Origin of the sequence: Cryobacterium sp. TMB1-7 (genome assembly GCF_004402435.1) — a bacterium.
GTDB classification, from domain to species: Bacteria; Actinomycetota; Actinomycetes; order Actinomycetales; family Microbacteriaceae; genus Cryobacterium; species Cryobacterium zongtaii.
This window is the reverse complement of record NZ_SOFZ01000014.1, coordinates 1-57,671: the sequence shown is the minus strand read 5'-3', so window position 1 is coordinate 57,671 and position 57,671 is coordinate 1. Positions and strand designations below refer to the sequence as shown.

47 protein-coding genes and 1 pseudogene (1 of these 48 running past the window's edge) are annotated in these 57,671 nt (G+C 68.6%); 24 read left to right on the top strand and 24 right to left on the bottom strand.

Annotated elements, in window-relative coordinates; genetic code table 11:
* On the bottom strand, positions 1-171 hold the 5' portion of the coding sequence (locus E3O60_RS05135) for an endonuclease domain-containing protein (protein WP_134497322.1). It extends 744 nt beyond the left edge of the window; 171 of the gene's 915 nt are visible here — the first part of the coding sequence; it begins with the start codon at positions 169-171; its stop codon lies off the left edge, out of view.
* Between the two features lie 373 nt (positions 172-544).
* On the opposite strand from E3O60_RS05135, the gene lhgO reads away from it, so the two are divergent.
* Positions 545-1,753: an L-2-hydroxyglutarate oxidase gene (gene lhgO, locus E3O60_RS05130; protein ID WP_134497320.1), complete on the top strand. Its 1,209-nt coding sequence runs from the start codon at positions 545-547 to the stop codon at positions 1,751-1,753.
* Between the two features lie 82 nt (positions 1,754-1,835).
* Here the strand turns inward: lhgO and E3O60_RS05125 are convergent, their stop codons facing one another.
* The 6 genes from E3O60_RS05125 to E3O60_RS05100 are packed head-to-tail and all read right to left on the bottom strand — an operon-like array spanning position 1,836 to position 6,873.
* Positions 1,836-2,696: a MurR/RpiR family transcriptional regulator gene (locus tag E3O60_RS05125; RefSeq protein ID WP_134480225.1), complete on the bottom strand. Its 861-nt coding sequence runs from the start codon at positions 2,694-2,696 to the stop codon at positions 1,836-1,838.
* Positions 2,680-3,522 (bottom strand): phosphonate ABC transporter, permease protein PhnE, encoded by an 843-nt coding sequence (gene phnE, locus E3O60_RS05120; protein ID WP_134497318.1) that lies wholly within the window; start codon positions 3,520-3,522, stop codon positions 2,680-2,682. The genes E3O60_RS05125 and phnE (E3O60_RS05120) overlap by 17 nt, the downstream gene beginning before the upstream one ends.
* Positions 3,519-4,322, bottom strand: a complete 804-nt coding sequence (gene phnE / locus E3O60_RS05115) for a phosphonate ABC transporter, permease protein PhnE (protein ID WP_088457395.1) — start codon at positions 4,320-4,322, stop codon at positions 3,519-3,521. Before phnE (E3O60_RS05115) ends, phnE (E3O60_RS05120) begins: the two co-directional genes overlap by 4 nt.
* The gene (gene phnC / locus E3O60_RS05110) at positions 4,322-5,143 is read right to left on the bottom strand and encodes a phosphonate ABC transporter ATP-binding protein (protein WP_088457394.1); all 822 of its coding nucleotides are present in this window, start codon (positions 5,141-5,143) and stop codon (positions 4,322-4,324) included. The genes phnE (E3O60_RS05115) and phnC overlap by 1 nt, the downstream gene beginning before the upstream one ends.
* A gap of 3 nt (positions 5,144-5,146) precedes the next feature.
* Positions 5,147-6,121, bottom strand: coding sequence for a phosphate/phosphite/phosphonate ABC transporter substrate-binding protein (phnD, locus tag E3O60_RS05105; RefSeq protein WP_103459405.1), 975 nt, complete (start codon positions 6,119-6,121; stop codon positions 5,147-5,149).
* Positions 6,121-6,873 (bottom strand): HAD family hydrolase, encoded by a 753-nt coding sequence (locus E3O60_RS05100; protein WP_174776725.1) that lies wholly within the window; start codon positions 6,871-6,873, stop codon positions 6,121-6,123. Before E3O60_RS05100 ends, phnD begins: the two co-directional genes overlap by 1 nt.
* A 142-nt stretch (positions 6,874-7,015) precedes the next feature.
* Here E3O60_RS05100 and E3O60_RS05095 point away from each other — a divergent pair, with 142 nt between their 5' ends.
* Positions 7,016-7,660, top strand: a complete 645-nt coding sequence (locus E3O60_RS05095; protein WP_134497316.1) for an amino acid deaminase — start codon at positions 7,016-7,018, stop codon at positions 7,658-7,660.
* A 198-nt stretch (positions 7,661-7,858) separates the two neighbouring features.
* Here the strand turns inward: E3O60_RS05095 and purL are convergent, their stop codons facing one another.
* Positions 7,859-10,165 carry a phosphoribosylformylglycinamidine synthase subunit PurL gene (gene purL, locus E3O60_RS05090; protein WP_088457391.1) on the bottom strand — a complete coding sequence of 769 codons (2,307 nt, stop codon included), beginning with the start codon at positions 10,163-10,165 and terminating at the stop codon, positions 7,859-7,861.
* Between the two features lie 167 nt (positions 10,166-10,332).
* On the opposite strand from purL, the gene E3O60_RS05085 reads away from it, so the two are divergent.
* On the top strand, positions 10,333-10,635 hold the full coding sequence (locus tag E3O60_RS05085) for a putative quinol monooxygenase (protein ID WP_088457390.1): 303 nt from the start codon (positions 10,333-10,335) through the stop codon (positions 10,633-10,635).
* A 31-nt stretch (positions 10,636-10,666) separates the two neighbouring features.
* Here the strand turns inward: E3O60_RS05085 and E3O60_RS05080 are convergent, their stop codons facing one another.
* Positions 10,667-11,137, bottom strand: a complete 471-nt coding sequence (locus E3O60_RS05080; protein ID WP_088457389.1) for a DUF3817 domain-containing protein — start codon at positions 11,135-11,137, stop codon at positions 10,667-10,669.
* A gap of 119 nt (positions 11,138-11,256) precedes the next feature.
* On the opposite strand from E3O60_RS05080, the gene mgrA reads away from it, so the two are divergent.
* Positions 11,257-12,282 (top strand): L-glyceraldehyde 3-phosphate reductase, encoded by a 1,026-nt coding sequence (mgrA, locus tag E3O60_RS05075; RefSeq protein WP_088457388.1) that lies wholly within the window; start codon positions 11,257-11,259, stop codon positions 12,280-12,282.
* Positions 12,283-12,381: 99 nt separating this feature from the next.
* On the opposite strand, the gene purQ is transcribed toward mgrA, so the two are convergent.
* From purQ to E3O60_RS05060, 3 genes are read right to left on the bottom strand one after another with little or no spacing between them, the layout of a single operon-like run.
* Positions 12,382-13,080 (bottom strand): phosphoribosylformylglycinamidine synthase subunit PurQ, encoded by a 699-nt coding sequence (purQ, locus tag E3O60_RS05070; protein ID WP_134497314.1) that lies wholly within the window; start codon positions 13,078-13,080, stop codon positions 12,382-12,384.
* The gene (gene purS / locus E3O60_RS05065) at positions 13,080-13,349 is read right to left on the bottom strand and encodes a phosphoribosylformylglycinamidine synthase subunit PurS (protein ID WP_088457385.1); all 270 of its coding nucleotides are present in this window, start codon (positions 13,347-13,349) and stop codon (positions 13,080-13,082) included. The genes purQ and purS overlap by 1 nt, the downstream gene beginning before the upstream one ends.
* A gap of 39 nt (positions 13,350-13,388) precedes the next feature.
* Positions 13,389-14,705 (bottom strand): kynureninase, encoded by a 1,317-nt coding sequence (locus tag E3O60_RS05060; RefSeq protein WP_134497312.1) that lies wholly within the window; start codon positions 14,703-14,705, stop codon positions 13,389-13,391.
* A 525-nt stretch (positions 14,706-15,230) separates the two neighbouring features.
* On the opposite strand from E3O60_RS05060, the gene E3O60_RS05050 reads away from it, so the two are divergent.
* On the top strand, positions 15,231-15,932 hold the full coding sequence (locus tag E3O60_RS05050; protein ID WP_088457383.1) for a TetR/AcrR family transcriptional regulator: 702 nt from the start codon (positions 15,231-15,233) through the stop codon (positions 15,930-15,932).
* A 144-nt stretch (positions 15,933-16,076) separates the two neighbouring features.
* Here the strand turns inward: E3O60_RS05050 and E3O60_RS05045 are convergent, their stop codons facing one another.
* On the bottom strand, positions 16,077-16,976 hold the full coding sequence (locus E3O60_RS05045) for a phosphoribosylaminoimidazolesuccinocarboxamide synthase (RefSeq protein WP_088457382.1): 900 nt from the start codon (positions 16,974-16,976) through the stop codon (positions 16,077-16,079).
* Positions 16,976-18,244, bottom strand: a complete 1,269-nt coding sequence (gene purD / locus E3O60_RS05040) for a phosphoribosylamine--glycine ligase (protein ID WP_134497310.1) — start codon at positions 18,242-18,244, stop codon at positions 16,976-16,978. Before purD ends, E3O60_RS05045 begins: the two co-directional genes overlap by 1 nt.
* Positions 18,245-18,332: 88 nt before the next feature.
* On the opposite strand from purD, the gene E3O60_RS05035 reads away from it, so the two are divergent.
* A complete protein-coding gene (locus E3O60_RS05035) occupies positions 18,333-18,695 on the top strand; it encodes a sterol carrier family protein (RefSeq protein ID WP_103459378.1) in 363 nt (120 codons plus the stop codon).
* A gap of 96 nt (positions 18,696-18,791) precedes the next feature.
* Here E3O60_RS05035 and E3O60_RS05030 read toward each other — a convergent pair whose 3' ends face one another.
* Positions 18,792-19,739, bottom strand: a complete 948-nt coding sequence (locus E3O60_RS05030; protein ID WP_240632276.1) for a ribokinase — start codon at positions 19,737-19,739, stop codon at positions 18,792-18,794.
* A 39-nt stretch (positions 19,740-19,778) separates the two neighbouring features.
* Here E3O60_RS05030 and E3O60_RS05025 point away from each other — a divergent pair, with 39 nt between their 5' ends.
* From E3O60_RS05025 to purM, 3 genes are read left to right on the top strand one after another with little or no spacing between them, the layout of a single operon-like run.
* Positions 19,779-20,240, top strand: coding sequence for a hypothetical protein (locus E3O60_RS05025; RefSeq protein WP_088457379.1), 462 nt, complete (start codon positions 19,779-19,781; stop codon positions 20,238-20,240).
* 15 nt (positions 20,241-20,255) lie between these two features.
* Complete coding sequence (gene purF, locus E3O60_RS05020) at positions 20,256-21,848, top strand: amidophosphoribosyltransferase (protein ID WP_088457378.1); 1,593 nt, start codon at positions 20,256-20,258, stop codon at positions 21,846-21,848.
* A complete protein-coding gene (gene purM, locus E3O60_RS05015) occupies positions 21,845-22,948 on the top strand; it encodes a phosphoribosylformylglycinamidine cyclo-ligase (RefSeq protein ID WP_088457377.1) in 1,104 nt (367 codons plus the stop codon). Before purF ends, purM begins: the two co-directional genes overlap by 4 nt.
* A gap of 155 nt (positions 22,949-23,103) precedes the next feature.
* On the opposite strand, the gene E3O60_RS05010 is transcribed toward purM, so the two are convergent.
* Positions 23,104-23,343 carry a DUF3073 domain-containing protein gene (locus E3O60_RS05010; RefSeq protein WP_088457376.1) on the bottom strand — a complete coding sequence of 80 codons (240 nt, stop codon included), beginning with the start codon at positions 23,341-23,343 and terminating at the stop codon, positions 23,104-23,106.
* 151 nt (positions 23,344-23,494) lie between these two features.
* Between E3O60_RS05010 and E3O60_RS05005 the strand changes: the two genes are divergently transcribed.
* Entirely contained in the window at positions 23,495-24,580 is a 1,086-nt protein-coding gene (locus E3O60_RS05005; RefSeq protein WP_103478555.1) for an NAD(P)-binding domain-containing protein, read from the top strand.
* A gap of 7 nt (positions 24,581-24,587) precedes the next feature.
* On the opposite strand, the gene E3O60_RS05000 is transcribed toward E3O60_RS05005, so the two are convergent.
* From E3O60_RS05000 to E3O60_RS04985, 4 genes are all read right to left on the bottom strand, one after another.
* A complete protein-coding gene (locus E3O60_RS05000) occupies positions 24,588-26,741 on the bottom strand; it encodes an APC family permease (protein ID WP_174776242.1) in 2,154 nt (717 codons plus the stop codon).
* A 194-nt stretch (positions 26,742-26,935) separates the two neighbouring features.
* Positions 26,936-27,541: a PadR family transcriptional regulator gene (locus tag E3O60_RS04995; RefSeq protein WP_088457374.1), complete on the bottom strand. Its 606-nt coding sequence runs from the start codon at positions 27,539-27,541 to the stop codon at positions 26,936-26,938.
* Positions 27,538-28,410: a DUF4097 family beta strand repeat-containing protein gene (locus E3O60_RS04990; protein WP_103478554.1), complete on the bottom strand. Its 873-nt coding sequence runs from the start codon at positions 28,408-28,410 to the stop codon at positions 27,538-27,540. Before E3O60_RS04990 ends, E3O60_RS04995 begins: the two co-directional genes overlap by 4 nt.
* 117 nt (positions 28,411-28,527) lie before the next feature.
* Positions 28,528-29,370, bottom strand: coding sequence for a CPBP family intramembrane glutamic endopeptidase (locus tag E3O60_RS04985; RefSeq protein WP_370028185.1), 843 nt, complete (start codon positions 29,368-29,370; stop codon positions 28,528-28,530).
* A gap of 100 nt (positions 29,371-29,470) precedes the next feature.
* Between E3O60_RS04985 and E3O60_RS04980 the strand changes: the two genes are divergently transcribed.
* Positions 29,471-30,685 (top strand): M20/M25/M40 family metallo-hydrolase, encoded by a 1,215-nt coding sequence (locus E3O60_RS04980; protein ID WP_134497308.1) that lies wholly within the window; start codon positions 29,471-29,473, stop codon positions 30,683-30,685.
* Between the two features lie 80 nt (positions 30,686-30,765).
* Positions 30,766-31,521: a MerR family transcriptional regulator gene (locus tag E3O60_RS04975; protein ID WP_134497306.1), complete on the top strand. Its 756-nt coding sequence runs from the start codon at positions 30,766-30,768 to the stop codon at positions 31,519-31,521.
* Between the two features lie 79 nt (positions 31,522-31,600).
* Here the strand turns inward: E3O60_RS04975 and E3O60_RS04970 are convergent, their stop codons facing one another.
* Positions 31,601-32,215 carry a YitT family protein gene (locus E3O60_RS04970; protein WP_088457370.1) on the bottom strand — a complete coding sequence of 205 codons (615 nt, stop codon included), beginning with the start codon at positions 32,213-32,215 and terminating at the stop codon, positions 31,601-31,603.
* 63 nt (positions 32,216-32,278) lie between these two features.
* Between E3O60_RS04970 and E3O60_RS04965 the strand changes: the two genes are divergently transcribed.
* Positions 32,279-33,730 (top strand): PLP-dependent aminotransferase family protein, encoded by a 1,452-nt coding sequence (locus tag E3O60_RS04965; RefSeq protein ID WP_134497304.1) that lies wholly within the window; start codon positions 32,279-32,281, stop codon positions 33,728-33,730.
* Between the two features lie 72 nt (positions 33,731-33,802).
* Entirely contained in the window at positions 33,803-37,093 is a 3,291-nt protein-coding gene (locus tag E3O60_RS04960) for an efflux RND transporter permease subunit (RefSeq protein ID WP_134497302.1), read from the top strand.
* 1 nt (position 37,094) lies between these two features.
* Here the strand turns inward: E3O60_RS04960 and E3O60_RS04955 are convergent, their stop codons facing one another.
* Positions 37,095-38,144 (bottom strand): M23 family metallopeptidase, encoded by a 1,050-nt coding sequence (locus E3O60_RS04955; RefSeq protein WP_134480212.1) that lies wholly within the window; start codon positions 38,142-38,144, stop codon positions 37,095-37,097.
* Positions 38,145-39,330: 1,186 nt separating this feature from the next.
* Between E3O60_RS04955 and E3O60_RS04945 the strand changes: the two genes are divergently transcribed.
* The 8 genes from E3O60_RS04945 to E3O60_RS04910 all read left to right on the top strand — a co-directional run bounded on the left by E3O60_RS04945 (position 39,331) and on the right by E3O60_RS04910 (position 53,382).
* Complete coding sequence (locus E3O60_RS04945; RefSeq protein WP_088458133.1) at positions 39,331-40,413, top strand: LacI family DNA-binding transcriptional regulator; 1,083 nt, start codon at positions 39,331-39,333, stop codon at positions 40,411-40,413.
* A gap of 167 nt (positions 40,414-40,580) precedes the next feature.
* Positions 40,581-42,242 carry an ABC transporter substrate-binding protein gene (locus E3O60_RS04940; RefSeq protein ID WP_088457366.1) on the top strand — a complete coding sequence of 554 codons (1,662 nt, stop codon included), beginning with the start codon at positions 40,581-40,583 and terminating at the stop codon, positions 42,240-42,242.
* Between the two features lie 108 nt (positions 42,243-42,350).
* Positions 42,351-43,331, top strand: a complete 981-nt coding sequence (locus tag E3O60_RS04935; RefSeq protein WP_088457365.1) for an ABC transporter permease — start codon at positions 42,351-42,353, stop codon at positions 43,329-43,331.
* Positions 43,328-44,293, top strand: coding sequence for an ABC transporter permease (locus E3O60_RS04930; protein WP_134409373.1), 966 nt, complete (start codon positions 43,328-43,330; stop codon positions 44,291-44,293). Before E3O60_RS04935 ends, E3O60_RS04930 begins: the two co-directional genes overlap by 4 nt.
* A complete protein-coding gene (locus E3O60_RS04925) occupies positions 44,290-46,023 on the top strand; it encodes an ABC transporter ATP-binding protein (protein WP_134480210.1) in 1,734 nt (577 codons plus the stop codon). Before E3O60_RS04930 ends, E3O60_RS04925 begins: the two co-directional genes overlap by 4 nt.
* A 70-nt stretch (positions 46,024-46,093) precedes the next feature.
* The gene (locus tag E3O60_RS04920) at positions 46,094-47,263 is read left to right on the top strand and encodes a glycoside hydrolase family 1 protein (protein WP_134497300.1); all 1,170 of its coding nucleotides are present in this window, start codon (positions 46,094-46,096) and stop codon (positions 47,261-47,263) included.
* A gap of 75 nt (positions 47,264-47,338) precedes the next feature.
* The gene (locus E3O60_RS04915; protein ID WP_134497298.1) at positions 47,339-50,878 is read left to right on the top strand and encodes a hypothetical protein; all 3,540 of its coding nucleotides are present in this window, start codon (positions 47,339-47,341) and stop codon (positions 50,876-50,878) included.
* A gap of 17 nt (positions 50,879-50,895) precedes the next feature.
* Positions 50,896-53,382: a glycoside hydrolase family 3 C-terminal domain-containing protein gene (locus E3O60_RS04910; RefSeq protein ID WP_134497296.1), complete on the top strand. Its 2,487-nt coding sequence runs from the start codon at positions 50,896-50,898 to the stop codon at positions 53,380-53,382.
* A gap of 156 nt (positions 53,383-53,538) precedes the next feature.
* On the opposite strand, the gene E3O60_RS04905 is transcribed toward E3O60_RS04910, so the two are convergent.
* Complete coding sequence (locus E3O60_RS04905; RefSeq protein WP_134480205.1) at positions 53,539-54,720, bottom strand: alpha/beta hydrolase; 1,182 nt, start codon at positions 54,718-54,720, stop codon at positions 53,539-53,541.
* 133 nt (positions 54,721-54,853) lie between these two features.
* Complete coding sequence (locus E3O60_RS04900; protein ID WP_088457360.1) at positions 54,854-55,960, bottom strand: aromatic acid exporter family protein; 1,107 nt, start codon at positions 55,958-55,960, stop codon at positions 54,854-54,856.
* 138 nt (positions 55,961-56,098) lie between these two features.
* Between E3O60_RS04900 and E3O60_RS04895 the strand changes: the two genes are divergently transcribed.
* Both E3O60_RS04895 and E3O60_RS04890 read left to right on the top strand, forming a co-directional pair.
* On the top strand, positions 56,099-56,860 hold the full coding sequence (locus tag E3O60_RS04895) for an SDR family oxidoreductase (RefSeq protein ID WP_088457359.1): 762 nt from the start codon (positions 56,099-56,101) through the stop codon (positions 56,858-56,860).
* A 236-nt stretch (positions 56,861-57,096) separates the two neighbouring features.
* Positions 57,097-57,671: pseudogene (locus tag E3O60_RS04890) on the top strand (ATP-dependent helicase); the annotation flags it as partial.

Genomic DNA, 57,671 nt, shown 5'->3' with positions numbered 1-57,671 from the left:
GACATGGGCGAGCGGGTCAGTCGGGTCCAGGGGCGGGGAGCGGATCCCGTAGTACGGCGTGGCCAGGTCGTCGCCACGCATCCGCGCCCGCGTGACGCCTTCGGCCAACCCTTCTTGATGGCTGAATGCACGACCTCGTAGAGCCGTAGGTATCTCGGTGCGCCGCTTCATCCCCAGAGGATGCACCTAGGCTCCCTCGCCGCGCCGAACTTATCCCCAGCCCGCGCCCGGCATCCCGCGAGAGCGGTCGTGTGGCTGCTTCATCCCTGTGAGGCAGCCCTTTCGCCGCTCTCGCGGGAGGTGGGGGTAGGGGTGCTTTCGCGAGAGCGGTCGTGTGGCTGCTTCATCGCTGTGAGGCAGCCGTTTCACCGCTTTCGCGGGATGCCGGACGCGGGCCGCCGCGTGCTCGGGGCATGCGGGCCTGGAATGCTGCGTTCTGCCGGGCGGGGCATTGCCCAGGCACCGCTCCGGGGGCAGGATGCCACCGTGCGGGGGTTCGTCGAACCGGTGGTCCGCCACGGGCGGTGCAACGGGACGGACGGGCATGGGCGATCGGATTGCGATCATCGGCGGCGGAATCGTAGGGGTCGCTATCGCGCGGGCACTCGTATTACGCGGCTTCGGCGACGTCACCGTGTTCGAGAAGGAAGACCGGCTTGCCGCGCACCAGACCGGGCGCAACTCGGGGGTGGTGCACGCCGGTCTCTACTATCAGCCGGGCACGCTCAAGGCGCGGTTGTGCGCCGCGGGCCGGATCAGCATCCGCGACTACTGTGCCGAGAAGAACCTGCCCTACCGGGAGGTGGGCAAGCTCGTCGTCGCGGTCGACGAGTCCGAGCTGGCCGCCCTGGCCGACATCGAGCGCCGGTCACTGGCCAACGGGGTGCCCGACCTGGCCCGCCTCGACGGGCTCGACCGCCTCCGTGAGATCGAACCATCCGTCGCGGGCATCGCCGCGGTGCACTCGCCGCACACCGCGGCCGTGGACTACGGCGCGATCACCGAGGCGATGGCCGAGGATGTCCGCAGCCACGGCGGCACCATCCTGACCGGCCACGAGGTCGTGGCGTTGCACATCGAAGGCCAGACCGTGCGGGTGCGCACGCGCGACTCCGAGTATCTCGTTGACCGAGTGATCGCCTGCGCCGGGCTGCAGTCCGACGTGGTGGCGCACCTGGTCGGCGCGGACCCGTCGCCGAAGATCCTGCCGTTCCGCGGTGAGTACTGCGCGCTGGCTGCCGCCCGCACCGACCTGGTGCGCGGCATGATCTACCCGGTGCCCGACCCTCGATTCCCGTTCCTCGGCGTGCACTTCACTCGCGGTGTCTACGATGACGTGCACGTGGGGCCCAACGCGGTGCCGGCGCTCGCCCGTGAGGGCTACACCTGGCTGACCATCTCACCGAAAGACACCTGGGACTCGCTGCGCTGGCCGGGGGCCGGCACTCTCGCGAAACAGCACTGGCGGATGGGACTGGACGAGATCAGCGGCTCCCTGCTGAAACCGTTGTATTACCGCAAGGCCCGCCGGTTCATCCCCGAACTCAGGATGAACGACCTCACGAGCAAGACCGCCGCCGGGGTGCGCGCCCAGGCCTGGGGCCGGGACGGCGCCCTTCTGGACGATTTCGCGGTCGACCAGGTCGGCCCGGTCACCCTGCTGCGGAACGCCCCGTCACCGGCCGCGACGTCGTCGATGGCGATCGCCGATCACCTGATCGAACACTACGTTTTCGCCCGCACGACCGACTAACCGACGGGGCGGGGCACCCTCGCCGGCGCTCGCTGCCCCTCTGCTGGCGCTACCCGCCACGGACGGGGCGGCAATGACCTGCCTACTCGCTGAGGTTGTCGCTGAGGATCTCGAGCACGGCCGAGCGAGTCACCCGGGCGCGGTCGCCCAGGCGGGCCGCCACCACCTCCACCAGCGCTTCGATCAGGATCGCGTGCGGCACCCGCGACGTGTGCTCGAGTTCGTGCCGGAAGGTACCCCGGGCCGGCGCCACAACCAGGGCGACGTCGGCCAGGCTGACCAGCGGCGAGGTGGCGAACGATGTGATGATCAGCACCGTCGCTCCGGTCTGCCGGGCCGCACGCGCGGCCTTGAGGCTCGCCTCGCTCGCACCGCTGCCGCTGATGATCAGCACCGCATCGGCCCCGGTCAACTGCCGGGCCGCGATCTGCTGCCCGATCGGGTCGGCCACGAACTCGGTGGGCCGGCCGATCGCGGTGAGCCGCATGCCCACGTCCAGCGCCAGCGGTGAGGACAGCCCGCTGGCCAGCGCCAGCAACCGTCCCGCCCCCACGATGGTGCTCACGGCCCGCTCCACAGCATCCTCACCGAGCACACTCGCGATGCGCGGCAGCGTCGCGGCCAGCGCGTCGATATCCGCGCGGATGGCGCCCAGCGCGGATTCGCCGTAGTCCCGCTCGCTCACCAGCGTCTGCGCGAGCTCCCGGGTGAGGGCCACCCGCAGCTGGGCGAAACCGCGGTAGCCCAGCTTCTGGCAGGTGCGGATGACGCTCGACCGAGCCACCCCGGCCCGGTCGGAGAGGTCCTGCGCGGTCATCTCCACCACGCCCTCGGCGTCGGAGAGGATCAACCCGACCACGCTGAGCTCGCTGGGCTGCAGGGAATTTTGCACGGTGGCGATGCGGGTCGTCACAGTGGCGTCGTCGTTACCGGTCCAGCTCACGAACGGATGCTCCTTCGGTTATGCGCCGGCGCAGGGCGCCGGACACGGCATCGATGCTCATCGTCACGACAACCACCACGAGGAGCAGCATCCCCACCGTCGACCACTCGCGATACTGAGTGTACGAGGTGAGCATGTCGCCGATGCCGCCGACACCGATCAGGCCGAGTATTGCGGATGCGCGCACGTTGATCTCGAATCGGTACAACCAGAACGAGATGAAGTCGGGCATCGCCTGGGGCCAGACGCCCCAACGGATCACCTCCGGGGTCGACCCGCCCGCCGCGCGCACGGCCTCGAGGGGCCCGGGGTCGACACTCTCGATGGCCTCGTACCCCCACTTGCCCAGCGTGCCGACGCTGTTCACGGCCAGCGCGAGCGCCCCGGTAAGCGGTGTCAGGCCGGTCACCGACAGGATGGCGATGGCGATGATGATCTCCGGCACCGCCCGAATGACCGAGAACAAGAGGCGCAACGCGCCACGGGCCGGTGCGGGGGCGAAACCGCGCGCGGCGAGAAAGCTCAGCGGCAGCGAAATCACCAGGCCGATGACCGTGCCCACCCAGGCCATCTGCACGGAGCGCCAGGTCTGCAGCAGCGCCTCGCCGATTTTGTCCCAGTTCGGATTGGCGAACATCAGCCAGAGATAGCGCACGATCTCGCCGGGCAGGCTGCCCAGCCTGGCCCAGTTGATGTCGACCGACCAGAACGCGACGATCACGATGACCGTCACCACGACGGCGGCGGTCAGCCGGCCCCGCGAGCTGGGCTTGGCCGGCAACACGAGGGCGCGGGTGGCGGGCGGGGAGGAGATGAGAGCGGTCATACCAGCCTCCGTCGGATAGCGGCGCTGACCGAGTCGATGACGACGACCACCACGAGGATCTCGAGGATGATCAGCGACAGTTGGTCATAGCGGTAGAAGGTGCGCACGGCATCGATGAGCAGGCCGAGCCCGCCCGCGCCCACGAGGCCGAGCACTGTCGAGGCGCGCACGTTGAGTTCGAGCACATACAGGGTTTGGTTCACGAACGCGGGCCAGGCATCCGTCAGCGCGATGGCGCGGTTGATCTGCAGCTGGCTGCCGCCGGCGGCGCGGCCGGCTTCGAGCGGTCCGGCGTCGTTCACCTCGATCGACTCCGACACCATTTTCACGATGATGCCCACGTTGAACAGCACCAGCGCGATAATGCCGGGCAGCGCGCCCACTCCCACCATCGCCACCAGCACGGATGCGTAGAGCAGGTCAGGAATCGACCGCACCGCGTTGAGCACGGTCTTGACCACACCGCGGGTGTACCGGTTCGGATTAGTCAGCCGCGCCGCCCAGAGGCTGAGCGGCAGCGAGACGACGGCCCCCACGAAGGTGGCGATCACGGCCATCTGCAGGGTCTCCACCAGGGGTGGAATGGTGCGCGGGAAGAACGTCCAGTCCGGTCGCAGCAGGGCGAGCACCTTGTCGGCGCCGTTCTGCCAGTTGCGCACTATCGCGTCGAAGCTGAACGCGATGCCCCACTGCGGACTCAGCGTGACTGCCGTGATGAGCAGTACCACGGCCAGGCCCAGCCAGGGTTTCCACCGTCCGCGCGGCTTCGGCGGTAGAACCAACGGTGCCAGGGCGCTCATCAGCCGAGCACATCCTCGTGTTGGATGGACCGGCCGTAGATGGTCTCGAACACGGCGTCGGAGGCGGTGGCGGCCGGGCCGTCGTAGACGACCTCGCCCGCGCGCAGCCCGATCAGCCGGGTGCCGTAGGTGCGGGCCAGGTCCAGCAGGTGCAGGTTGGTGAGCACCGTGATGCCCAGGTCCTGGTTGATCCGGCGCAGGTCCCGCATCACGCCGTGCGCGGTGGGCGGGTCCAGGCTGGCGACGGGTTCGTCGGCGAGCACCAGCTTGGGCTGTTGGGCCAGGGCGCGGGCGATGGCCACCCGCTGCTGCTGACCGCCCGAGAGCGTGGACGCGCGGTCATATGCCTTCGCGAGAATACCGACGCTGTTCAGCGCCTCGTAGGCGATCTGCTTGTCGTCTGCCCGGTAGAGGCCGAGCAGGGTGCGCCAGGTGGGTGTGTGGGCGAGCCGGCCCACGAGCACGTTGTTCAGCACGCTCGCGCGCCGGGCCAGGTTGAAGCCCTGGAAAATCATGCCTATCTCGCCGCGCAGCTGCCGTAGTTCCCGGCCGCGGGCGGTCTCCAGGTGGCGTTCGCCTACCTCGAGGGTGCCGGAGCTGATCGGCACGAGCCCGTTGATGGTGCGGATCAGGCTGCTCTTACCGGAGCCTGACAGTCCCACCACGGAGACCATCTCGCCGGCTTCGATGTTGAGGGACACGTCCTTCAGCGCGACGACCCCGTTGGGGTAGCGCACGTTGACGTCCCGCATCCGGATCGACCACGGCGCGGCGGCCGGGGTGTGCACCCCGGCCGCCGCGCTTTCGTGAAGGTCAGTCATCGGCTACTGCAGTCCCAGCTTCGTGGCCGCGTCGGCGACGACGGTGAGCGTCGACGGGTCGGCGGGCGCGAGCTTGGTGATGGAGTAGATCGAGGTGAGAACGGCGGAACCCTCTTCGGTGCTGGAGTAGTCGGCCAGGGCGGTGGTGATCTTCTCCTGCAGCTCGGGGGAGAGGCTCTCGGTGAGGGCCACGCCGTCGTTGGGGATCTCGTCGGTCAGTGCGAACACGACGACCTTCTCGCCCACGTCGGGCTTGTCCTTGGCCACGATGGTGCGGGCATCCCAGAAGCTGAAGCCCACTTCGGCGTCACCGTTGTAGACGGCGAGCACGGATGCGTCGTTGGTGGTCACCGGGATCTGCTCGATGTCGGCGTCGGTGTCCAGGCCCGCGTTCTTCAGTGCGAGGACCGGGTAGATGTAGCCGGCGGGCGAGCCCGGGCCGAGCAGGGCCACCTTGGCGCCGGTGACCTTCTTGATGGAGTCCAGCCCGGCCGGGCCGGCGAGGGCGTCTGCGCCGTTGCAGAACAGCATGCCGTCGCGCTCCACCGGGGTGTCGTCGCAGTACTTGTCGGGGTTGTTGGTCATGAACTGCGCCGGGTAGGTGATGTTGCCGTTACGTTCGGTCTGCAACACCACGGATGCGCCGTACATGTCGCTGGCCTGCCAGAGCTGCAGGGACGGTAGGAAGCCGATCTGAGCCTGGTCGGCGCCCATCGCCTCGACGGCGGCCTGGTAGTCCTTGGAGACGACGCCGGTGACGGGGATGCCGAGGGCCTCGGTGAGCATGTCGGTGAGGGGCTTGGCGGTGTCGACGAGCCCGGCCTGGTCCTGCGAGGGCACCAGGGCCAGGGTGAGCGAGGCGGGGTCGGCGGCCGGGGCGGGCGTGCTGTCCGCGGCCGAGTCGCTGGTGGCGCAGCCGGTGAGGGCGACGGCGGCGAAGGATGCCGCGGCGATGAAGGAGAGTGCTTTCTTGGGGATCACTGGTCAGCCTTTTCTGTGGTGAGAACGGTGGAGGGAAGGGTGCTGGAAGTGGAGTCGAGCCAGCCGCGCAGAGCCGGGTAAAGCTCGTGCAGGTGTTCGGCCCGGTAGGTGGGGGTGGCGGGGGAGGGCCGGTGGGCGCCGACGAGGGCGGTGGTCGCTCCGCGACGATAGGCAGGCGCGAGGTCGTTCTCCCAGACGTCGCCGATGCTGGCGAGGTTGGTCGAGCTCGCTCCGACGGGCAGCCTGGTGAGCAGGCTGTCCAGCAGCGGGTCGAATCCGGCGGGCTTGCCCACGTCGGTGTGCACGACGTCGAACGCCCCGGTCAGACCGAGCGCGGCGAGGGCTTCGTCGATGCGGATGGCGGGGGCGTTGGTCGCGAGCACCAGGTAGGCAGCCGGGCGCGCCTCGGCGAGGAAATCCGCCAGGCCGGCCGGCGCGGTGACCGGAGCGGCGTTGGTGGCGAGCTGGTGCCTGCTGGCCAGGTACGCAGCGCTGCGGGCGCTCGCGCTAACGTCGTAATGCGCGGCCAGGAGGCGCACCAGGTCATACCCGTCGATCGGCTGCCCGTCCGGGCAGGTTGTCGCCGAGGGGGTGGCGGAGATGTTGTCTTCGAAGCGACCCAGGAAGTCGACGGCCTGTGCGGTGGGCAGCCCGCCGGCGATGAATCGTGCGTAGGAACGAATCGGTCCGTGCCCGAGGGAGACAGTCCCATCGAAGTCGAAGACCAACACCCGTTCGCGAAAAGCCACGTTTTACTCAATCCTGTTCCAGCGCCCCGGTGGACGCATGGTTCATGTTAGGAGTGTCGTATGGACCAAATGACCGCGCCAGGTGAACACCATGTAAACCTTCGGTCCCGGCCGGTTGGCGAGCTGTGCCTACGATGGGCAGATGATGTTCGAGCAGATCGCCCGCGATGCCGAGACCGGCCGTTTCGACGACTGGGCGCTGTCCACGGTGATCGACGAAAACGTCCAGTCCCCCGTGATCTCTAAGGCCGAGTTCCTCAGGCTGCATGCTGCGGCAGGGCTTGCAGCGACCTGGCCGATCGGCAACGCCGGCCTGTTACACGTCTACGGGTACCTCCTATCGACCGTGGTGACACCGTTCGGCCTCAAGGGCGACCGTTGGCGCAACGGAGAGCTGGCCGGCCATTTCAGTCTGGCGCCCACGGCATTCCTGCTCGACGCGGCGGATGCGGGAGGCCAGACGGTACTCGAGCGGGTGACGGATGCGGCGCTGCCGCACCTGGCGAACCCTGCGGGCTCCCGCGGCGACGTTCTGGTCATCGACGACGAGGTTCCCGGTGAGGCGACGTTCTTCCGCACGACCGTGGTGAGCGCACCCGGCCAGCCCGGCGCGGCCCTGATTTACGGCGTGAGTGAGGGCGACCGGATGCGCGTGGTCACGGCTTTCCCGCTGGCCCACCCGACCCCGGCGTCGCTGGACGCCCTCGCGGCGGAGCCGCCGCGGATGCGCTACAACGCCGCCCTGACCGCGCTTCCCCCGCTTCCCCCGCTGCGCCGCCGTCCCTGAGGCGCGCACGGCCTCGCGCTCGCGGTCGCGGCTGCGCGCGAGAGCGGCCGATCGGTCGCCTCAGCGGTGCCGAAGCAACCCTTACCCCGCTTTCGCGGATGTTGCTCCCCGCGAGAGCGGCCGATCGGTTGCTTCAACTCGCCGAGGCGACCACACGCCCGCTTTCGTGGAGCTTGCCGCTCGCGAGAGGCGCAGCGGTTACGCGAACGCGTTCGGCAGGGTGCTGCGGTGACGGGACTGCAGCTCGGTCAGCGGCACCGTGAAGTAGTCCTGAATCTCCAGGACCGGGGCGGTGGCATCCGTCACGCCGATGCGCAGCACCGGGTAGTCGCGGCCCTCGCAGAGACCCATGAACTTCACGTCGTCCTCACGCGGGACCGAGACCAGTACGCGGCCGGTCGACTCCGAGAACAGGGCCACGGATGCGTCGACGCCGTCGCGCTCGAGGATGTCGCCGAGCCAGACCCGCGCGCCGACACCGAAGCGGAGCACGGCCTCGGCGAGGGCCTGGGCGAGGCCACCCGTCGAAAGGTCGTGCGCGCTGTCGATGAGGGCCTCGATCGACGCGGCGTGCAGCAGGCCGGCGAGGTCGGCTTCACGGCCGAGGTCCACCACCGGCGGCCTGCCGCCGAGGTGGTCGTGCACCACTGCACTCCACGCGGAGCCGTCGAGCTCCTCGCGGGTGATGCCGAGCAGGTAGATGTTGTGTCCGTCGTCCTGCCAGCCGCTGGGCACCCGGCGGGCCACGTCGTCGATCACGCCGAGCACGGCCACGACCGGGGTCGGGTGGATCGGCTGGTCGCCGGTCTGGTTGTAGAACGAGACGTTGCCGCCGGTGACCGGGATCTCCAGCTCGAGGCAGCCATCCGCGAGGCCCTCAACGGCCTGGGAGAACTGCCACATGACCTCGGGGTTCTCCGGCGAGCCGAAGTTGAGGCAGTCGCTGATGCCCACCGGCACCGCGCCGGTGACGGCCACGTTGCGGTACGCCTCGGCCAGGGCCAGCTGCGCGCCGCGGTACGGGTCGAGCTGGCAGTAACGGCCGTTGGCGTCGGTGGAGATGACGAAGCCGAGGCCGGACTCTTCGTCGATGCGGATCATGCCGGCGTCGTCGGGGAAGGACAGGGCGGTGTTGCCCATCACGTACCGGTCGTACTGGTCGGTGATCCAGCTCGGGTCGGCCAGGTTGGGCGAGCCGAGCAGCGCGAGGAACTGCTCCTGCAGTGTCGCGGCATCCGTCGCCCGCGGCAGCGCAGAGGCGGAGTCGGCCTGCAGGGCGTCGATCCAGGTGGGGTAGGCCACCGGGCGGTCGTAGACCGGGCCGTCGACGGCGACGGTGCGCGGGTCGACGTTGACGATCTCTTCACCGTGGAAGTCGATGATCAGGCGGCCGGAGTCGGTGACCTCGCCGAGCACGCTGGTCTCCACGTCCCACTTCTCGACCACGGCGAGGAAGCCGGCGAGCTTCTCCGGCGTGACGACGGCCATCATGCGTTCCTGGCTCTCGCTCATCAGGATCTCTTCGGCCGTGAGCGAAGGGTCGCGCAGCAGCACCTTCTCCAGCTGGATGTACATGCCGCCGTCGCCGTTGGAGGCCAGCTCGCTGGTGGCGCAGGAGATTCCCGCGGCGCCCAGGTCCTGGATGCCCTCGACGAGCTTCTCGCGGTAGAGCTCGAGGCAGCACTCGATGAGCACCTTCTCGGCGAACGGGTCGCCCACCTGCACGGCGGGGCGCTTGGTCGGGCCGCCCTCGCTGAAGGTGTCCGAGGCCAGAATGGAGGCGCCGCCGATGCCATCGCCGCCGGTGCGGGCTCCGAAGAGCACCACCTTGTTGCCGGCGCCCGAGGCGTTGGCCAGGTGCAGGTCCTCGTGGCGCAGCACGCCAACGGAGAGCGCGTTGACCAGCGGGTTGCCCTGATAGACCTTGTCGAACCAGGTCTCGCCGCCGATGTTGGGCAGGCCCAGGCAGTTGCCGTAGAAGCTGATGCCGGAGACCACACCGTGCACGACACGGGCGGTGTCGGGGTCGTTGATGTCGCCGAAGCGGAGCGCGTCCATCACGGCGACCGGGCGGGCGCCCATCGAGATGATGTCGCGCACGATGCCGCCGACGCCGGTCGCGGCGCCCTGGAACGGCTCGATGTAGGACGGGTGGTTGTGTGACTCGATCTTGAAGGTGACCGCCCAGCCCTCGCCGACGTCGAGAACGCCGGCGTTCTCGCCCATGCCCACCATCAGGTTCTTCTTCATGGCGGGGGAGACCTTGTCGCCGAACTGGCGCAGGTACTTCTTCGAGCTCTTGTATGAACAGTGCTCGCTCCACATGACGGAGTACATGGCGAGCTCACCCGACGTCGGGCGGCGGCCCAGGATGGTACGGATCTCGGCGTATTCGCCGGGCGTCAGCCCGAGGGCAGCGTACGGCTGCTCCTTCTCCGGAGTGTTGATCGCGTTGGTCACGGTGTCAGCGACGCCGCGGGAGGATGTATTGGAAACAGCGGTCACGAGTGGCGTTCTCCCAGAGATAGCGGATGCTTGACCCGCTTAGTCTACCGGGCGGGGTGTGCTTCGATCCGGATCCGAGCCCGCTCGAGCCTGGCTGCCGGCCCCGCGCGATCCGGGCCCGGCAGCCCGCGCCCGCGGTTGCGGACAACGCGCGCTACCCTCGAGCCATGACATTCGCGAATGTAGGCACGCTTGAGACAGTTCCCGGCAAGCGCGACGAGCTCGTCGCGCATCTCGTGCGCCGAAACGACAGCCTGGCTGTGGCCGGGTGCCTCTCCTACGAGGTCGGCGTAAACGACGACGAACCGAACTCAGTGTTCGTCGTGGAGCTCTGGGAGAACGCGGCAGCACACCGGGCGTCACTGGCTCTGCCCGAGGTGCAAGCCTCGATCGGCGCAGCCCGCCCGCTGCTCACAGGCACGTTCGGCGGCTTCCGCTTCGACGTCGTCGGGTCGCCGCTGCGCGACTGACGTCAGCGCCGGCCGGCGAGGGGGAGCGCGGTTAGGCGCCGCCGCCGGGCGGGCCCATCACGAGCAGGGTGGTGAACACGGCCACCAGGCCCACCACGAGCACGGATGCGAGCAGCACCGGTCGCGCCAGCCCCAACCGCAGCAGTCGGCTCACCAGGGTGTGGTCGCGGGGGTCGTCCGTGGCCTCCCGGCGCCAGGTGCCGTCGAGCAGGTCGCGGCGCTCGAGCCAGCGGTCGAACGGGATCGTCGCATACGGCACCACGGCGGTGGCCACGGCGAGCAACATCAGCCGGGGCCGCCAGCGCTGGTTCACGCCCACGAGCACGGCCGTGATCCCGTAGGCCAGGAACACCAGTCCGTGCACGAAGCCGCCCACCCGCACGGCGCCGTCACCGAAGTCGCCGGGGGTGAAGACGTACTTGAGCAGCATCGCGGTGATCAGGATGGTCCAGGTGATCGCCTCGGCGATGGACAGGATGCGGTAGAGCAGGCGGGGTGACACGGGGTGGGACTCCGTAAGACAGAGGTGGACCGGTAGGGTCCCAGCCTGTCATCTTCGTCTGAGCGGAGCATCCGTCGAAGGTTTGACCCTTGGTCAGACCACTGTGTCAGCATGAGGAGATGACGTACCTTCCCGCAGACACCCGTTACGACTCCATGCCCTACCGCCGCACCGGGCAGAGCGGCCTCAAGCTGCCCGCAATCTCGCTGGGCCTGTGGCAGAACTTCGGCGATGGCGCCCCGGTTGAGACGCAACGCGCCATCCTGCGCCGCGCCTTCGACCTCGGCATCACCCACTTCGACCTGGCCAACAACTACGGCCCGCCCTACGGCAGCGCCGAGACGAACTTCGGTCGCATCTTCGCCGAGGACTTCTCCGCCCACCGCGACGAGACCGTCATCTCCACCAAGGCCGGCTACGACATGTGGCCCGGACCATACGGTGACTTCGGCTCGCGCAAGTACCTGCTGTCCAGCCTCGATGCGTCGCTGAACCGGATGGGCCTGGACTACGTCGACATCTTCTACTCCCACCGCGCCGACCCGGACACCCCGCTCGAGGAGACCATGGGCGCGCTGCACACGGCCGTCACGAGCGGCCGGGCGCTGTACGCCGGCATCTCCTCGTACTCGCCCGAGCGCACCCGGCAGGCCGCCGAGATCCTCGCCGACCTCGGCACGCCGCTGCTGATCCACCAGCCGTCCTACTCGATGTTCAACCGCTGGGTCGAAGACGGCCTGCTCGACACCCTCGACGACCTCGGCGTCGGCTGCATCGCCTTCTCCCCGCTGGCACAGGGGCTGCTCACCGACCGTTACCTGAACGGGGTGCCGGAGGGCTCCCGCGCGTCGCAGGCCGGTTCGATGAGCCGCGACATGGTGAACGATGCCACGGTGGGGCGTATCCGTGCCCTGACCGAGATCGCGGATGCGCGTGGCCAGTCGCTCGCGCAGCTCGCGCTGTCGTGGGTACTCAGGCGCCAGACCGTCACCTCGGCCCTCGTGGGGGCCTCCTCGGTCACGCAGCTGGAGACCAACGTCGCGGCGATCGACAACCTCGTCTTCACCGACGAGGAGATCGCCGCGATCGACGCACATGCCGTGGACCTGGGCATCAACCTCTGGGAGCCGTCCAGCGCCGTCTAGTCAGCGCCGTCTACTCCACCGAGTTGCCCCTTAACGGACGAATTGCCCCGGCGCACCGGGGCAACTCGTCCGAAACAGGGCAACTCGGCCCCGAGAAAACTACGCGTTGACCAGCGAACGCTCGATCACCGAGGTGAAGAACGCGAGCCCGTCCACGCCGCTGCGCATCGCGGCAGCGGTGTCGGGGCCGAAGCCGGGCTCCACGGCATGCTCGGGGTGCGGCATCAGGCCAACGACGTTGCCGCGGGCATTGCTGATGCCGGCGATCTCGTTGAGCGAGCCGTTCGGGTTCACGTCGAGGTAGCGGGCGATCACGCGGCCCTCGCCCTCGAGGCGGGCCAGGGTGTCGGCGGAGGCGATGAAGCCGCCCTCGCCGTTCTTCAGCGGGATGGTGATCTCCTGGTCGGCGGTGAAGCCGTTGGTCCAGGCGGTGTCGGTGTTCTCGATGCGCAGGCGCTGGTCGCGGCAGATGAACGCGCCGGCCTCATTGCGGATCAGCCCGCCCTCGAGCAGGTGCGCCTCGGTGAGCATCTGGAAGCCGTTGCAGATGCCGAGCACGGGCATCCCCTTGTTCGCGGCGTCGATGACCTCGGCCATGATCGGCGACAGGCTGGCGATCGCACCGCAGCGCAGGTAGTCGCCGTAGCTGAACCCACCGGGCAGCACGAGGGCGTCCACGCTGTGCAGGTCGTGCTCGCCGTGCCACAGGGCCACCGGCGTCGCGCCGGCCAGGCGGATGGCGCGCTGGGCGTCGCGGTCGTCGAGCGAGCCCGGGAAGGTGACGACGCCGATGCGCATCAGTGCGTTTCCCCGGCGGCGACCTCGAGCACGAAGATGCTGGTGACGTCCTCGATCACGGAGTTGGACAGCACGGTGTCGGCGAGTTCCTGCACCTCGGCGAGCAGCGCGGCGTCCGCGGGGCCCTCCACGGTGAGTTCGAACCGCTTGCCGACGCGCACGCCGGTGAACTCGGTCTTGCCGAGGCGGCGGAGGGCGCCGGCGACGGCCTTGCCCTGGGGATCGAGCAGTTCTGCCTTGGGCATAACTTCTACGACGATGGTTGGCATGGCTCACTCCGTAAAACGTCGGGGGCGGATGCGTCGATTCTACAGGCCCGAAGGGGAGCCGAGTCCGGCCTGGCCGAGCAGGATACCGCGCAGCACGTCACGCACGGCCGCGACGCCGTCATAGGTCTCCACGAAGCTGGTGCTCAGCGGCGACAGCCCGATCCGCAGGCCCTCCGGCGCGCGGAAGTCCGGGATCACGTCGTGCTCCCAAAGGATCCGAGTGACCTGGCGCATGGCGGGATGGTCCACGGTGATGTGGCCGCCGCGGTGGGTGTGCTCGCGTGGGGACGCCACGGTGACGCCCATCGGCACCAGCCAGGCATCCACCAGGTCCAGCGCGAACTCGGTCAGTGCCACCGACTTGGCGCGCACCTCGTCGATGCCCACCTCGTCGATCATGGCGATGGTGTCCTGCATGGCGAGCATGCCCACGATCGCGGGCGTGCCGCTCATGAAGCGGCGGATGCCTGCGGCCGGCACGTACTCCGGCCCCATCGCGAACACGTCGGCGGCGCCCATCCAGCCCTGGATCGGCTGGGTCAGGTCCGGTTGCAGCTCGGCACGCACATAGCCGAACGCGGGGGCGCCGGGTCCGCCGTTGAGGTACTTGTAGCTGCAGCCCACGGCCAGGTCGACGCCGTCGAGGTCGAGATTCACCGGCACGGAGCCGGCCGAGTGGCAGAGGTCCCAGAGCACCAGGGCGCCGGCCTCGTGCACGGCGGCGGTGATCGCGGGCACGTCGGCGAGGTAGCCGGAGCGGTAGGCCACGTGGCTGAGCACCACGAGCGCGGTCTGCGGGCCCACCACGGCGCGCACCTGGTCCACGGTGACCCCGCCGGTGCTGCTCGACTCGATCCAGCGCAGGGTGAGGCCGCGCTCCGCGGCGATGCCGGCGAGCACGTACCGGTCGGTGGGGAAGTTGTCGGTGTCGAGCACGATCTCGCTGCGCTGCGGCAGCGAGTCGACGGCGGCCCGGGCGAGCTTGTAGAGGGTCACGGTGGTGGAGTCGCCGATGTATACCTGGCCGGGGCCGGCGCCGAGGGCGGCCGTGCCGAGCGCGTCGCCGATGGTCAGCGGCAGTGCCATCCACTCGTCGTCCCAGCCGCGGATCAGCCGGGTTCCCCAGGCGGTGCCGAGGAACTCGGTGATGCGCGCCACGCTGGCGATGGTGGGGCGGCCCAGGGAATTGCCGTCGAGGTAGACGATCGACGGGGCGTCGGGGCCGGCCGCGGCGGTGTCGTCCAGGCCCACGAACCGGCGGCGGTAGTGGCCGAGCCCGTCGATGCGGTCCATCCGCCGGGCGAACGCGAGGTGGGCGTCGAGGCCCTCGGCGACGGTGCTGTCGTGCTGGGTCATGTTCTGAGGTCCTCGAGGTCGGGCCGGGGGAGCGCGCGGGCGGCGAAGCGGCGGGGTGACTTCGGCCGGTTCCCGCGACTAACGGTAACCCGCGAGGTCGGCATCGTGGGGGCGACCGGCGGTGTCATGCCGACCGGGGTGTTCAGCGGCCCACGATTCCGAGTCTGTAGGCGAGGATCACGGCCTCGACCCGATCGCGGAGGCCCTGCTTGAACAACACCCGCCCCACGTGCGCCTTGACCGTCGATTCGTCGATCCCATCGACGGTGGTTCGTTGGCCCTAGCGTTGCGTGAGCGTGCGTGCCTCAACCATGTGTGTTCTTTCGCATTCCAATCACGCTAGGAGCCCGGCGCGCGCACCACATCGGCCCACGGTCCACAGTTCGTGGCGGGCGCGCGGTACCCCAGTACTGGGTGCAGCCGGGCGGGCGGACCCGCCAGGCCGCTGGGCGCCGCCCCGCCGGCCCGGGTTGCGGGGAGGCTTCCCTCCGCGACCTCGCAGGAAGGGGATCTAGAATCGACCCCATGACTACCTCTGCCCGGCCCCCGCAGGACGCGTCCCAACCGCGGCGCCGCGACGCCCGGCAGAACCGGGAACGTCTCATCGACGAAGCCCGCAGCATGATCGCCGAGCACGGCGTCGACGCCTCGCTCGAAGAGATCGCCCGCCGCGCCGATGTGGGCGTTGCCACCCTCTACCGCAACTTTCCCACCCGCGACGACCTGGTCAGGGCCCTGTACGACATCGCCCTCGCCGAACTGTTCGCCGTGCGCGGTGAGATCGAGGCGGCACCGTCGGCCTGGGCGGGTGTGGTGCTCTACACCGAGCGCCTCGCCGAATGGCTGGTGGCCGACCCGTCGCTGCCGCCGATCCTCAAGCGGATGGCGACCATCGATCCCACGGCCCGGCCTTCTGTTGAGCTCGAGAGCTTCATCGCCGCCCTCGTGCTGCAGGCCAAGAAAGACGGCGAGTTGCGCCCGGATGTCGACTCGATGGACCTGGCCGTGCTCGTCACCATGATCGGGTCGCTGGGCACCCTCGGCGGCGGTTACACCGGCCAGTGGCGCCGGCAGCTCTCCCTCGTTCTCGACGGGCTGCGGATGCCGGAGAAGCCCCGACCCAAGCTGCCCGGGCGACCGCTGAGCGTCAAGGAGTTCCAGGCCACGGTGCACGGCCTCACCCGCCGCGCCAAACGCGCCGCCCGAGGCTCCCGCTCCGCTACCTGATCCACCCGCCCCGGTCGGGCCCATGCCCACTTGTGGCACGTGTTGGTGCCCGCGGCAGGTGTAGTGCCCCGCGGCCCGTGTCTCAACCCGTGCCGCCGCAGACAACCCGTGCCGCCGGATCGACGGAGTGCTGCGAGGTCCCCGCTACGCGGCGGTCAGCAGCCCGAGCAGCTCCCGGTACCGGGCCGCGGTCTGCGCCACGATCTCGGCGGGCAGCTCCGGCGGGGTGCCGGTCTGGTCCCAGTTCGCGGCCAACCAGTCGCGCACGATCTGCTTGTCGAAGCTGGCCATGCGCTCACTGGGGGTGGCACCGTCCAGCCATCGCGCCGCATCCCAGTACCGGCTGGAGTCGCTGGTGAGCACCTCGTCGCCGAGAGTCAGCAGACCGGTGGCGCGGTCGGCGCCGAACTCGAACTTGGTGTCGGCCAGGATCACGCCGGCGGTTTCCGCGATCACGGAGGCCCGGTTGAAGATCTCCAGCGATGCGTCCCGCAGCGCCGCGGCCACGTCGGCGCCCACGAGTTCCACGGTGCGCTCGAACGAGATGTTCTCGTCGTGCTCGCCCATCGGGGCCTTCCACGCCGGCGTATAGATCGGTTCGGGCAGCCTGTCGCCGTTCTGCAGGCCGTCGGGCAGCGGGATGCCGCAGACAGTCTGGCTGGCGACGTACTCGAGCCAGCCGGAGCCGGTGAGGTAGCCGCGCACGACGCACTCGATCGGGTACATGTCCAGGGTCTTGCAGAGCATCGCCCGGCCGGCGACGGCGGCGGGGATCAGGCTCGACGCATCAACCCGGTGGTCGGGTACGAGGTGGTTGGGCACACCGTCGAGCTGGTCGAACCACCACAGGCTCAGGGTGGTGAGCAGTTCGCCCTTGCCGGGGATGCCCGGTTCGAGGACGTGGTCGAACGCGCTCACCCGGTCGCTGGCCACGACGAGGACCCGGTCGGCGTCGGCCAGGCCGGTCGCACCGTCCGGCACGTACAGGTCGCGCACCTTGCCCGAGTAGACGTGCTGCCAGCCCGCCAGGGCCAGAGCGGCCATTAGTTCGCGACCTTGGCGGCGATGTCTCCACGGTGCTGAGAACCCTCGAGCCCGATCAACCCGACGGCCTCGTAGGCACGCGCGCGGGCCTCGGTGAAGTCGGCGCCAACGGCCACGACGCTGAGCACCCGGCCGCCGGTGGCGACCATCGCCGAACCGGCCAGGGCGGTCGCGGCGTGCGCGATGCTCACACCGGTCACGGTCGCGGCCTCGGCCAGCCCGGTGATCACGCGTCCGGTCACGGGGGTCTCCGGGTAGTTCTCGCTGGCGATCACCACGGTCACGGCGGCGTCGGTGGAGAACTCCGGGCGGGGCAGCCCGGCCAGTTCTCCGGTCGAGGCGGCCAGCAGCAGGCCGGACAGCGGCGTCACCAGGCGCGGCAGCACCACCTGGGTCTCCGGGTCGCCGAAGCGTGCGTTGAATTCGATTACCCGGATGCCGGCATCCGTGAGAATCAGCCCGCAGTAGAGCAGCCCGATGAACGGGGTGTCCTCGGCGGCGAGCCGGCGCACGGTGGGCAGCGCGATCGTCTTGATGACCTCGTCGACGAAAGCGGTCTCGCTGCCGAAGCCGGTATCGAGCCAGGGCAGAGGCGAGTAGGCGCCCATGCCGCCGGTGTTGGGGCCCTCGTCATTGTCGGCGAGGCGCTTGTAGTCCTGGGCGGGGGAGAGCGGCAGCACGGTGTGGCCGTCGCTGAGGAAGAAGAGGGACACCTCCTGGCCGGAGAGGAACTCTTCGACGAGCACGGCGCCGTGCTGCAACCAACGCACCGCGTGGGCGAGGGCGTCATCACGGTCGGTGGTGACGAGCACACCCTTGCCGGCGGCCAGGCCGTCGGCCTTCACCACGTAGGGAGCGCCGTACTCGTCGAGGGCGCCCTGCGCCTCGGCGAGGTTGCCCGCGCGCACGGCGCGGCCGGTGGGCACGCCGGCCTCGTCCATGATGCGCTTGGCGAAGGTCTTGCTGCCCTCGAGGGCGGCGGCGGCCTGGCCCGGGCCGAACACGGGGATACCGCGGGTGCGCAGGGCGTCGGCGACGCCGGCCACCAGCGGTGCCTCGGGCCCCACCACGACGAGGTCGATGTTGTGTTCCTGCGCGAAGTTCGTCACCACGTCTGAGTCGGTGGGATCAAGATCGACCACGGGTACGTCGGCGGCGATGCCGGCGTTGCCGGGGGCGGCGATCACGTGTGGTCGCGGCTCCTCACGCAGGAGGGCAGTGACGATGGCGTGCTCGCGGGCACCGGAACCGAGGACCAATATTCTCACCGGATCAGGCTACCCGGCGAACACGGTCGTGCGCACCCGAGCGCCTGCGGGGCGTCACAGAACCGTCAGGAGGCGGCAGACTGGGAGCATGGCACGCGCGAGGATCGATGACGGGTTGGGCAGAACCGCCGTGAAGGCGTACCTGGCCGACGAAGCGGGCGCGACCCGCGACACCCGAGCGCTCGCCGTGCGGTACACCCTGCAACTCCTCGCCGAGCAGGCCGAGGGCAACACCGTCGAGGTGCGGGTTCCCCCGTTCGGCGCCACCCAGTGCATCGCCGGCCCCCGGCACACCCGCGGCACCCCGCCCAACGTCGTCGAAACGGATGTCGCCACCTGGCTCGGCCTGGCCACCGGCACCCTGGCCTGGAGCGACGGTCTCGCCTCCGGCCGCATCCACGCCTCCGGGCAGCGCGCCGACCTCAGCGCGGAGCTGCCGCTGTACCCCTAGCCGCACCCTGTGCCCCGGTTCTGTTCCCCGTGCGGACACCTGCGTCCGGTGCACCGGGCGCAGAAGTCCGGATCGGCAACAGTTGCGGTGCGCGGCTCAGGCCAGGACGGCGCTGACCTCGGCCCGCGACGGCATCGAGCTGGTGGCGCCGTGCCTGGTCACCGAGATCGACGACGCCACGGTGGCCCAGCGCACGGCGTCGATCATCCGCTCCTCGGTGATGCCGGCGGCGGACACGGCGCCGGGCGACTGCACCGCAGCCAGTCGCGCCACCAGCGCGCCCACGAAGGTGTCGCCCGCGGCGGTCGTGTCCACGGCCGTGACCGGTCGGGCTGGTGCCAGCCCCAACACCGTGCCGTCGTAGGCGACGATGCATCCTTCGGCGCCGAGGGTCACGATCGCCCAGGTGCGGGCGTTACTGAGCACCTCGGCGGCGCGGGCCGGATCGCTCTCACCGGTGAGTTCGGCGGCCTCGATCTGGTTGGGCACGACCAGGTCCACCGACGCCAGGAAACCCGCCGGCAACTCAACGACGGGCGCAGGGGTGAGCACCGTGAAGACGCCGTTCGCCCGGGCGATCGTGATGGCCGCCGCCAGCGCCGCCACCGGAAGTTCGCACTGCATCACCAGGAACGAGGCCCGCTGAATCGTCGATTCCTGCTCCGCGGTCAGCGCGGTCACCGTGGCGTTGGCGCCGGAAACCACGACGATCGAGTTCTCGCCGGAGTCCACGACGGAGATGTGCGCGGTGCCCGTCGGCGCCGACACCTCGGCCAGGCCGACCGCACCGATGCCCTCGCCGGCCACGAGGTCCCGCAGCTCGCGGCCGTAGCCGTCCGCGCCGATGGCGCCGATGAAATCGATGTCGCCGCCCTGCCGGGCCGCGGCCACGGCCTGGTTCAGGCCCTTGCCGCCGGGCACGGTGCTGAAGCCGGTGCCGAACATCGTCTCGCCGGGCTTCGGTAGGCGGGGCTGGCGCACCACGAGGTCCATGTTGGCGCTGCCGAGCACGGCGATCCGGTTGGTCCTGCTGAAATCGTTCACCGGCCCAGTCTGACGGATGCCGCGTGCGACAATAGAAGCGTGAGCTCCGCAGATCAGCACGACGACGCCGAGACGCGACAGCCCGGCAGCGTTCAGCCAGCCGCGATCCGGCCCGGCCCTGCCGTCGTCGCCGGAACCCCGGCACCCGTCGAACCCACCGAGACCGTCGTGTCGGAGGACACTCTCGTTGTGCGTCGGTCGCCCAGGTACACCAGCTTCATGATCGTCGGCGCCGTCGTCGGCGCCCTCCTGGCCCTGCTGCTCACCGTGATCTATCCGCGGAACGCCGACTTCGATCCGGCCCAGGTCTTCGGATTCCTGCTGCTGGGCGGCGTCGCGATCGGTGTCGCGGTCAGCTGCCTCGTCGCCATGGTGCTCGATCGAATCGTCGGTCGCTCCTCAACCACGGTCGTCGTCGATAGACTTGACGCGAACTCAACACGCGCCTTCGAGAATGCGGATCCTGGATCCGACCCCCAACCTTCCAACGAGAATTCCTAGTAAAGGGGCTGCGGCTTGCCCGGTGGCGACGGACGACTGAATCATGATCTTCTTCCTGGCGAGAAGGGTCCGCAGGATGCCTGTGGAGTCTTCGGCGTCTGGGCTCCGGGCGAAGAGGTAGCCAAGCTCAGCTACTTCGGCCTGTACGCCCTGCAGCACCGCGGCCAGGAATCGGCGGGTATCGCGACCAGCGACGGCTCGAAGATCCTCATCTACAAGGACATGGGCCTGGTCTCCCAGGTCTTCAACGAGGCCTCGCTCAGCACCCTGCTCGGCCATCTCGCGGTGGGGCACACCCGCTACTCCACGACCGGGTCGTCGAGCTGGCAGAACGCCCAGCCCACCCTCGGCCGCACCGCAGCCGGCACCGTCGCGCTCGGCCACAACGGCAACCTCACCAACACCGCCGAGCTCCTCGAGCTGGTGCGCGAGCGCTACCCCAAGGTTGACGGCGAACTGGCCCGCGGCAACACCACCGACACGGCGGTGATCACCGCCCTGCTCACCGGCGACCTCGACCACACCCTCGAAACCACCGCCATGGAGGTGCTCCCGCGCCTGCGCGGCGCCTTCTGCCTGGTCTTCATGGACGAAACCACCCTCTACGCCGCCCGCGACCCGCAGGGCGTGCGCCCGCTGGTGCTCGGCCGGCTCGAGCGCGGCTGGGTCGTCGCCTCCGAAACCGCCGCCCTCGACATCGTCGGCGCCAGCTTCGTGCGGGAGGTCGAACCCGGAGAGCTGATCACCATCGACGAGGACGGCCTGCGCAGCCAGCGATTCGCCCAGGTCAAGCGCGCCGGATGCGTGTTCGAGTACGTCTACCTCGCCCGGCCCGACACCACCATCGCCGGCCGCGGCGTGCACGAAGCCCGCGTCGAGATGGGCCGCCAGCTCGCCGCCGAGTATCCCGTCGAAGCCGACCTCGTCATCCCCACCCCCGAGTCCGGCACCCCCGCGGCAATCGGCTACGCCCAGGCATCCGGCATACCGTTCGGCCAGGGCCTGGTCAAGAACACCTACGTGGGGCGCACCTTCATCCAGCCGTCGGAAACCATCCGCCAGCGCGGCATCAAGCTCAAGCTCAACCCGCTCAAGGCCGTGATCAAGGGCAAGCGGTTGATCGTCGTCGACGACTCCATCGTGCGCGGCAACACCCAGCGCGCCCTGGTCAGCATGCTCCGCGAGGCCGGCGCCGCCGAGGTGCACGTGCGCATCTCCAGCCCGCCGATCACCTGGCCGTGCTTCTACGGCATCGACTTCGCCTCCCGTGCGGAACTCATCGCCACCGGCCTCGGCGTCGATGAGGTGCGGCAGGCCATCGGCGCCGACTCGCTCGGCTACCTCTCGGAGGACGGCATGATCGCCGCCACCGAGCAGCCGCGAGAGAGCCTGTGCACAGCCTGCTTCACCGGCGTGTACCCGATCAAGCTGCCCGAGACCCAGCACCTGGGCAAGAACCTCCTCGAGCGCGACTTCTCCACCTCCGACGGATGCGATCCAGGTCCCGACGCCGAGTTCGAGAGCGTGCTCACCCCTGACCCGGAGCGAGCCACCGTGCTCATCGAACACGGTCAGGTCCCGTTCGGCGATCCCGGAAGACCAGAATGAGCAACGCAAGCTACGCCGCCGCCGGAGTCGACACCCATGCGGGTGACCTCGCGGTGTCCCTGATGAAAACCGCCGTCTCGGCCACCCACGGTCCAGAGGTGCTCGGCGGCTTCGGCGGTTTCGCCGGTCTCTACGACGTGTCGTTCCTCACCGGCTTCACGCGCCCGCTGCTGGCCACCTCGACGGATGGCGTCGGCACCAAGGTCGCCATCGCCCAGGCGCTCGACAAGCACGACACCATCGGCCAGGACCTGGTGGGCATGGTCGTCGACGACATCATCGTCGTCGGCGCACGCCCCCTGTTCATGACCGACTACATCGCCTGCGGCAAGGTCGTCCCCGAGCGCATCGCGTCCATCGTCGAGGGCATCGCCAGGGCCTGCGCCGCCACCGGCACCGCCCTCGTCGGCGGGGAGACCGCCGAACACCCGGGCCTGCTCGGACCCGACGACTACGACGTGGCGGGAGCCGCGACGGGTGTCGTCGAGGCCGACCAGGTTCTCGGCGCCGAGCGCGTGCAGTCGGGCGACGTCGTCATCGCGATGGCCTCCTCAGGTCTGCACTCCAACGGTTTCTCCCTGGTGCGGCACATCCTCGCCCAGCGCGGCATCGGCTACACCGACACCTCCGCCGAGCTCGGCGGGGTCGTCGGTGAGGCGCTGCTCGAGCCCACCCGGCTCTACACCGGCCCGCTGCTCAGCGTGCTTTCCGACCCCGAACTGGCCGGCGTTGTGCACTCGCTCAGCCACGTCACCGGTGGCGGCATCGCCGCCAACCTGGCCCGGGTGCTGCCCGTGGGCAGCTGGGTCGAGGTCGACAGGTCCACCTGGTCACCTCCTGCGGTCTTCAGGGTGCTCGGCGACATGGCCGGCTCCACGCTGGAGAGCGCAGAAGGCACCTGGAACCTCGGCGTGGGCATGTTCGCCGTCGTCGCGGCACACGCCGCGTCATCCGTGATCGCCCGCCTGCAAAACGAAGGCATCCCGTCCTGGGTCGCCGGCCGAGTCTCGATGGCGCCGCACGACCTCACCGGCTTCGAGCAGGGAGCCAAGGGCGTCAACGGCGGGGCCGTTCGCCTGGTCGGCGGCTACGCCGCCTGACCCCGTCTCACCCGGCCACCGGGCGCGACAACGGACCGCCCCGAGGCAACTGCCTGGGGGCGGAACCGACGCTGAGAGTTGCCCGGGAAGCGGTCGACGGGCGCGCCAACACGACAGCCGCGCACGAGAACGTGCGCGGCTGATCGAGAAACGGGCTAGGCGCGCTTCTTCTCGTCTTCGGTGTCGTAGTGGTCGACATAGTCGTCCGACTCGTCTGACGTCGTCTTGTTCGCTTCGTACTCCGGCCACTTGGCCAGGTCCTCGTCGAGCCGCGGGTCGGTCACCGGATGCCCGGTGAGCTCGCGTTCGAGCGCGTTGTAGTTGGTGTCCGGGCTGAAGTACTTCAGCTCGCGGGCAACCTTGGTGTGCTTTGCTTTTTGACGGCCGCGCCCCATGCGTGACCCCCTAACGATGCCAGGCCGGGTGAGTGATGAGTCACCCGGGAGTTGCCGAACGGAATAGTGAAATCTAGCCGCTAGTTTAGCATGGTGGGCCTCTCGCCCCGATGCCGCGGTTCCGCGGTCAGAACCCCAGGGAAGAGGACGCATGGTGAACGCCACGGCTGTGCCGGTGGTGATCATCGGTTCCGGCCAGGCCGGACTCTCCGTGGCGTACCACCTCAAGCGGTTCGGGCTCACGGCGGGGCGTGATTTCGTGATCTTCGACCGCGGTGCGGATGCCGGTGGCGCCTGGCAATACCGCTGGGAGTCCCTGCGCCTCGGCGCTGCACACAGGGTCAACGACCTCCCCGGCCTGAACGAGCTCGGCCTGAGCTTCGAGAACGCCGACCGTTCCCGGCCCGCGCGGGACGTGGTGAGCGAGTACTACCGACGCTTCGAGGAGCATTTTGAACTCAACGTCGTGCGCCCGGTCTCGGTTCAATCGGTGTTCAACCGACGAGCCGACCTCGTCGTGCGCACAACGTCCCCGGTCTACGGCGAGCGGGAGACCCTCGCCGGCTTGCTCGTCAATGCCACCGGCACCTGGGGCGCACCGTTTGTGCCGCACTACCCGGGCGCCGGGCGGTTCGCCGGCCGCCAGCTGCACACCGCGGGCTTCAGGGATGCCGCCGAATTCGCCGGTCAGCGGGTCGTTGTGGTCGGTGGCGGCACCTCCGCGATCGGCTTCATGCTCGAGTTGGAGGGTGTCGCGGCGAGCCTGACCTGGGCCTCGCGTCGCCCGATCGATTGGGTGCACACCGAGCATCTTGATCTCGAGGGGGCATCGGCCGCGGTGGCCATGCAGGACGACGCCGCCCGCAATGGCCGCGCGCTGCCGAGCATCGTCAGCGGCACCGGCGTACCGGTCAGCCGACGCATCCAGGGCGGTATCGACAGGGGCACCCTGGTGGCGCGGCCGATGTTCGTCGGCCTGGAGCCGACCGGGGTGCGGTGGGCCGACGGCTCCGTCACCGAAGCGGACGCGATCATCTGGGCCACCGGGTTCCGGCCGGAGCTGCGCCACCTGGCACCGCTCAAGCTGCGCGATCAGGCGGGCGGGCTCGTGGTCGGCGCCGGCTCCTCCTGGACGGACCCGCGGATCTTCCTGGCCGGCTACGGGCCACAGGCCAGCACCATCGGCGCCCGACGGGCCGGCCGGACCATCGCTCGGCAGGTCTTCGCCCTGCTCTGACGCGTGCTTACTTGCGCTTGCGCCGGTTCGGGTTGACCGGCCGGGGCCGCGGTTTCATGGGCGGGCTGGCCGGGCTCGACTTGGGGCCGATATCCTCTGTCTGCACTGCGACGCTCGTCGTGTCCATGCCCGCCGGAGCGAGGGGCTTACGGGGGATCGGGTGCGAGCGCACGGGCTCACCGCGACGCTCCTGGCCGGGGATCGGTCGGGACCTGCGCCCGTAGATGAGCTCAGAGGAGTCCAGCAGCCACGGCACCAGCGCTATGGTCACGCCGTGCACGAGCATCAGCTTCTGACGCAGTCGGCGGGCCTTGTGGTTGTGCAGCAGCGACTCCCACCAGTGCCCGACGATGTAGATCGGCGTGTACACGGTGACAACCTCGGAGCCGTACTCCTCGCGGCGGTCCTTGATGTAACAGATCAGCGGCCAGCTGATGTCGCGGTACGGCGACGCCACGATGTTCAGCGGCACCTGGATGTTCTGCTTGGCCCAGTCGATGATGAGGTCCTCGGTCTCCTCCTCGTCGATCGACACGTGCACGGCTTCCAGGCTCACGTGCCTGGCCGCGATGGCGTAGTCGAGGGCCTTGAGCACGGGCTTCTGCATCTTGCCCACGAGCACGATGGCGTGGTCGCCCTGCGAACCGAACGTTGTGATCGGGTCGACCTCGATCTCCTTGGCCACGTCGCGGTAGTACCGGTTCACGCCGATCATCAGCACGAACAGGATCGGCATCATCAGGAACACCAACCAGGCGCCATGGGTGAACTTGGTGATCGTGACGACGATCAGCACCACGCCGGTGAGCGCGGCCCCGAAACCGTTGATCGAGAGGCTCCGGATGATCGAACCCCGGTTGGGCGGATCCGTCTTCAACAGGGTCAGCCAGTGCTTCACCATGCCGGTCTGGCCGATGGTGAACGACACGAAAACGCCGATGATGTAGAGCTGGATCAGCACCGTGAGGTTGGCCTGGTAGATCACGATGATCACGATGGCGGCCAGAGCGAGCAGCACAACGCCGTTCGAGTAGATCAGTCGGTCGCCGCGGGTGCTCAGCGACTTGGGCGCGTAGGAGTCGCGGGCCAGCACGCTGCCGAGCAGCGGGAACCCGTTGAAGGCCGTGTTCGCGGCCAGCAGCAGGATCAGGGCCGTTGCACCCTGCAGGATGAAGAACATCAGCGAGTTGTTACCGAAGGTGGCCGCAGCGATCTGGGCGATCAGGCTGCGCTGGGGCTGGGTCTCGCACTCCGCCCAGCCGATCAGGTCGCAGGGGTTCTCCGCGTAGTGCACCTTGGAGAACAGCGCCAGCGCGGTGAGCCCCACGAACAGCACAATGGCGATGCCGCCCATCAGGGTCAGGGTGATCTGGGCGTTCTTGATCTTGGGGCGCTTGAAGGCCGGCACGCCGTTGGCGATGGCTTCTACGCCGGTCAGGGCGCTACATCCGCTGGCGAAGGAGCGCAGAAGTAGCAGGATGAACGCCGTCTGGGCGAGGTTGTGGGCCTCCACCTCGAATCCCGCCGACTCCGCGACCGGCGCGTCGCCCAGGGCCACACGGCCCAGGCCGACGACGATCATCAGCAGCACGCTGCCGATGAACAGGTAGGTGGGCAGAGCGAAGGCCTTGCTCGACTCGGCGACTCCCCGCAGGTTGACGGCGGCGAGCACGATGACAAAAAGCACGGCCAGTTCCACCCGTAGTGGTGCCAGCCCGGGCAGCGCCGAGATGATGTTGTCCACGCCGCTGGACACCGAGACCACGACGGTCATCACGTAGTCCACGAGCAGGGCGGATGCGACGACGAGGCCGGCTTTCTCGCCGAGGTTCTTGGAGGCGACTTCGTAGTCGCCACCACCGTTGGGATAGGCCTTGATGAGTTGCCGGTAGGAGGCCACCACCACCACCAGGAGCAGCACGACCACGGCCGCGACCCAGGGTGCGAAGCTCAGGAAGGCGAGCCCGCCGAGGGTCAGGATCATCAGCAGTTCCTGCGGAGCGTACGCGACGCTGGACAGCGGGTCGCTGGCGAAAATCGGCAGCGCCAGGTGCTTCGGAAGCAGCTGCCCGTCCAGGTGTTCGCTGGCGAGCGGTTCGCCGATTATCCACCGTTTCGGTGATCGGGCTTCGGGTGCTGGGGGGTTCCCCTCTGGTGTCACGAGGGACGACACTACTCCGATGCACCTCGCTGTCAAGTTGTCGGCACATTGACAGGATCAGCCGGGCGTTTTCGCAGCTGAAGTCCGGTCGTTCGTTCGCATCGTTCCGGCTGATGGGCCCGTAGTTCCGCACGCTGTGCCTGGAGAGTCCGGGCCTCCACCGTGCGTCCGGACTCTCCCAGCTGCCGCGCAGGTTACCGCGTGAGCGAGTCGCGGATGCTGGCGCGCACGGCGTCGAGCTGGCGCCGCAGTTCCGGCACGGTGTCGACCGGCATCGTCGAACGGTAGGCCTGGCGGCGCAGGTCGGCGCGCACCTGCTGCCGGAACTCGTTGAGCACCATGTCGGCCTCCCTCAGCGCCAGGTTCGCGTCGCCGGTGGGGCGGGCGTCCGCCGTGGACTTCGTCGGCTCTGGCGGCTTCTGGCGGGCGGCCGAGGCCAGGTCGGCGCGCAGGCTCTTCATGGCCTCGGTGACCCCCGTACGAACCTCGTCGGCGAGGCGACGCACCGAGTCGGTGACCTCGCTCTCGATATTGGCTAGGTCGTCGGCGCGGGCGGCGAGCTCGGCGCGGCCGGCGTCGGTGATCTCGTATACGGTCTTGCGGTCGCCGGCCGTCTTGGTGACCAGTCCCTCCTCCTCGAGCTTTGCCAGGCGCGGGTAGATGGTCCCGGCGCTCGGGCTGTAGGTGCCGCCGAAGCGGTCGCTCAGTGCCTGGATGAGCTCGTAACCGTGCCGAGGACGCTCGGCAAGCAGGCTCAGCAGGTAGAGGCGCAGGCTGCCGTGGGCGAAGATCGGGGTCATGATGACGCTCCGTCACCCGCGGTCTCGGTGCTGCCGGCCGTGCTGCCCGCGTCGTTGACGCCGGCGCCGTGGCGGCGGATGACCGAGATGTTTCCGGATACCGAGTTCGCGCGCAGGTCGAGCCAGGCACCGTCGAGGTTGCCGGTGCTGCCGTCGTACCCCTTGCCGAGGGTGCCGCGGATGGTCTGGTTGTCCAGCTGCAGGGTGCCGGAGACGGTGTTGATCTTGTAGCGGGTCGGCACGTCGGCGCCGATGCGCACGGTCAGGCTGCCGCTGACGAGGTTGGTGGAGACCTGGTCTGGTACGCCGTCGATATCGAGGAAGACAGCGCTCGTGACGCCGTCGACGGTGAACCGGCCGATGTCGCCGCTCGCGGTGACGTCGCCGGATACAGTGTGCGCCACGATGTTGCCGGTGTGATTGCGAACCGACATCTCCCCGTTCACGCCGTTGAGCTCGAGGTCGCCGATGATGTCGTCGACCACGAGGTCGCCGGAGACCGTGCTGAGCTTGGCGTCATTGCGCAGCCCCGTTACGAGGGCGTCAGCCGTGACGACGCCGAATTTCATGGCGACATCGCGGGGGACGGTGATGCTCACCTCGGCCTTGGCGCTGCCGCGGAAGGAGGCGAACACGTCGATGAAGTTGTCCCAGCGCAGCTGGGGGTGATCGATCTCGAGGGTGTCATCGACCACCGAGATCTTGAGGTCCTTGCCCGAGACGCTGTGCACCTCGATGCGCGCGCCCGGTTCGTCGCTGCCGATCACGTCCACTTTTCCACCGATCAGGCCCACTTTGAGCGAGCGAACCAGCTCAACATCGATGACCTTCGTCTGCCCGGGGGCGACGAGCCATTTTTCCTGCGTCATAGTCTTCTCCTTCGCGATATATCGCGTTCAATGCATCTCAAGATATATCGCGTCTTGACTCCCGGCAAGGCCCTCACGGCAAACCCGAAGGTAGTCCGGTCAGCCCGGTCAGCCCGGTCAGTAGGGGAAGATCGTCAGCCAGTCGCGGTTGTGGGCGTGCACCAGCACGAGGAACACCGCGAGGTCGAAGAGCAGGTGCACGCAGACCACGTAGGTCAGCGATTTCGTGATCGAGAAGGTGTAGCCCTGCAGCAGGGCGAAAGGGATCGTCAGCAGCGGCCCCCAGCTGCGGTAACCGAGTTCCCACAGGAACGAGACGAAGATCACCATCTGCAGGAGGTTCGCCGTCCAGAAGGAGAAGTGCCGCCTGAACAGGGCGAACACCGTGCAGATGAAGAACAGTTCGTCCCAGATGCCCACGAATCCCACGCCAACGAAGAGCCGGCCGAGCTCGTCGGGCGCGCTGATGCTCGGCCAATTCAAGTAGGCGCCGGAGCGGATGAAATAGCTCGGCAGAATGAGGTACCCCAGCAGCAGCACACCCACCAGGTACCAGCGTTCCAGAGTGGTCCAGCGCTGCCCGGTCTTGATCGGGAACCAGACCTGGCGGTCCCCGAAGGCGCGCCGTGAGATGAGGTAGGGCACGGCCACCGCGGCCGAGAGCACCACCCCCATCAGTGCCATGTTGGAATAACTGATGTCGGCCTCGACCGAGATGGTGCTGATGATCAGGAGCCCGACCGCTATGAGGAGCAGGTCGCGGAACAGCGCCCGGTCCACCAGCACGGCCACGAGCAGGGCCGCCGCGAGCGTGGCGTAGCCGGGCAGCGGCATCCGCAGTGCGAACAACAGCACCGCCGAGGTCGAAATCAGTGCCGCCGCCAGCAGGCGAAGCGGCGCGTTCGCGGATGCCCGCTCCGGCGTCGCCGGAGCATCCACGGCGGCTTCGTCTCCCATCATGCAATTCTGGCCGAAACCACGGCCAGGGTAAACAGTGCTCCGCCGGGCCGCCGGGGGAGGCCCCCTGCCGGACCGGGCCATCGGGCACTAGGTTCGGTGAATGGCGACGAACCCTTCTCACGAGCCGGGCCCGACCGGCGCCCTCGAACCCGGCTCACTCGAGCCTGGTGACAACGGTCACCTGGATCCCGTCGTGCTGGCCGCCCGCCTCATCGCAATCGATTCCACCAACCCCGACCTCTGCCCGGACGGCGCCGGCGAGGCCGAGATCGCCGACTGGTGCGCCCAGTGGCTGGCCGCGCGAGGTTTCGAGGTGCATCGGCTGGAGGAACGCTCCGGCCGGCCGTCCATCGTCGGCATCAAGCGCGGCACCGGCGAGGGTGCCTCCCTGATGCTCAACGCCCACCTCGACACTGTCGGGGTCGACGGCTACGAGGGCGACCCGTTCTCCGGCGCCCGGCACTCCGACCGGGTGCACGGTCGCGGTGCCTTCGATACCAAGGGAGGCCTGGCCGCCGTCCTGGTCGCCGCGCACCGGGCCACCCTCACGCCGCTGGCCGGCGATCTGCTGGTGACGCTGGTGGCCGACGAAGAATTCGGCAGCCTGGGCACCGAGGAGGTGCTGCGGCGGTTCACCGCCGACGCGGCCATCGTCGTGGAGCCGAGCGAGCTCAGCCTCACCGTCTGCCACCGTGGTTTCGCCTGGTTCGAGCTCACCCTGCACGGGCGGGCGGCCCACGGGTCGATGCCCGGCCAGGGCGTCGACGCCATCCGGCATGCCGGCCTGGTGCTTCAGGGCCTCGATGAGCTCCGGGCAGGCATTGAGCAGAAACCCGCGCACCCGCTGCTCGGCCACGGCAGCGTCCGGGTCGCCACGATCACCGGCGGTACGGATGCCGCGACCGTCGCCGCGAGTGCCACCCTCACCATCGAGCGGCGCACGCTGCCCGGCGAGACCCCGGAGCGGATCGAGGCCGAGCTGCGGCGCCTCCTCGATCGCCTGGCCCGTGACACCGCCGACTTCCGCTACGACCTCACCCGTCTCGTCGCCCGCGGCGCATTCGAGGCCGATCCAAACTGGCCCATCGTGCGCCTGCTCGACGAGCAGGCCGAACGGGTGCTCGGCCACGCTGTCGTGCAGAGGGGCGAGCCGTTCTGGACCGACGCCGGCCTGGTCCGGGAGGCCGGCATCCAGTGCCTGCTATTCGGGGTCGACGGCGCCGGAGCGCACGCCCGTGTCGAGTGGGCCACGGAGTCGTCGATCCATCAGGTCGCCGAGATCCTCGAAGACACCATCGTCGCATTCTGCGGTTGACATTGACGCAGCGTCAAGAATTATCCTGGACGTCGTCGGGCGGCCCGCCCGACGCCGCTACCGAAAGGAGCGCGACACAGGTGGACCACTCGATCCAGGACATCGCCCGGCTGGCCGGAACCACGAGCCGCACCCTGCGCCACTACGGCGCCGAGGGGCTGCTCCCACCGAGCCGGATCGCAGCCAACGGCTACCGCTACTACGACGACCGGGCGCTCGTGCGGCTGCAACGCATCCTGTTGCTGCGCGCGCTGGGCCTCGGGCTGCCGGCGATTCGTGGTGTGCTCGACCGCGAGACCGACGAAGCGGCGGCCCTGCGATCGCACCTCGGCTGGCTCGAGCAGGAACAACACAGGTTGCAGCGTCAGATCCGGTCGGTGCGAACCACCATCACAGCTTTGGAGAGAAAGGACCAGCTCATGGCAGAGGCGATGTTCGACGGCTTCGACCACACCACTCATAAGGAGGAGGTCGAACAGCGCTGGGGAGCCGACGCCTACGCCGGCGGCGACAGGTGGTGGCGGGGCATGAGCCCCGCGCAACGTGCCCAGTGGCAGGCGACGACCGCCGCGCTCCAGGCCGACTGGCAGGAGGCCGCCGCACGACAGGTCGCCCCCGCCGGTGCCGAGGCGCAGGAATTAGCCAGGCGGCATGTGGAGTGGCTCGATGGTGTGCCCGGCATACCGCGAGAGAACGGCCACCCGGCCGCCGCCTACGTGTGCGGGCTCGGCGAGATGTACGTCGCCGACGACAGATTCGCGGCCCACTACGGCGGCCAGGCCGGGGCCGGCTTCGTGCGTGACGCCCTCGCGGCCTACCTGGACCGCACCCTCTAACGAGGCGGCGTCCATCCCGCGAGAGCGGGAAAGTGGTCGCTTCCGCCGGCCGAGGTCGCCACAGGGCCGCTTTCGCGAGCTACGCGGGATCGAACGCGGGGGTCGGCGCCTCACGACGGCTGCGGTCCCTGGCGAACAGAGGCAGCGTCCACTGACAGAGCGGCCCCACCAGGAGGGCGAACAGCACGGTGCCCACCCCGACGTTGCCGCCGAGCACCCAGCCGGTCGCGAGAACCAGCCCCTCGATGCCGGTGCGCACCGTCCAGATCGGCCAGCCGGTGCGGGCGTGCAGCCCGGTCATCAGGCCGTCGCGCGGACCGGGGCCGAGTCCCGCACCGATGTAGATACCCGAGGCGATGGCCAGCAGCAGCAACCCGGCGGCGAACAGCAACACTCGCAGCCACAGGGCGAGGTCTGCCGGCACCAGCCACAGGCCCACATCCGCCGCCGGGCCCACAAGCACAGCGTTCAGGACGGTGCCGATGCCCAACCGCTGCTTGAGCGGGATCCACAGCAGCAACACGATGCCGCTGATGATCGTGGTGATGACTCCGAAACCGAGGTGCAGTTGCCCGTCGATGCCCTGGGTCAGTACGTCCCACGGGGCCACCCCGATCGCGCCGCGCACGATCAACGCGATACCGATCCCATAGAGGAAGAGGCCAATGATGAGCTGAATCACACGACGGGTCATAAGAGTCAATCCAATTGCATCAGCACCCTGTCCTCAAGTAGCCAATTTGCCTAGAGTGGCTTCATGTCGTCGAACCAGCTCACCGCCCGCGGCCTGGAGTCATTGCTGGGCGACTGGCGCACGGCGGGCAGCGCCTACCGGGCGTTGGCCGACCGCATCCGCCTGCTCACCCTCGACGGCCGCATCCCCACCGATAGCCGGCTGCCCGCGGAACGCGACCTCGGCATCAGGCTGGGGCTCAGCCGCACCACGGTCACGGCCGCGTACCGGCAGCTGCGCGAGGCCGGTTATCTGCACAGTGTGCAGGGCTCCGGCAGTGTCGCCCGTCTGCCCGGGGTGACCGTCGTGGCGGATGCCGCGGTGCCGGCCGGCGTGCTAGATCTCGGCCAGGCGGTGCTGCCCGCCTGGCCCGGCCTCGCCGAGGTGGCCGCGCTCGCCGCGGCGGACCTGCCGGCGCACCTGACCGGCTCTGGCTTCGACCCCGTCGGCCTGCCCGACCTGCGCCGGGCCATTGCCGACCGCTACCGGGCCAGGGGGCTGCCCACCGAGCCCGAACAGATCATGGTCACCGTCGGCGCCCAGCACGCCATCGCCCTGCTCGCGCGGGTGCTGATCAGCCGGGGCGACAGGGTCCTCGTCGAGACGCCGACCTACCCGCATGCCTACGAGGCGCTGCGGGCGGCCGGCGGTCGCCTGATGCCGGTGTCAGTCACCGCCGCGCTGCCCGGCGCGGACGCCGGCTGGGACGAGTCGGCGTTGTTGCAGACGATCCAGCGCAGCAATCCGGTGCTCGGCTACCTGATGCCCGACTTCCAGAATCCCACCGGGCAGACCATGCCCGTTGCCCAACGAGAACGGGTGCTGGCCGCGGCTGCCCGGCAGGGCACCGTGCTGATCAGCGACGAAACCATCGGCGAACTCGACATCGACCGGCCGGGGGAGTTCGGCCCGTTCGCCGCCTCGGCCGACCCCGGCCGGCCCGACCTCGCCGTCACCGTCGGGTCGGTGGGTAAAACGGTCTGGGGCGGTCTGCGGGTGGGCTGGATCCGGGCCGACCCCGGCCTGATCCGCAAGCTGGCCGCGGCCCGGCTCGCCAACGATCTCGGCACCCCGGTGCTGGAGCAGCTCATCGTCACGCGGCTGCTGCGGGAGCTGCCCGAGATTCTCGAGTCCCGCCGGACGCTGTTGCGGGCGGGGCGGGACCGTCTCGTGACGGGTCTGAGCACGCGGTTTCCCGACTGGCAGGTGCCCCACGTGGACGGCGGCGTCACCCTGTGGGTCAACCTCGGCCGGCCGGTCAGCTCCCAGCTCGCCCTCGCGGCGCGCACCCAGGGGCTGCTGCTGCCGGCCGGCCCGCGCTTCGGCATCGACGGAGCGTTCGAGAGGTTCCTGCGCATCCCGTTCTGCTCCGGTCCCGACGAGATGCCGCGTGCCCTCGACGCCCTCGGGCTGGCCTGGGAGTCGCTGCTGCGGCATCCAATGCCCGACACCGGGTACCTCGCCGATGTGGTCTGACCGTAACCAGACCGTCACATCTCACGGCTGCCGGCCCCGCTGGTGGCTACTGTGCAATGGGATACTGATCGGGTGTATTTTCTCTCGGTCTTGAGCATGAAGAACCGGGCGCTCATCGCGCTCATCACCATCGTCGCGGCCGTTTTCGGCTCCCTCGCGCTGACCAGCCTCAAGCAGGAGCTGATCCCCTCCCTGCAGCTGCCGACGCTGCTGATCTCGACGAGCTACCCGGGTGCCTCGCCCGAGGTGGTCAACGATGACGTGTCCACGCCGATCGAGACCGCCATCCAGGGCATCGAGGGCCTGGAATCCACCTCCACCACCAGCAGCACCAACTCGTCGCTGGTCAACGCCACGTTCACCTACGGCACCGACCTGGTCAAGGCCGAATCCAAGATCAGCCAGGCCGTCAACCGCATCAAGACCACCCTGCCCGCCGACCTCGACCCCCAGGTGATCAGTGGCAGCATCGACGACTTCCCGGTGCTGTCGCTCGCCGTGTCCGGCGGCGACGCCGACACCATCGCCGACCAGCTCACCCGCGGCGTCCTCGGCGACATCCGCGACATCGACGGGGTGCGCGATGCCGCCCTCGTCGGCGACATCGGCCGGCGCGTCACCATCACGCCGGATGCCGCGGCCCTGGCCGCGCGCGGCCTCAGCGCGAGCGCCATCCGGGACGCTCTGCAGCAGAACGGGTCGCTCATCCCGGCCGGTTCCCTCACCGAGAACGACACCACCCTGTCTGTGCAGGCCGGCACCAAGCTCGGCTCCGCCGAGGAGATCGCCGCGCTGCCTCTGATCGCCGGCGCCGCAGCCGGCCTGTCGCCCGCGGCGGCCGGACCGGTCTCGATCGGCGACGTCGCCGCTGTCGCGGTGGTCGAGAACCCCGTCACCAGCATCTCCAGGGTCGACGGCGAACCAGCCCTCACCATCTCGGTGACCAAGGTGCCGGCCGCGAACACCGTCGACGTCTCGACCGCCGTGCGCGCCATCCTGCCGCAGCTCGAAGACGCCGTGCCCGGCACCACCATCACCGTGGTCTTCGACCAGGCCCCGTTCATCCAGGAGTCCATCGACGCGCTCACCCAGGAGGGCATCCTCGGCCTGGTCTTCGCGGTCCTGGTGATCCTGGTCTTCCTGTTGTCGGTGCGCGCCACCCTGGTCACCGCGATCTCCATCCCCACCTCGGTGCTCATCACGTTCATCGGCCTGCAGTCGGTGGGCTACTCGCTCAACATCCTCACGCTCGGCGCCCTCACCATCGCGATCGGCCGAGTCGTCGACGACTCCATCGTCGTCATCGAGAACATCAAACGGCACCTGGTCTGGGGCGCCGACCGCGCCGAGACCATCGTGCGCGCGGTCCGAGAAGTGGCCGGCGCCATCACCGCCTCCACCATCACCACCGTCACGGTATTCCTGCCGATCTCGTTCGTCGGCGGCTCCACGGGCGAGCTTTTCCGACCGTTCGCGCTCACGGTCACCATCGCCCTGCTCGCATCGCTGTTGGTCTCACTCACGATCGTTCCGGTGCTGGCCTACTGGTTCCTGCGCGCGCCGAAGCCCGCCGCCGCCGAGCCGTCCCCGGACGGTCAGGCAATCGCCGCGTCCGCCGCCATCAGCGCCGCGCCAGTCACCGCCCCGCCAGTCACAGCCATGCCAGTCGCAGCCGTGCCACTCACAGCCGCGCCGGTCAGCGCCGGGACCGCACCGGCCGCCGTCGCACCGACCACCTCGTCCACGCCGACCACCCGCAACCGGCACGCCGCGCCAGACGCCGACGGCTTCGACGAACGCGATGCCCGCGAACAGCCCAGTCGTCTGCAGCAGGGTTACCTGCCGGTCATCCACTGGACCCTCAGGCACTACGTGGCCACTCTCTTGCTCGCCGCACTGGTCCTGGTCGGCACCGTCGCCATGCTGCCCTTCATGAAGGTCAACTTCCTCGGCTCGACCGGCCAGTCCACCTTCCAGGTCAGCCAGGAGCTTCCGGTGGGCACCAGTCTCGCCGCCCAGGATGCCGCCTCCACCGCGGTCGAAGACGCCGTCCGCGCCGTCGACGGGGTGAGCATCGTGCAGGTTTCCATCGGTGGCGGCAGTGCGTTCGCGGCCTTCGCCGGTGGAGGGTCGTCCTCCAGCACCGTCACCTACTCGGTGACCACCGACGATTCCGCGGATGCCGACGCGGTCCAGGTCGAGGTGCGCGAGCAGCTCGACACCCTCGACGACGCCGGCGAGATCACGGTCTCGTCCGGGGGCGGCTTCGGCGGCTCGTCGGACATCGAAATCGACATCACGGCGGCGTCCGGCGCCGACCTGCAGACCGCATCCGACGATATTCTCGCGGTCGTCGGCGAGCTCGACTCCCTCACCCAGGCCAGCAGCAACCTCGCCGCCTCCCGCCCGTACGTGGCCGTGACCATCGACCGCAGTGCGGCGGCCGCCGCCGGGCTCAGCGAACTGGCCCTCGGCACGCTGGTGTCACAGGCGATGCAGCCCAGCACGATCGGCTCGATCGTGATCGACGAGGCCACCCTGTCGGTCTACCTGCAGTCGGGCTCGTCCCCGACCACCACGGCGGAGCTCGCCGCCCTGCAGATCCCCACTCTCGCGGGGCTGGTCCCGCTCGACAGCCTGGCCGCCGTGCAGCAGGTCGACGGACCGTCCACCCTCACCACCACCAAGGGGCTGCGCACCGCGACGATCTCGGCCACGCCCAACAGCGACGACCTCGGTACCGCCACCGCCCAGGTCACGACGGCCCTGGCCGACACCGAGCTGCCCACCGGCACCACGGCGAGTCTCGGCGGCGTCTCGGCCGACCAGACTGACGCGTTCCAGCAGCTGGGCATCGCGATGCTCGTCGCCATCCTGATCGTCTACATCGTCATGGTCGCCACCTTCCGGTCGCTGTTGCAGCCGCTGCTCCTGCTGGTATCGGTGCCGTTCGCGGCGACAGGGGCGATCGCGTTGCAGGTGGTCACGGGCATCCCGCTCGGCGTCGCCTCATTGATCGGCGTGCTGATGCTCATCGGCATCGTCGTGACCAACGCCATCGTGCTCGTCGACCTGGTCAACCAGTACCGGCGCCGGGGGCAGAGCGTCTACGACGCCCTGGTGCACGGCGCGTCTCGCCGGTTGCGGCCGATTCTGATGACGGCGCTCGCCACCATCTTCGCCCTGTTGCCCATGGCCGTCGGGCTCACCGGACACGGCGGCTTCATCTCGCAGCCGCTGGCGCTCGTCGTCATCGGCGGCCTGGTGTCATCGACGGTGCTGACCCTGGTGGTGCTGCCGGTGTTGTACCTGGTGGTCGAGGGCGGCCGGGAGAGCCGTCGGATGCGACGTTCACTGCGCTGATCTAGCCGATCCCGAGTCCGATCCCGCGGTCGGTGAAGAAGGGGAGTGGGTCGAGAGCTATGGCGTCGACGCGCACCTCGAGGTGCAGGTGGCAGCCGGTGGAGGAGCCGGTGCTGCCCACTCCGGCGATCACCTGACCGGCCGTGACCCTCTGGCCGGCAGCCACGAGGGTGGCGTCGTCTGCGATGTGGGCATAACCGGTGGTCACCCCGTCGCCGTGGTCGATCAGCACCCAGTTGCCGTAGGTCCCGAATCGGCCCGTCTGGGCGACGACACCGTTGCTGGCGGCGTACACCGGGGAGCCGCACGCGGTGGCGAGGTCGGCACCCGAGTGGAACGGCAGAACGCCGGGTAACGGCAGCTCAGGTCGGGGGCCGAATCCGTCGGTAAGGCTTCCCACAGCAGGAGTGGCCCAACCCTGGTCACTCAGCCGGGCACCGAGGGTGCCGGCCAGCTGGCTGACCGCCTGAGTAGCGCGGTCCGCAGAGGCCTGGACGGAATCGGCCAGCGCCGCCTCGGCGTTCGTGCTGGCGGTTGCGAAGGCCGCGGTGGCCTGGCTCAGCGACACCTCCGCGGTCGCGAGGGCGTCCTGCTGCTCGGTGACGGTGAAAGCCAGCGCCGCCGTCTGCGCGGTCGCGAGGTCCGCCTGCAGGGTGGCCGCACGTTGGCTGTCCCGATCGACAAGCGCTCGGATCTCGCTCATATTGCCCGCCAGCATCGAGATCCGGTCGACGGTTCCCAGGCGGGAGAGCAGGTCCGCCGAGCCCCGATCGCTGAGCAAGGCGTCCAGTGCCGCCGTGCCGGAGCCCTCTTGCACCATCGTTCGCACCAGGTTGGCCATCGTGCGCGTCGATACCTCTGCGCGAAGTGCGGCCGCGTCGGCCAACACCCGAACCTCCTCGAGCCTGGTGAGGGCGGCGGTCTTATCGGCCATCGTCGCCGCGAGATCGAGTCTTGCGGCGTCGTAGGCCGACTGGGCGTTGGCGCGGGCGCTCTCCGCTGCCGCGAGAGCGGATGCTGCGCGGGCGGCATCGAGCGAGGGAGCCGCCACCGCGGTGCTCAGGGGCCTCGTCGCGCGGCCGGGCGAGCGTGGGGCCGGAGACGACGGCCTTGTTGATGTCGAGGGGGTGTTTTCTGGGCTCGCGGGGGGCGTGACTGGAGACGTCGGGGGCGCGGAGTCGGTGGGCGGATCCGTGGGTTGGGGGGTTGGCTGCGGGGTCGGCGTAGGCTCCGCTGTCGGCTCCGGGGTGGGGGTGGGGGTCGGCTCCGGGCTCGTCGGGTCGCCCGGTGTGGCTGGGCTGGTCGGGCTGGGGCTGACCGGCGGCGGAGACGGCTCTGGAGTTGGTCCCGGATCCGAAGGCTGGTCGCTCGGTGTCTCCGTCGGTATCGGAGTCGACGTCGGGGCGCCTGGGGTGTCCGTGGGAGTGGGAGTGGGATTCTCGGTGGGCGTGGGCGTGGGCGTGGGCGTGGGCGTGGGCGTGGGCGTGGGCGTGGGCGTGGGCGTGTCGGTTGGCTGGGGTGCGACCGTGGTCACGGCCAGGGTGGACGCGGCGTCCGCTGCGGTCGGTGCGCCGGCCGTGAGAACCGTGGAGCCCAGCACGAGCAGACCCGCAATGGTCCCGGTTCGCAGTCGGCGTTTGTGCAGGGGGCGTGCGCGCACGACGCGATGCACACCGCGGCCGTGCGATGTCGTGGCCATGTAGGTTCTCAATCCCAAGCGGTAGAGAGTCGGCCGGTCAACCGGCAGTGGCGCAAGTATTTCACCGCCCCCCAACGGCCGCAACGCATCGGGCCAAACCCGTGGCTAGTGCGGCTGGCCGAGCTGGTTTGCACGGCCGAGCTGGTCCCGCGGTCCCGCTGTTCCCGGTAGTCCCGCTGGTCCTGCTCGTCCCGCCCCGCCAGGTGGGCGAGGACGTCGATCCCGCCGAGACTCCGCCGAGGTCATCAGGTAAAAGCGCTGATCGACGGGCCTGCGGGTGTCATGGAACTATCGTCGCGCCTGGCGATCAACGATGGACTGGACGTGATGGGACCTCCTGCTTCTCGCGTCAGAGGGCGTACTCGCTCTGAGCTACTGGCCTCAACTCACCCTGACCCGCAGGGGTGGTCCGAAACAGGCGATGAGGCGCATTTCAGGGGCGTCCGACAATCATGCCAAGATGGATTACACCGCACCCTTATGCCGTACCACGGCGCAAAATCCACCCAGCTAGAGCCCATACGAGATGGAGGATCTGATGCCGAAGACTCCCACCGTCTACGATGTCGCGGATCTCGCGGGGGTGTCGATCGCGACCGTGTCGCGGGTGTTCCGAAAGCCGCACAAGGTGTCGCAGGCGACCAAGGACCGCGTAGACGCAGCCGTCTTGAATTTGGGCTACGTGCCGAGCGGAAGCGCTCGGAGCCTGGCGGCGCGACGGGCCGGTGCGATCGGGCTGTGCTTCCCCGACTTCGACGGGATCGACGGCGGACCGGCGCCGATCGTCTATACCGATGGCAGGGTGATCGAGCACTTCGACCCGCCCGAGGACGTCGAGCCGAGCGGGGACCTCTACCTCAGCGAGGTCATGCTTGGCACGGAGATCGAGGCGTGGCGGCACGGCATGGCCGTGACTATCGCGGTGGCGCGTGGCGACGAGATCTTCGACAACCTTGCCGGTCGCGTCGATGGCATGATCACGCTCTCGCGGACGGTGCCCGAGCGGCTGCTTGCCCACATCGCCCGGCATATCCCGGTCGTGGTCATCGCCGGCACGCGCGCAGGGGACGACTACGACCACATCGGCACCGACAACGTAGCCGGCATGCAAGCGATGACCCAGCACATCGTCGGCGCCCACGGGGTCCGCGACCTGGCCTTCGTCGGAGGCCCGGCCGACTCCCCGGACGATCACGACCGCTTCGAGGGATTCCGCATGGGGCTGCAAGCAGAGGGGATCGAGCCACCGGCCGGGCCACTGCTGCGGGGTGACTTCACCCGGAGTCACGGTCGGATGCTCGGTCGTCGTCTGGTCGAGGCAGGTCGGGTCCCGCGGGCGCTCGTGTGCTCGAACGACCAGACCGCACTGGGAGTCCTCGACGCCCTGCTCGCCTCAGGACTGAGGGTGCCCGAGGACGTCATAGTCACCGGCTTCGACGGGATCGACGCCTCGCAGACGTCACAACCGCGGCTCACAACCGTCCGTCAACCCATGCGTGAGTTGGGTCGAGCGGCGGTGGACACCTTGCTGCGCAGACTGGGGGACCCCCTGATGCCACCGCAGACCGGAACCCTACCGGTCACGGTACTGCTACGTGAGAGCTGTGGTTGCCTCGCCTGACCCAGGCCGGGCATCGTCACGTCCATCCCGTCGTCTGTTCGATCGGAAGTTGCGCGACGAGATGTATGCGCATACAGTATGAGGACAGCACTACTTGCCGACGTGATCCGCGTGGATGCGTAACGCTCGGCCGAGGTGACAAAGATGACACTAAGGGGAAGACATCCATGATCGATCGCACCCGTCGGACGCGTACGCGCCTGACTTCCGTCCTGGGGCTGGGGCTCGTCGCAGCCCTGGCTCTGAGCTCCTGTGCAGCTCCCGAACAGGGAACCGAGTCCGGAACGGCAGGGTCGAGCTCGCTCATGCTCGCCGCCGACAACGGATCGCCGACGTTCGTCAAGAACTTCAACCCATTCGTGATCGAGAAGCGAACCGCATCGACGATCATCAATGAACCCCTCATGGTCGTCAACGCTCTCGACGGCAAGTCAACGAACTTCCTGCAGACGAACTACACGCAGCCCGACGCCAAGACGATCGTCTCGGACATCCGCGAGGGCGTCACCTGGAGCGACGGCGAAGCATTCACCGCCGAGGACGTCGTCTTCACGTACAGCCTCCTCAAAGAGTTCCCGGCACTGGACAGCACCGGTGTCTGGTCGCGTCTTGAGTCCCTGAGCGCGGATGGCCAGACGGTCACCTTCGTCCTCCAGGCGGAGGACTCGTCCGCACCGATCACCATGCTCGCCGTGCCGATCGTCGCCGAGCACCTCTGGGCAGACGTGGCGGACCCGGTGACCTTCACCAACGATGACCCCATCGGAACCGGCCCCTACACTCTCGGCGACTTCAACGCGAACCAGTACAAGCTCGAGAAGAACCCGGACTACTGGCAGGCCGACAAGGTGGCCGCCGATGAACTCGTGCTCCCCGCCGCGAACTCGCAGCTGGACGTCGTCAACAACGGTTACGACTGGGCCTACGCGTTCATGTCGGATGTCGAGAACACCTGGGTCGCCGCCGACGAGGGCAACCAGTACTGGTTCCCCGCCGCTGGCACGGTTGCCATCGCGCCGAACCTCACCAAAGCGCCCTACAACGACCCGAACTTCCGCGAGGGCATGTCTCTCGCTCTCAAGCGCGACAGCATCGCCGACAACGCCTCAGAGGGCACGGTTGGTGCCGCCGGACAGCAGGGACTCCTGCTGCCGACACAGGCCGAGTGGCTCACCGACGCCATCCCCGACGAGGGCATGGTCACGCAGGACACCGACGCCGCTGAGGCGGCTTTCGCCAAGGCCGGATTCACGTCCAAGGGCGGAAAGCTCGTCGACGCGGACGGCGTGCAGGCCAAGATGACGATCACCACACCGAACGGCTGGACCGACTGGCTGCGCGCAGTGCAGGAGATCCAGAAACAGTATGTCGCGATCGGCATCGATGTGAAGATCAACCAGCCGCAGCCCGCCGCTTACTTCCAGGCGGTGCAGAACGGTGATTTCGATGTCGCGATGACGTCCTTCGGCGGCAACGGCTCGGTCTACCAGGGCTACTACAACCTGCTGAGCTCCGATTTCCTCCAGCCGATCGGCACCACGGCTCCGTCGAACTACCAGCGGTACTCCAACCCTGAGGTCGACAGGATGCTCACCGAGTTCCGCACGACCGTAGACGCGGACCGCCAGAAGGAGCTCGCCGGGGAACTCCAGGAGGTCATGTACAACGACCTCCCGGTCATCTCCGTCTACTACGCGGGCCTCTGGGGTCTCGTCTCCGACAAGAGCTTCACCGGCTGGCCCGACGCCGACAATCCCTACATGACGCCGACTCCGTACACCTCGGCAGCGCTCGTCGTCCTGACCACCATCACGAAGGCGAACGGCTAAGAGGTTCTCCTGCAGAACCGCTACAGGCTGAGCGAGGTGCCTCTGACACCTCGGGCACCTCGCTCAGCCCCGCTGTGCCCCCAACCTCCTATCGAAGGCGAGTAACCCGTGTGGTACCCCCTGCGCAAGCTTGGCTTGCTGCTCCTGACCGCGTGGGCCGCGATCACCCTGAACTTCCTGCTGCCGCGGCTCATGCCCGGCACGCCTGCTGATGCGGCCATCGCGAAGCTGGCACAGAACGGCCCTGTGGATCCAGCGACCCGAGCAGCCATCGAGGCTCAGCTCGGCGTCCCGACCGGCGACGTGTGGTCGCAATACGCTCAGTACCTCGGCAACGTGTCCCGCCTCGACTTCGGGGTCTCGTACACGTTCTTCCCGCAGAGCGTTTCCTCCCTCGTCTTGAACGCGCTCCCGTGGACACTTGTCATGGTCGGTCTCGTGACCATCGTGGCGTTCGTGCTCGGGACTCTGCTCGGTGTGCTCGCCGCCTGGAAGCGCGGCACCTGGCTGGACACGCTCCCCACGCTCGGCGGAACGTTCACCTCGGCCTTTCCATACTTCTGGACCGCCCTTCTGCTCGTCTTCTTCCTCGGCTACACGCTCAAGTGGTTCCCGACCTCGGGTGCGTATGGCCTCGAAGCGACCCCCAACCTCAGCCTCGCCTTCATCGGCGACGCGCTCGGCCACGCCTGGCTGCCCGCCGTGACGATCCTCGTCACCTCCGTCGGCGGCTGGATACTCGGGATGCGCAACAACATGATCAATACCCTCGGCGACGACTACGTCACCTTCGCCGAAGCGAACGGTCTGCGCACCCATACTGTCGCCATCAAGTACGCCGCCCGCAACGCGATCCTGCCGAACCTCACCGGCTTCGGCCTGGCGCTCGGTGGTGTGGTGGGTGGCTCGCTGCTCGTCGAGCAGGTCTTCAACTACCCCGGTGTGGGCTACTTGCTCTTCAACGCGGTCACGAACCAGGACTTCCCGCTCATGCAGGCGCTGTTCCTCATGATCACGATCAGTATTCTGCTCGCGAACTTCTTGGTCGACATCTTGTACGGACTATTGGATCCGAGGACCCGACGATGACTTCTCTAGTGAATCTCCCTGAACCCACGGGCTCGACCCCGCCCCATCAGGCCGCGCGCGGTGCCGGCCCCGTCCTCCCCAAGCAGCACGGACCGGCCTCGCCCTTGCGGGTCCTCACGCGCGGCGCCTCGACGATCTGGAGCAACAAGAAGGCCCGCATCGGCGTGGTCCTGCTCCTCGCCTTCGTGGCTCTGGCCATCTTCGCGCCGCTCATCGCGCCCTACGGCGCGAGCGAGAACGGCTTCGGACGCAACCAATCTCCATCCCCGAGCCACTGGTTCGGTACCACGGCTGCCGGCGAGGACGTGCTCTCGCAGGTTATCTTCGGTGCCCGGATTTCGGTGCTCGTCGGCTTCATCGCCGGGTTTCTCTCCACGCTCATCGCCGTCGTCGTGGGCCTGTCATGGGGCTATATCCGTGGCCCGCTCGCCGACGTCATCAACTTCATCGTCAACCTCGTGCTCGTCATCCCGGGGCTACCGCTCATGATCGTCATCGCGGCCTACCTGCAGAACGGCGGCATGACGATGATCATCTTCGTCGTTGTGCTCACCGGTTGGGCCTATGGGGCCCGCGTGCTCCGATCGCAGACACAGTCCATCCGCGGTCGTGACTTCATCACCGCGGCGCAGTTCGCCGGAGACGGCGCGGCCCGCATCGTCTTCCACGAGATCCTGCCGAACATGACCTCGCTCATCACCGGCAGCTTCTTCGGTGCGGCGACGTCGGCGATCCTCGCGGAGTCTGGCCTGTCCTTCCTGGGGATCGGTGACACGACGACCGTGAGCTGGGGATCCATGCTCTTCTGGGCGTCGAATTCAAACGCCCTGCTCACCGGTCAGTGGGTGCTGTTGTTCGCACCCGGCCTGTGCATCGCACTGATCGCCACGTCGCTCACTCTTATCAACTTCGGGGTGGACGGCCTGTCCAACCCCCGCCTACGGGAAGGAACCGGACGATGAGCCTGCTCGAGGTCAACAATCTGTCGGTCATTTATGAACCGCGCGGTGCGGAGCCGACTTATGCGGTCAAGAACGCTTCTTTCTCCCTGGAACGGGGCGAGTTCGTCGGCCTGGTGGGAGAGTCCGGCTCCGGAAAATCAACCCTGGGCTTCGCGGTGACCCGCCTCGCCAAGGCGCCGGCGCGCATCTCACAGGGAACGATCCTTTTCGATGGGCGCGATATCGCGAACATGGATGACGAGGAGCTGCGCAAGCAGCGCCAGGGCGGTTTCGCGATGGTGTTGCAGTCGGGCATGAACGCGCTCAACCCGGTGCGCTCGATTCGCAAGCATTTTGGTGACATTTTCGCCGCGCACGGCCACGTGCCCGCAAGCAAGCGGCTCGCGCGAGCCTACGACCTCGTCGAGAAGGTCGAGCTACCCCGCGATGTGCTCGACCGCTTCCCCGGCGAGCTTTCCGGCGGGATGCGACAACGCGTCTCGATCGCTCTCGCCCTGTCTCTCGAGCCTCAGCTCATGGTCTTCGATGAGCCGACCACCGCTCTCGACGTGCTCGTGCAGCACGCCGTCATGGGCACCATCCGGGAGCTGCAGAAGTCTGAGAACTTTACCGCGCTGCTGATCAGTCACGACCTCGGCATCGTGCTGGAGTCGACGACACGGGTCATGGTCATGAGCGAGGGCGTCATCGTTGAGGATGGTACGTCGCAGCAGATCCTGCACGCACCGCAGCACGAGTACACACAGATGTTGCTCGGCCACTATGCCGACCCCCGCGCGGAGGTCGTCCAGGTGCCCGGGCTCGTCGTGCGCGGCTCGACGATCTCGACCACCGGGCTCGATGGCGTCCCCAACGCTGTCTCGCCGATGACGGGCGAGTTGGTGACAAGTGCGCCCTCCGGGCCCGCCCGGCGCCGACCGGGGCGACCCGAGGCGGCGGCGATCGTGGTCGACGACGTCACCAAGGTCTATCCGCGGCCGCGCCGCGGTAGCGACCCGGTCACTGCCGTGGACCACGTCTCCTTCACCCTCGACCGGGGCCAGTCCATGGCCCTGGTCGGCGCGAGCGGCTCGGGAAAGTCCACCATCGCCAAGCTCATCACCGGCGTCGAACGTCCGACATCGGGCACGATCCTTTTCGGTGAGACCCGGGTCGATACGCTACGGGGCAAGGGGCTGCGGGGGCTACGCCAGGAGGTGCAGATGGTCTTCCAAGACCCGTACTCCGCGCTCAACCCACTGCACACCGTCGAGTACGCGCTCATGCGCCCCGTCCTCAACTACACCGGACTGCGCGGTGCCGAGGCGCGCACCCGCGTGCTCGAGCTCCTCGATACCGTGGGTCTGACGCCCGTCGAGCAGTTCGCGGCGAAGCTCCCGCATCAGCTCTCCGGCGGACAGCGTCAGCGCGTGGTCATCGCCCGCGCGCTCGCTTGCGACCCGCAGGTGATCATCGCGGATGAGCCCGTTTCGATGCTCGACGTGTCGTTGCGCGCTGGTGTTCTCGCGCTCCTTGATGGACTGCGGGTCACGTTCGGCGTTTCGATGCTCTACATCACCCATGACCTCCTCTCCGCCCGGCTGGTGACTGACCAGATCATGGTCCTCAATCAAGGCCGCGTGGTGGAGTCCGGACAGACCGCCCAGGTGCTTCGGTTCCCCCAGGACCCCTACACGATGGAGCTGCTCGAGGCGATTCCGCAGCCACACCGCGCGGGAGCCGGGCGATGACCGGCGCCGGGCGCACTGCGCACACCACGTGCTGACTGCACCAATCCACACAAGACCAAGCGAGGCAAACATGCTGCACTTCCCCGAAGGATTCCGCTGGGGATCCGCGACCGCCGCTCACCAGATCGAGGGCAACAACGTCAGCTCCGACTGGTGGCGTCGCGAGCACCTCGTGGACTCCACGATCGCCGAGCCGAGCCTTGATGCCTGCGATAGCTACCACCGCTTCCGCGAGGACATGCAGGCGCTCGTCGATGCGGGCCTGGGTATATATCGCTTTTCGATCGAGTGGGCTCGCATCGAGCCCCAGAAAGGCTTCGTCTCTCAGGCGGAGCTCGCCCACTACCGCCGCATGGTCCTGACGGCCATTGAGCTCGGCCTCGAGCCGATGATCACGCTGCACCATTTCACCATTCCGCAGTGGTTCGAGGACGAAGGTGGGTGGCGTGCGCCCGACGCCGTCGAGCGATTCGCTTTTTACACGCGGACCGTGCTCCCCGTCCTTGAGGGCGTGGAATGGGTGTGCACCATCAACGAGCCGAACATGGTCGCGATGATGGCCGGAGGCGACGGTCTAGGTACGACCTTGCAAGCTTTCGGACAGCCCGGACCCGACGTCAGCGTCGCCCGGACCCTGCTCGCGGCCCACCGCGCCTGCCGAGCGGTGCTCGCGGAGGCAGGCGATTTCCGCACTGGCTGGACGGTCGCCACACAGGACTTTCAGCCTGAGCCAGGCTGCGAGGAGATCGCCCGTGAGTATGGCTACGACCGTGACGCCTGGTACCTCGAGATGGCTGCCGGCGACGACTGGGTCGGCGTGCAGGCCTACACCCGCACCAAGATCGGTCCCGAGGGGCCGCTCCCGATAGCCGACGACGCCGAGAGGACCCTTACCGGCTGGGAGTTCTACCCGCGAGCCCTCGAGGACGGTATCCGCCTGTCCCACGAGATGGCACCGGGGGTGCCCGTCTTCGTCACCGAGAATGGCATCGCTACCGACGATGACACCCGCCGGGTGGCCTATCTGCAGGGCGCGCTCGAGGGACTGCACCGGGCGATCACCGACGGGATCCAGGTGGAGGGCTACCTGTACTGGAGCTTGCTCGACAACTACGAGTGGGGTTCCTACGGCCCGACCTTCGGGCTCGTGAGTGTGGACCGCTCCACCTTCGTGCGGACCGTCAAACCCAGCGCTCATTGGCTCGGCAACGTGGCGACGGCCAACGCTCTCGCCGTCTGAGCTTTCCCGCCCGCACCATCCCGCTCGACCCGCCGCACCCCACCCACTTGCAGCTGCCTGCCTTGAGGAATATTCGTGACCACGCACACCGTCCACCCATCCACTGCCGATCCTGCTGCAGCAGCCACAGACCTGCCGGCCGAGCGTGGCCAGAGGAGAGTCGCGCCGACGGCGGCGTTGCTTGAGGCGGGGACCACTCGCATCGAGCTGTCAGCCGCCGGCGACGTGCGTGCCATCACGTACGGGGAGTCGATGTTGGTCAACCAGTATCTGCCGAGCGAGCATGACGCCATGGTCGGCGGCGTGTTCTTGCGCCGCCACGGCCTGGACGCCTCGGGTGCTCGCATTGTCGAGGGGGTGCCGCTCGTCGGTGGACGCTCGGCCGGTGACTTCGCTGAGGCGCCGGGCTACGTGCGCTGGTCAGGCCAGGCCCTCGGGGCGAGCTACGTGGTGACTCTCACTCTTGACCCGCACGGTGACGTCTGGGTGTGGCGGGTGGACCTCGCGACCGCTGAGCCCGGCGCGGCGGGCTCCATCTACGACGTCGTCTTCGCCCAGGACCTGGCCCTCGTGCCGTTCTCGACGGCCGTCAACAACGAGCCGTACGTGAGCCAGTACGTCGTGCACCACGTGCTCGACGACGCCCGCGCCGGAGCCGTGGTCGCGAGCCGGCAGACCATGGCGACTGCGCCCGTGCTGCCTCTGGCGGTGACCGCTCTCGTCGAAGGAGCTCGCGCCTACCTCACCGACGGATTCTCGTTCTATGGGCTCGACGCGAAGATCGATGGCCGCGCTCACAGTCTCGGCGTGCCCGACTGGGACTCGCTCATCTATCAGTACGAGTTCGCCTTCCCGGTGCTACTCGGTCCCGAGTTCGATCTCACCGCTCCGCGCACCGTGCACGCCGTGACGGCCGTGGTCGCGGACTACCGCGGAGAGCTCGCCGACGCCCTCGACGAGGTGCCTGGACTGTTCGATCGCGCGCTCGCGCTGGGGCTGGGCAGCGCGCCCTCAGCACTGCACGACGGAGTGAGCTCCGTCACAGTGCATACCGCTCCCGCTGCCGGGCCGCACGCGTCGTCCCGCTCCCTGTTGGTATCGGCCCCGCTCTTGGCCGGCCTCGACCTCTCCGACGCCGAGCTCACCGAGCTCGGGACCGTGTCGGCGAACTCCGACGCGTCGTCCCGGGTCCTCCAGCCCGAGCGCGACGATGCCGGGAACCTGCTGTCCTTCTTCACGCCAGAGGCCACCCACGTCGTCAGCCGTGCAAAGGAACTCGCGGTTGAGCGACCCCACGGGCACGTCCTCAAGGCCGGCACCGACGTTAGCCCGAACGACAACATCCTCTCCGCGACGGCCTACGCCTACGGGGTCTTCGCCTCGCACGTTGTCGTCGGGAACACGACCGCCAACCGTTTCGTCTCCGTCCAACGCAACCACCTCAACCTGCTGCGTTCCTCAGGGGTGCGGGCACTCGTTCGAATAGGTGACCGGTGGCAGCTGCTCGGAGTGCCCTCCGCCCTCGTCCTCGACCTCGGCGGGGTCCGTTGGATCTACGCGACCGAGGACGGTCGCATCGAGGTGCGCACGACGGCGAGCCATGACGCCCGTGCCATCGAGATCTGCATCGACTCCGAGCAGCCGATCGACATCATCCTCACCGTGGATGTCGAGCTCGGCGGGCAGTCGTGGACCGCAAGCCGGGCCCTCAACGGCCGCGCGATCGTCTACGCTGCGGACGCCGGGACCGACGTCGCCGAGCACTGCCCTGATCTCGTCTACGTACTCGCCAGTGAGGCCGGGCGCTTCGGTGACGACACGGTGCTCTTCCCCGACGGCCGCTCCCATGGCACGAACCTGACGACTGTCGCTTTCGACGCAACGACCTCGGCCTCGCTTGTGCTCTCCGGTGACCTCGACGGCGCCGCGGACGCCCTCGCCCACGCCGAGGCGGTGCTCGACAACCCACTCGACGTCGCCGCCGAGCTCGAGGCGCACCGCGGTTACATCGCCGACTACACGCGCAACCTACGGGTCGAGGGCGACGGCCGCCTCACCGAGATCAACCTCCTGCTGCCGTGGTTCACGCAGAACGCGCTGGTTCACTTCCTCGTCCCGCACGGTCTCGAACAATACTCCGGCGCGGCCTGGGGCACCCGTGACGTCTGCCAGGGACCGCTCGAGCTCAACCTCGCCTTCGGTCACTTCGACGCGGCGCGCGACATCGTCCGCCGGGTGTTCGCCCAGCAGTCCCCGGACGGGACCCTGCCGCAATGGTTCATGTTCGACGCCTACCGCGAGCGGTACTCCGACGAGGCCCACGGCGACGTCGTCGTCTGGCCCTTGATGGCGCTGGGGGAGTACCTGGCTGCGACCGGCGATACGACGATCCTCGACGTCACGGTGCCGTACTGGGACGGCGAGCTGCGCCGCCCGGGCAGCGTGGCTGCGCCCCTCACCGACCATGTGCGCGCCTCCCTGAACTACATCCGCAGCCACCGCGCCCCTGGGACTGACCTGCTCTCGTACGGTGAGGGCGACTGGGATGACACCCTCCAGCCCGCACAGGCCTCAATGAGCCGTGAGATGGCCTCCGCCTGGACCGTCGCCCTTCTGTTTCAGGCGGTCAGCACCCTCGGCGGCCAGCTTCGGGGGACCGCGCACGACTCGCTCGCCACCGACCTCATGTCCGAGGCGTCGACGATAGCGGCTGAATTCGCTGAGCGTCTCATCATCGACGATGTGCTCGCCGGCTACGTCGTCTTCACCCCCGAGGGCCCGCGGCCCGTGCTGCACCCCAGCGACGACCGGACGGGGCTTTCCTACCGGCTCATCCCCATGACCCGGTCGATCATCGCCGGACTGTTCACCCCCGAGCAAGCAGTGCGCCACGAGAGTCTCGTCGAGGAGCACCTGCACTTCCCCGACGGCGTCCGCCTCATGGACCGGCCCGCGCCCTTCCACGAAGGCCAGACGCGATTCTTCCGTCGTGGTGAGCAAGCGGCGAACTTCGGCCGTGAAGTCGGGCTCATGTACACCCATGCCCACATCCGCTACACGCAGGCCCTCGCGACGCTGGGCCGAGAGCGGCTCGTCACGGAGCTGTTGAGAATCAGCCCAGTCGGCCAGTTCGAGCGACTGAGCACGAGCATGCCGCGCCAGCGAAACTGCTACTACTCATCCTCCGACGCCGCCTTCACCGACCGCTACGACGCCGCCGCGAATTTCGACCGGTTGCGAGATGGCACCGTCGGGGTCAAGGGCGGATGGCGCGTCTACTCCAGTGGCCCGGGTATCTACCTTCGCCAGCTGGTGCAGGGAGCGCTCGGCCTCGTCGAGCGAGCCGGCGCGGTGGTCATAGACCCGGTCCTCGCTCTCGAGGACGACGGCCTCACGATCGCCATCGACCTTGCCGGCGAGCGTCGCACGGTGCGCTTCCACGTCGAGCCCGGCAGCGGGGATGTCCGCGTGATGGCCGACGGCGCGCCCCTCACCGGGGTCAAGACGACGGCGCACTACCGCCAGGGCGGCCTGTCCGTCTCGTTCGCGGACCTCGTCGGAACCTCGGTCCTCGACGTTCACGTCGGCGTTGACCGCAGCACACTTGAGGCCTGACCATGGAGGAACATCTGATGACATCGCCGGCGGACAACCCCACCCCATCGCTCTCGGCGGGCGAAGAGCAATTGGCGCAGGCCTCCACGGGCCTGGTTGACACCGAGACCTACATCGACCTGGAGCTCGTCGCGCTGTGCCGGGAGTCCGCCGCTGACGGGACTGTCCTGCTCCGCAACGACGGCACCCTCCCTCTGCGCGGGGGGTCGCGCATTGCGCTCTTCGGGCGGGTCCAGATCGACTACTTCTCGGTCGGGTACGGGTCGGGCGGGGACGTCAACGCTCCGTACTCCTGGAACCTTCTGGACGCACTGCGCGACGGCGGCCAGGTCACCGTCGACGCAGATCTCGCCGCGTCCTACACGCGCTGGTGCGCGGAGAACCCACCCGACGAGGGCACCTGGGGGAATTGGCCGCGCTACTTCGAGGAGATGCCCCTCGAAGGCGAGGCCGTTCGAGCCGCCGCAACCCGGACGGACGTCGCCATCGTCGTCCTGGGGCGTGCCGCCGGGGAAGCGCGAGAGAACACCCTGACCCAGGGCAGTTATTACCTCACGGACGCGGAGAAGAGCCTGCTGGACGCGGTCACCTCAGCGTTCACGCACACCGTCGTGGTGCTCGATTGCGGCAACGTCATCGATCTCGCCTGGCTGGACCAGTACGGCGAGGCGATCTCCTCGGTGCTCTACGCCTGGCAGGGCGGCATGGAGGGCGCGCGGGCCATCGCGGACGTCCTGACCGGCGTGCAGGTGCCCGGAGGGCGACTCACCGACACCATCGCGCGTTCCTACGCCGACTACCCGAGCGCACCGAACTTCGGCGGGCTCGAGCATAACGACTACGCGGAGGACATCTACGTCGGCTACCGGTACTTCGAAACCTTCGCGCCCGACGCCGTCCTCTTTCCCTTTGGGTTCGGTCTCGGGTACTCGAGACTCGATGTGGTGGCCACGGCCCACGTCAACGACGAGGAGGTCACGGTCACCGCGCGCGTGAGCAACGTCGGGACGGAGCATCCCGGCGCTGAGGTCGTCCAGGTGTACGTCCAAGCGCCGGACGGCGAGCTCGGCAAGCCTGCCCGCACGCTGGCATCCTTCGCGAAGTCGCGACGACTGGACCCGGGCGAGAGCGAGTCGTTGCACCTGGCGTTCCCGATCGCCTCTCTGGCCTCTTACGACGATTCCGGGGCAACCGGCCATCGGTCCGCCTACGTCCTCGAGGCCGGTCAATACACGGTGTTCGCCGGCACCGACGTGCGCGCGGCGACCCAGATCGCCTCGTTCACGCTCAGCGAGCTGCGCGTCGTCGAACAGCTGACCGAGGCGTGCGCACCCGCCGCCGCTCACCCCTTCCAACGGATGATTCTCGACCGCGACGACGCCGGTCGCGCCGTCGTCGGGTGGCAGGATGTCCCCACGCGGGAGGTCTCCCGCCGCGAACGGCTCCAGGCACGCACGGTTCCGGCGCTGGAGCAGACCGGAAGCCAGGCCGTCACTCTGGCCGATGTCGCTGAAGGGGCAGCGACGCTCGACGAGTTCGTGGCCCAGCTCTCCCACGAGGACCTGGAAGCGCTCACCCGAGGTGACGTAGTCATGGACAGCCCGCTCGGGACGCCCGGGAACGCCGGCGTGTTCGGCGGCATCACCGCGTCGCTACGAGCGAAGGGCGTGCCTCCCATCACGACGACGGACGGCCCCTCCGGCATCCGGCTGGCGGCCTACGCTGCGCTCCTGCCCTGCGGAGCGGCACTCGCCTCAACCTGGAACACCCCGCTCGTGCGTCGACTCGCGGCGCACCACGGCGAGGAGATGGTCCGCAAGGGCACCCACGTGCTACTCAGCCCGGGAATGAACATTCACCGTGACCCCCTGTGCGGGCGCAACTTCGAGTACTTCTCCGAGGACCCGCTGGTCACCGGCCTTATCGCGGCCGCAGTCGTGGCTGGCGTCCAGGAAGCGGGAGTAGCGGCCTGCCCCAAGCACTTTGCGTGCAACAACCAGGAAACCAACCGGAACCTCAACGACTCGAGGGTCTCGGAACGGGCTCTGCGGGAGATCTATCTGCGCGGGTTTCAGATCTGCCTCGCCCAGGCGCGCCCGCACACCCTCATGACGTCGTACAACAAAATCAACGGCGCATGGTCGCACTACAACGACGAGTTGTGCACGACGATCCTGCGGGAGGAATGGGGATTTGAGGGAACGGTGATCACCGATTGGTGGATGCAGCGCGCCGTCGACCCGGATTTCCCGGCGGTGGCTGACGACGCTTACCGGGTCCGCGCGCAGGTCGACGTCTTTATGCCTGGCGGATGGTTCGACCACGTCAGCGGCGGCTTCGACGCCTCGGCGGCATCGTCTCTGCTCGATTCCCTCGCTCGCCCAGACGGCATCACACTCGGCGAGGTCCAGCGCACCGCCCGAACCGTCCTCCAGCTCGTCCTGGCGCTGCCCGCGCTGAGCAAGGAGATCCTCAGGAACTCGGCGGCGGGGAGCCAGCCCTAGGTACGAGCATCGGCGTAGACCTTCCCTTTGCCCCTCAAGCCGGCCCTTCCGCATCAACCAGTGCCGGAGCGGCGTCGGATGAGAACAACGACGACCACCCGGCCGGGCGGAGTGCCGGCGGGTTGTGGATAACTCTTTTCAGGCCGTGCGCCTGGCTCAGTCCGTGTCGAGGTGCTCGTGCAGAAAGGCCGACACCGCACCGCGCATCGCCGCATCGAGGATGCCGATGGAGTGCAGGCTGCCCGGCACCGTGACGAGCTGGTTGACGATGCCGAGGGCGTTGAGCTCCGCGGCGAAGCCGGTGGACTGGCTCAGCGGAATGAACTCGTCAGTGGACGACCCGACGAAGACGGGCGGGTCGGTGCGATCCAGCGACCTGACGGCCGACGCGTCCCGGGCCGCCCGACAGTCCAGCAGCGATTCGCAGTCCAGGTAGTCGAGCACGATCTGCTCAAGCCCAGAGGAGCCGCCGGCCACCACGATGCCGTCGTAGCTCAGGTCGACGGGCCCGGAGAGCTCGGCAACAGCCGCGACCCGGCTGCCGTCGGTAAGCGATCCAGTGCCGCGGGCACCGAGCAGCGTGGCCAGGTTGCCGCCCGCCGAACCGCCGAAGGCACCGATTCGGGCGGGGTCGATGCCGTAGTGCTCGGCATTTGCGCGCATCCACTCGACGGCGCGGCCCAGGTCTTCAATGGCAGCCGGAAAACTCACCGCCGGCACCAGCCTGTAGTTCACCGAGTACGCCACGAACCCCTCGGAGGCGAGCCATTCGCAGACATTGCGCCAGTCGCTGTTGCCTTTGTCGCCGCGAGCCCAGCTGCCGCCGTGGATGGAGAGCACCGCCGGCCGGAGGGTGGCTTGAGAGGGCGTCTCGGTGTCCGTGCCCGGTTCCATCGCGCCAGCGGTGGCCGGATCCGCGGATGCGTCGTCGGCGGGAGCCGCCGTCGGCTCGGGCTCAGGGGACGGATCGGGCGCGGCCGTTTGGCCGGCCGCCGCGTCCCCGGTGTCGCCGTCCACGTCAGCGGTTGACCCGGCATCCGCTTCTGGCGGCGAGCAGACGTCGAGGGTGAGCTGGGTGCCGTCCGGCTGGGTGGCGTAGACGACGTCCTCATCGATCACGGCGTCCCCGGGCGCGGTGAAGGTGCGGATGCCCACGATCGCCGTGGTGTCGACCTCGCTCGCGGTTCCGCCGGCCTGTGCGGGCGCCACCGGGCGCAGGTTCCAATGCAGGCCGCCGAGCAAGGCGGTGGCCACGACGGCCATGCCGCCGGCATAGGCGACGAAGAGAACGAGAAAGCGTCGGGAGCCGAGTCCGATGATGCGGCGACCGTTACTCACGGATGCTCCTGAAATGTGCTGGGTGCGGGTGCTTTCGAGAATAGATCGGTCGGGCCCGGCCCGCTAATCGGCGGGCGTCAAAACGCCGGCCGGGCGCGTCGCAGAGCGGCCCGACGGCGGCCTCAGCGGGGCGTCAGGCCTTCGCGGGGACGTCGCGGGTAATCCCCGGGCTCAGAGCGGCGAGCATCCGGGTGACGTCGAGGGCCGCCGCGCTGGCCGCGACGATGGCTTCCGCACCCAGTTCACGGTGCTCATGGATCGCCTCGGTCATGGCGGCTGCGGCATCCTCGGCCGCCCGCAGGGCGTCGAGACTCGGTTCCCCGGTGTCCCATTCATTGACCAGGGCGGCCGTCGCCCGCACCGCCGCACTCAGCGCCGGTCGCAGCGCGGCCGGCAGCTCCACGGGCACCGGTGTACCCCAGGCCGCCCCAGCGAGCACGTCGGTGAGGTCGCGCACATAGAAGGTCGCGTTCTCGAGCGCCGCCAGGTCGTCATAGTCGGTGCTGAGATCGTGCGGCCGGATGCGCGCCCGCGGGTTGATCCGGCGGCTCTCGTCGGCCTCCGCCAACGCGCGACGCACGGCGGTGCTGGTGCTCGCCAACGTGGCGCCCTGCTTGGACCATTCGCCCTCCTCGGGCGGCCAGCTCGCCTCGAGGGCGTCGGCAACCGAACCCAGGTGCAATCCGAGCGCACGCCGCAACCTGGACAATTCCTTCACCGCGGCAGTCACCCGCAGCGGGGGTGCGACGAGGAGGTTCACCGCCAGCCCGACAACGATGCCCAGGGTCATCTGCGAGACGTATCCGATCGAATAGCCGTCGGCGTTCGGACCGCCGACGATCAGCACGAACAGACCCGCGATCGGCACGTACTCCCGTCCGGCGCCCAGCTGGCGGATGCCGCCGAACAGCATGCCGATCCCCACCACGAGCGACACCGTCAGCACGCTGGGTTCGCTGAAGATGATCACCGCGGCCGCCAGAGCAATGCCGATCACCAGCCCGGCAAGGGTCTGCATAGCGTTCTTGATCGACCCCATCAGGGTCGGAAAGCTGGCCACGATGACACCGAGCGGCGCGTAGTAGGGGTAATCGTTGGCGACGCCGGGCATCAGGGGGGCGAGCTTCCAGGCGATCGCCACCGCAACGGCCGTCTTCACGGCCTGCAGCAGGCGGGGATGTGCCACGGCGGTCTTCACCAGGCCACCGGCGGCACGTGGGGAGAGATCGGGAGTGCGCATCGAACGAGTCTGCACGATTCCCGGCTTCCCGCCCAATCGCGGCTGGCCCCGCGGGCCCAGAGGTTTCGGCGCCATCGGCATAGAATCGCGGCATCACCTGGGCCTGTCCCCGCGGGGAGAGCTCGAAAAGGAGGCGTCGTGAAGATCGCGATAGCGGGAGGAACCGGCACCGTCGGGCGTCACGTCACCGACCTGGTCAGCCGTCTTGGGCACCAGCCTGTCGTCCTCGCCCGGTCGACCGGAATCGACCTCGTGACCGGAGACAGGCTCTCCTCGGTGCTCGACGGTGTTGACGGGGTCATCGATGTGGTCAATACCTCCACGCTGTCTGCTAAAGCGTCCACCCGCTTCTTCGGCACGGCCACGGCCACTCTGCTCAGGGCAGAGGCCGCCGCCGGGGTGCGGCACCACGTCACCCTCTCGATCGTGAATGCCGACACGGTCTCCGCCGGGTACTACGCGGGCAAGGTCGTCCAGGAGGAGGCGGTGAAACGCGGCGCCGTGCCGTGGACCATGCTCAGGGCCACGCAGTTCCACGAGTTCGCGGCCCAGACCCTCGGGCGAGGCTCGCGCGGCATCCTCACCCTGGTGCCCGTCATGCGGACCCAGCCCGTCGCGGCGCGGGAGGTTGCCCAGCGGCTCGTCGAGCTTGTGGTGGGCCCGCCGCGCGGGCAGGTGCCCGATCTCGGCGGCCCACGGGAGGAACGCCTTGTCGACATGGTGCGCGACTACGCCCGAGTCACGCGCACTCACGCCCGCATCGTGCAATTCAAGCTCCCAGGCCGAATGGGCACCGCGATGCGAGACGGCACCCTGTTGCCGGCCCCCAACACCGAACGAGGTGCCGAGTCCTTCGCACAGTGGCTCGACGGCATCGCGCACCCAAAGCCCGCCGGCTAGCAACCGTGACTTTTGGGACTCGATAAGGTAACGTGGACAAGTCGGCTCTTGACACCGCGTGTTTCATTGTGTGCGCGGATGGGTTTGTAAGTCAGGATGGGCCGGTTTCCCAGTAATCCGCTGGTGAAAAATCACTGTATGTGAACGGCCCCGGCCATAGACTGCCCGGGTTCTCAGGTTGCGTCGCCGTGCGACGCACTACTGCCATGTACTCAACACAACCCAGAAATACTTCTATGCCTTCTAGCAAGAAGCCGGCCGTCGGCCGCCCAGCCAAGAACTTCGACCCGAGCCACTCCAAGGGCGGCCCCAAGGGCGCACCCAAGGGCGGCAGCAAGAGCCCCGGACACCGCGGCTACCGCGCAGACGATGGCGCTCCCAAGAAGCAGCGCTGGAACGCCGACGAGCGCGCAGCGCGTTCCGGTGAGCGCTCCTCCTCCGACCGTCCCGCCTACGGTGACCGTCCCGCCTACGGTGCCCGCACCGAGCGTCCGGCCTCCAACGACCGTGCCCCGCGCACCGACCGTCCCTCGTACAACAACGACCGTCCCGCTCGCGGCGACCGTCCCTCGTACAACAACGACCGTCCCGCTCGCGGCGACCGTCCCTCCTACGGCGACCGTGCCCCGCGCACCGATCGCCCGTCGTACAACAACGACCGTCCGTCGTACGGCGACCGTGCCCCGCGCACCGATCGCCCGTCGTACAACAACGACCGTCCGGCTCGCACAGAGCGTCCGTCCTACGGTGACCGTGCCCCGCGCACTGACCGTCCGTCGTACAACAACGACCGCCCGTCGTACGGTGACCG

What these genes read in the sequence shown, in the direction of transcription:
- lhgO (WP_134497320.1), top strand. Translation starts at nt 545, where the DNA reads ATGGGCGATCGGATTGCGATCATCGGCGGCGGAATCGTAGGGGTCGCT.
- phnE (WP_134497318.1), bottom strand. Translation starts at nt 3,522, where the DNA reads ATGACCGCTCTCATCTCCTCCCCGCCCGCCACCCGCGCCCTCGTGTTG.
- phnE (WP_088457395.1), bottom strand. Translation starts at nt 4,322, where the DNA reads ATGAGCGCCCTGGCACCGTTGGTTCTACCGCCGAAGCCGCGCGGACGG.
- phnC (WP_088457394.1), bottom strand. Translation starts at nt 5,143, where the DNA reads ATGACTGACCTTCACGAAAGCGCGGCGGCCGGGGTGCACACCCCGGCC.
- E3O60_RS05095 (WP_134497316.1), top strand. Translation starts at nt 7,016, where the DNA reads ATGATGTTCGAGCAGATCGCCCGCGATGCCGAGACCGGCCGTTTCGAC.
- E3O60_RS05085 (WP_088457390.1), top strand. Translation starts at nt 10,333, where the DNA reads ATGACATTCGCGAATGTAGGCACGCTTGAGACAGTTCCCGGCAAGCGC.
- mgrA (WP_088457388.1), top strand. Translation starts at nt 11,257, where the DNA reads ATGACGTACCTTCCCGCAGACACCCGTTACGACTCCATGCCCTACCGC.
- purQ (WP_134497314.1), bottom strand. Translation starts at nt 13,080, where the DNA reads ATGCGCATCGGCGTCGTCACCTTCCCGGGCTCGCTCGACGACCGCGAC.
- purS (WP_088457385.1), bottom strand. Translation starts at nt 13,349, where the DNA reads ATGCCAACCATCGTCGTAGAAGTTATGCCCAAGGCAGAACTGCTCGAT.
- E3O60_RS05060 (WP_134497312.1), bottom strand. Translation starts at nt 14,705, where the DNA reads ATGACCCAGCACGACAGCACCGTCGCCGAGGGCCTCGACGCCCACCTC.
- E3O60_RS05050 (WP_088457383.1), top strand. Translation starts at nt 15,231, where the DNA reads ATGACTACCTCTGCCCGGCCCCCGCAGGACGCGTCCCAACCGCGGCGC.
- E3O60_RS05045 (WP_088457382.1), bottom strand. Translation starts at nt 16,976, where the DNA reads ATGGCCGCTCTGGCCCTGGCGGGCTGGCAGCACGTCTACTCGGGCAAG.
- E3O60_RS05035 (WP_103459378.1), top strand. Translation starts at nt 18,333, where the DNA reads ATGGCACGCGCGAGGATCGATGACGGGTTGGGCAGAACCGCCGTGAAG.
- purM (WP_088457377.1), top strand. Translation starts at nt 21,845, where the DNA reads ATGAGCAACGCAAGCTACGCCGCCGCCGGAGTCGACACCCATGCGGGT.
- E3O60_RS05010 (WP_088457376.1), bottom strand. Translation starts at nt 23,343, where the DNA reads ATGGGGCGCGGCCGTCAAAAAGCAAAGCACACCAAGGTTGCCCGCGAG.
- E3O60_RS05005 (WP_103478555.1), top strand. Translation starts at nt 23,495, where the DNA reads ATGGTGAACGCCACGGCTGTGCCGGTGGTGATCATCGGTTCCGGCCAG.
- E3O60_RS04995 (WP_088457374.1), bottom strand. Translation starts at nt 27,541, where the DNA reads ATGACCCCGATCTTCGCCCACGGCAGCCTGCGCCTCTACCTGCTGAGC.
- E3O60_RS04990 (WP_103478554.1), bottom strand. Translation starts at nt 28,410, where the DNA reads ATGACGCAGGAAAAATGGCTCGTCGCCCCCGGGCAGACGAAGGTCATC.
- E3O60_RS04985 (WP_370028185.1), bottom strand. Translation starts at nt 29,370, where the DNA reads ATGATGGGAGACGAAGCCGCCGTGGATGCTCCGGCGACGCCGGAGCGG.
- E3O60_RS04980 (WP_134497308.1), top strand. Translation starts at nt 29,471, where the DNA reads ATGGCGACGAACCCTTCTCACGAGCCGGGCCCGACCGGCGCCCTCGAA.
- E3O60_RS04970 (WP_088457370.1), bottom strand. Translation starts at nt 32,215, where the DNA reads ATGACCCGTCGTGTGATTCAGCTCATCATTGGCCTCTTCCTCTATGGG.
- E3O60_RS04965 (WP_134497304.1), top strand. Translation starts at nt 32,279, where the DNA reads ATGTCGTCGAACCAGCTCACCGCCCGCGGCCTGGAGTCATTGCTGGGC.
- E3O60_RS04945 (WP_088458133.1), top strand. Translation starts at nt 39,331, where the DNA reads ATGCCGAAGACTCCCACCGTCTACGATGTCGCGGATCTCGCGGGGGTG.
- E3O60_RS04940 (WP_088457366.1), top strand. Translation starts at nt 40,581, where the DNA reads ATGATCGATCGCACCCGTCGGACGCGTACGCGCCTGACTTCCGTCCTG.
- E3O60_RS04930 (WP_134409373.1), top strand. Translation starts at nt 43,328, where the DNA reads ATGACTTCTCTAGTGAATCTCCCTGAACCCACGGGCTCGACCCCGCCC.
- E3O60_RS04925 (WP_134480210.1), top strand. Translation starts at nt 44,290, where the DNA reads ATGAGCCTGCTCGAGGTCAACAATCTGTCGGTCATTTATGAACCGCGC.
- E3O60_RS04920 (WP_134497300.1), top strand. Translation starts at nt 46,094, where the DNA reads ATGCTGCACTTCCCCGAAGGATTCCGCTGGGGATCCGCGACCGCCGCT.
- E3O60_RS04910 (WP_134497296.1), top strand. Translation starts at nt 50,896, where the DNA reads ATGACATCGCCGGCGGACAACCCCACCCCATCGCTCTCGGCGGGCGAA.
- E3O60_RS04900 (WP_088457360.1), bottom strand. Translation starts at nt 55,960, where the DNA reads ATGCGCACTCCCGATCTCTCCCCACGTGCCGCCGGTGGCCTGGTGAAG.